A 56,798-nucleotide genomic window follows, 5' to 3' on the forward strand; every position below is an offset into this window, starting at 1 on the left:
TTGACCGTTACCAAGAGCTGCATCACGACGGATTTGCTCACTCTCTCGAAGTCTGGATGGACGATGCGCTGGTGGGGGGCGTCTACGGCGTCTCACTTGGGGGCGCCTTTTTTGGCGAAAGCATGTTCTCGCGCCGGCGAGATGCCTCCAAGATTGCACTCGCCTATCTCGTGGATCGTCTGAACGCAGGCGGCTACATTCTATGTGACACCCAGTTCATCACGCCTCATCTGGCGTCTCTTGGGGGGCGGGAAATCAGCCGCGCGGCTTATCGCAGAAGGCTCGCCGAGGCGCTGGACCAGCCGGGAGATTTCATCTCTCCCGCGCTCCCGTCACCTCAGGTGCTCTTGCAGCGCAGAACCCAGACGTCGTAACGGCGATGATCGAGTGCGTTGAGCGCGGGGCTCGATGCAATCATCCAACCATCAAAGAACACTTTGCCGTCCTGGCGATCCCGGATCGTCAGATACGCAAAAGCATCCCCCGAGGGGTTCTCTGTTGGATAGCGGCACTCGCGCAAAGTCACGATCAGGCCGAAGATCTCTGCCGTGCCACCGGTCTGCACCTCGACATCGACACTCTTGCCGTTGACCTTATCTAGCCCGCGCAGGCTCGTAAGTGTACCCTCGGTTGCCTCGATGCGTTCAACACGCTCACGGCTTTCGGGGACGCGCGGCTGCACGATCACCGGGTCAAGCTCCTCGACAGAGATCGTCTGAGCCGAAAGCGGCGCCGATGCCAGAAGGCAAAAAGCAAGTGTGATCAGGCGCTTCATCAGGATTCGTCACCGCCGCCGGAGACAAATTTGACCAGCAGAGAAATCAGGCTCACCGCCCCTTGGGTGTCCACGATCTCATCACCCGCCTCAAGGTTGAAGGGCGAACCGCCCGGCATCACTTCGACAAAATTTCCACCAAGCAACCCCTCTGACGCGATCACAATGGCGCTGTCGTCGGGGATCATGATGCTTTTATCCACCGAAAAGGTCGTGTCCGCGCGAAAGGTTTCCGCATTGAGCGCCACATCCGTCACGGTTCCGATCTTCACGCCAGCAAGACGCACATCGGTCCCGACACTCACCCCTTCCAGAGAGCGAAAGGACGCCGTCAGCGGGTAGCTATCGCCGCCGCGCGAAAGGCCCGCGGCCTGTGCGGCATAAAACGCAAACCCTGCTGCCACGGCCAGCACAAGGCCACCGGTCAGCACTTCGGTTGTGGAATGGGTCATTACAAACCTGCCTTTTGGCCAGATCGCAAAGGGACGTCGGGCAATATCCGCGCGTCCCTTTGGCGTAAACTTATTCGGGGCTCCACGCCTCGTAATCGCTGCGCGGTTTTGGCGTGCCACCCGCGCGGATCGAGCCCGCCGGCGCGTACGCCAGCATGGTGCCAGTCAGGTTTTCCTGATGCGGCTTTTCCCAATCCTTGTGTTTCAGCGGCTTCTCGCTCGGCACTTCGTTAAAAGTGCGGTGCAACCAGCCATGCCAGTCGGCACTGACGCGCGACGCCTCTGCCTCGCCATTGAAGATCACCCAGCGACGGCTGTCATCTGCGTTGCGATAGAATACGTTGCCCTGATCGTCCTCACCGACCTTAACCCCCTTGCGGCGGGTGTAGATCATTGTGTTGAGCGTGGCGCCATTCCACCAAGTCACAGCCTGCAAAAGCGAATTCAGGATTCCCATGGGTCCCTCCGAAAATCTCTCCCCCGATATGGCCCATTCTCGACCCGAGGTCCAGTGGTTCGCGGTCAAGTGGTGAATAGAGCGGCGGGAAACAGCAAGATCGCCACGCTTTCGCGTCCCTTAGCTGCCACGAGAGCGCTGCTCACAGAAGCGTAAACGGTTGCCAAAGGGATCTGTCACCGTGATCTGCAGCCCCCACGGCATCGCATCAAGCGCCGGTTTGATGTTGCGATAGCGTTTTTCACCCAGTTCCGCATGAAGCGCCATGGCATTGTCGATGGGGACAAAACAGGTAGAGCCCGGCGTGGCATCCCCGTGATGTTCGCTCAGGTGCAGGATGCAGCCTGACCGCGAGATCTGCATATAGATCGGAAGATCCTCTTCGTGCTGATACTCCCAATCCAGAGAAAACCCCAAATAATCAATATAGTAGTCGCGCGCCTTCTGCAGATCAAAAATTCGAACCACGGGAATGGCGGGGCGGATGGTCACCGTTTGCGAAGTCTGCTCCATCTGTCGCGCGCCTATGCCGGGGTCGCCAGTGCTGTCACTTCGATCTCGATCCGGTATTCCGGCGCGATCAGGTTGCATTCAATCATGGTCGCGGCAGGCGGGTTTTCTCCAAAGGTTTCAGCAAGGATCGGCCAGCAGGGTTCAAACTCGGACGCATCGGGAAGGTAATAATTCACGCGTACCACCTCGGCAAAACTCACACCGGCCTTGGCAAGCGCAGCCTCGATGGTCGCCAGAGCCGAGCGGCACTGTGCCACCACATCTTCGCCCTGCCCCACGGTGCCGGCGACATGCACAAAGCCGCCCGCCACAACCGCTCGGCAATAGCCGACCTTGGCCTCAAATTCTCCGCCCGAAGAAATGCGTTTTATCGTCATGAGGCGTCCTTCCACTTCGCTTGAACAGTTTGTCACATGGAAAGTCTATGGTGGATTGGCGCGCATCGGCACTGCAAATTATGCATTTCTGCTATGCACTTGCGGCGCCTTCAAACGTCTCAGCCAGAAATCCCGTCAGCGCAGTCCAGGCCCGTGAACTTGCGGTGGCGCTGTAGATCATGCCACCAGCGCTGTCCTTGGCGTTGGGGTTGGTGAACGCATGCCCGGTGTGTCCAAATCCGAGCACCTGCCAATCCGCGCAGTGTTCGTTCAGTTCAGCCGCAAGCGCCTCGAGCGCAGAAGGCGGGGCAAGCGGGTCGTCCCAACCGTGCAGCACCAGAACCGCCGCGCGCATCGTCTGGGTCTCAAAATTGGGGCGGTCATAGACGCCATGCAGCGGCACACACGCACGCAGATCGGCCCCTGTGCGCGCCAGATCCAGCACGGCCTTGCCGCCCAAGCAGTAGCCCATTGCGCCGATGCGCCCCGCATCCACCTGCGGCAAGGCACGCGCGGCCTCCAGCGCTGCCCCCATACGCCGCGCGAGCACGGTGCGATCCGCCTGCAAACCTGCCATGAGGTGCTGCGCCTCCTCTGGCGAGGCCGCGCGCTTGCCGTCTCCGTAGTAATCAACCGCGAGAGCGACATAGCCGAGCTTGGCGAGGTCTTCGGCACGGGCGCGTTCAAAATCGCTCAAGCCGCCAAAGGCGGGCGCGATCAGGACGCAGGGCGCGGGCTCCTCTCGACTGTCGTCGCATACCAAGTGGCCGACGAACTGATCTATGCCATCGCCATAATGAAAGGCTTCGCTTTTCATGTGCTGTTCCCTCCTAACACACCCAGCAGTTGAGAAAGAAAAAGGCCAGTGTCACGGGGACACTGGCCTTTCGCTATTCGTATTCATCGGAGCCTTGGACCGGTTCAACCTGCGGTGGCCGATTCCTTTTCATCGGCGTGGATCATCAGCGGCTGCGCCTCAGAGCAGACGGCCTCCTCATTGACGACCACTTTTGTCACGCTCTCCATTCCGGGCAGCTCGAACATGGTATCGAGCAGGATATCCTCGAGGATGGAGCGCAGACCCCGCGCGCCGGTCTTGCGCTCAATGGCTTTCTTGGCAATGGCCGAGAGCGCCTCATCGGTGAAGTCCAGCTCGGTGTCTTCAAGTTCAAAGAGGCGCTGGTATTGTTTGACCAAAGCATTCTTGGGCTTGGTCAAGATGGTGATCAGCGCATCCTCATCCAGATCCTCAAGCGTCGCGAGAACCGGCAAACGGCCCACGAATTCCGGGATCAGGCCGAATTTCAGCAGATCTTCGGGCTCGAGATCGCGGAAGGTCTCGCCCACGCCCGCATCGCTCTCTTCGCGCACATCGGCACCAAAGCCCATCGCAGAGCCTTTGCCGCGCTGCTTGATGATCTTGTCCAGGCCCGCAAAGGCACCGCCGCAGATGAAGAGGATGTTCGTGGTATCCACCTGCAGGAACTCCTGCTGGGGATGCTTGCGCCCACCCTGCGGCGGCACGGAGGCCACAGTGCCTTCCATCAGTTTCAGCAGAGCCTGCTGCACGCCCTCGCCCGACACATCACGGGTGATGGAGGGGTTTTCAGACTTGCGGGTGATCTTGTCGACCTCGTCGATGTAGACGATACCGCGCTGCGCGCGTTCGACATTGTATTCAGACGCCTGCAGCAGTTTCAGAATGATGTTCTCGACATCCTCACCAACATAGCCTGCCTCTGTAAGCGTAGTGGCATCTGCCATGGTAAACGGCACGTCCAGAATCCGTGCAAGAGTTTGCGCCAGAAGGGTCTTACCGCAGCCGGTGGGGCCGATCAGCAGGATGTTGGACTTTGAAAGTTCAATATCATTGCCGGCCTTCTGGGCGTGGTTCAGACGCTTGTAGTGGTTGTGAACCGCCACCGACAGCACACGCTTTGCCGTCGCCTGACCGATCACGTAATCATCGAGGACCTCGCAAATATCCTTGGGCGTCGGCACGCCGTCGGTTGCTTTCATCCCGGAGGCCTTCGTCTCCTCGCGGATGATGTCCATGCACAGCTCAACGCATTCATCACAGATGAACACGGTCGGGCCTGCAATCAGCTTTCTCACCTCATGCTGGCTCTTGCCGCAGAAGCTACAGTAAAGCGTGTTCTTGCTGTCGCCGCTCGAGTTCGTCGCCATGGTCTACCTTTCCATCCGCCTCGGGGCCAGCGCGTGTCAATTTGCCCCGATGTAAGGCCAGCTTAGGACAGCTCCCAAGCGGCCACAATGTCAAATTGTGCTCCCCTGCACACTATGGTTAAGGGAGCACGAGGCCCGCGTGGTGCCGGGCTTAGCTTTCTGCGTCGTCGGCCTTGCTGCGATTTTCGACGATTTCGTCGATCAGTCCGAATTCCTTGGCTTGTTCCGGTGACATGAAGTTGTCCCGTTCCAGCGCCTTTTCAATGGTGTCGTAGTCCTGACCGGTGTGTTTGACGTAGATCTCGTTCAAGCGACGCTTGAGCTTCAGGGTCTCTTCGGCGTGGATCATGATGTCCGTCGCCTGCCCCTGATACCCGCCGGAGGGCTGGTGGACCATCACGCGCGAATTGGGCAGCGAGAAGCGCATGCCAGCCTCGCCCGCGGTCAGCAGCAAGGAGCCCATGGAGGCCGCCTGGCCGATCACCAGCGTCGACACCTTGGGCTTGATGTACTGCATCGTGTCATAGATCGACAGGCCCGACGTCACCACACCACCCGGCGAGTTGATGTACATCGAAATCTCTTTCGAGGGGTTTTCCGCCTCAAGGTGCAACAGCTGCGCTACGATCAGCGAAGACATGCCATCGTGAACGGGACCGTTGAGGAAGATGATACGCTCCTTCAACAGGCGCGAGAAAATGTCATATGCGCGCTCGCCCCGGCTGGTCTGCTCAACGACCATCGGCACAAGTGTGTTCATGTATGTTTCTGTTGGATCAATCATTGGACCTGCCTGTCTTGGGATCATGACGGGCACCATACCCGACAGAGGATTACCCGAGTCTTAGTATTGCGAAAATTGGGCTGCAAGAGGCGGACCCGCATTTTCGCACCTGCAGCGCTATCGCGGTGCAACACGCATCAAAGCTGTGCCATTTCTGCAGGAAGACAACAGGTGTCGCAATTTGTCGAGCCAAGGTCGGATTATCCCGGCACCCCACGTCCGCACGGCGCTAGCTGGTAAATGTGGCAGAGGCATCTCTTTGCACGCAGCCTGTTTCCTGTGATGGACCCTGAAGATGTCTGACGATAGTTTTGTTCAAAAAGGCGCCGCCGCAACACTCAAGGTGCCGCATGCAGGCGCGCCGCAGGACTTCTATTTCCTGCTGCTGCCAAAGGCCACGATGCTGCCTGTCGCCGCCGCGATCGAGCCGCTCAGAATTGCAAATCAGGTCACAAATACAAAGCTTTATCGCTGGTATATCATGACACAGGATGGCGCGCCGCTACGCTGCTCCAACGGGATGGTTGTCACCCCCGATCTGCCGCTGGCCCCGCTGCCCTCGGATGCCATGGGCTTTGTGTGTTCAGGCGTGGAGCCCCAGGAGGCCGCCGGTGACATCACTCTGAACTGGCTGCGGCGCGAACATCGCTTCGGGCGCAAGCTCGGGGGGATCTGTACCGGTGCATTTGCGCTGGCGCAGGCGGGGCTGATCAAGGATCAACCCTTCACGCTGCACTGGGAAAACCAACCCGGTTTTGTCGAGCGATACGAGCACCTGAAACCCTCGCCTAACATTTACGAGATTTCTGGAAATTTGATGACCTGTGGCGGCGGCAGCGCGGCAACGGACATGATGCTGACCCTGATCGAGCAGCGCCATGGCAAGCAGCTGGCGATCATCGTCGCGGATATGTGCCTGCATGTGCGCTCCACCTCCGGGGCTGCACCTCAGAAATCCAACTATGCCGTCGCCATCGGCAGTCGCAACCAGCGCCTTCTGAGTGCTCTGCAACTGATGCAGGAATCGATCGAAGAGCCGCTCTCTATCGGAACACTTTGCGCGCGGCTGGATATTTCCCGTCGCCAATTGGAGCGCCTGTTCTCGCGCTATCTCGATCAAAGCCCGATGCACGTCTATTCCGACATGCGCCTGAGCCATGCCTTCGCCTTGATGAATGAAACCTCGATGTCGGTGACAGAGATTGCGCTTGCCTCCGGGTTCAACTCCGCCACGCATTTCTCTCGGCAATTCAAACGCAAATTCGGCGCCAGCCCGCATTTCTTCCGCAAGGGCTGGGCCTGACCGCACCCGGCGAAATGAGGGATCACCACGTCCGTGTCTGACGCGGTACGCACTTAAATGTGACGAGTATTTCAGCCCGTTCGCGCGTAGACCTTGGTGCAAACCGCAGCGTAGGAGCCCTAAATGGTCCGCCCTCTTGATCCCCTCCGCCGTCTGAGCACGGGGCTCGTGTTCAGCCTTGCTCTGTCGGCCGCACAGACCGCGGCGCTGACGGCGGCTCTGGCCGCATCTTTTGCAACGCCCGCGACGGCAGACCTTGCCGCGCGCGAGGGCTGGGCGATCCATGCCAGCACAAAGGACTACAAACGCCTTCTCGCCGACCTCAAAGCTGCCGTAAGAGCACACAATATGGGTGTCGTCACAGAAGCCGGCCCCACCGGCGCCGCCGCTGCCCGCGGCATCACCATTCCGGGAAACCGCGTTGTTGGCGTCTTTGCAAACACCTACGCAGTGGAGATCCTTGCGCTCTCCACCGCCGCCATGATCGAAGCACCGATCCGCTTCTATATTACGGAAAACCCCGATGGCAGCGCGACGCTCTCCTACAAGACCCCGAGCCATGTTTTTGCGCCCTATGTGCCCGAAGCAGGCGCCGCACTGACGGCCGTCGCGGCGCGGCTCGACGACGTCTTTGCCCAGATTGCTGCCGCAGCGCTGCAGAATTAATCCCCTATTTCCAAATCAATACGGACCACACATGACCCAATCTCTTCGCGCCGCCGATATCCTGGCCCGTCGACTCTACGAGGCCGGATGCCGCCACGCCTTTGGCATGCCCGGGGGCGAAGTCCTGACACTTGTGGATGCGCTCACCCGCGCTGGGATCACCTTCCACCTCGCCAAACATGAAAACTGCGCCGGTTTTATGGGCGAAGGCGTGCATCACAGCGATGGGGCGCCCGCAATTCTGGTCGCAACCCTTGGACCCGGCGCGCTCAATGGGGTCAATGTGGTCGCCAATGCCCATCAGGACCGGGTGCCGATGCTGGTGCTGACAGGCTGCGTCGACGCGGATGAGGCGCAGACCTACACCCATCAGGTCCTGGATCAACAGGCCGTCTTTGCCCCCATCACCAAGGCCAGTTTCCGTCTGAACGCCGCTGCAGCCGAAGTGATCGCCGACAAGGCGGTCGCCATCGCAGGCGAGGCCCGTCAAGGACCGGTTCATATCGATGTGCCCATTTCGGTTGCCAACGCACCGGCCACACCGCGCAACACGCGCCGCGCGCCTGCCGGAGCCTGCGCGCCTGCGGGCGCTACACTGGCGCAGGCGCAGGACTGGCTGCACGAGGCCAAACGCCCCTTGGCGGTGGTCGGGCTCGATGCGCTTTTGCCCGGCGGTCCAGACGCCACCCGCGCGTTTCTGGAGGCGCGACAAATCCCCTTTGTCACCAGCTACAAGGCCAAGGGCATCCTGCCGGAGGATCATCCGCTCTGTCTGGGCGGTGCGGGTCTGTCACCGCTTGCGGATCGCCACTTGCTGCCGCTCATCGAGGCCAGCGACCTTATTCTCGGGATCGGCTATGACCCGATCGAAATGCGCACCGGCTGGCGCGCGGCCTGGGACGCCACAGAGACCCGCGTGATCGACATCACGCCTGAGGCCAACACCCATTACATGCATCAGGCCAGCCTGCCACTGATCGCCGACATTCCTGCCACGCTCAATGCGCTTGCGGTTGCACCTCAACCCGCACCACCCTGGCCAAACGGGGAAATCGAAAAGGCCAAGACCGCCCTTGCCGAGGCCTTCCCCCGCAGCGACGACTGGGGGCCTGCGGGCGTCATTGCTGAATGCATCGACACCCTACCCGCCGATAGCCTGCTGACCGCAGACAGCGGCGCACACCGTATTCTCCTGAGCCAGATGTGGCCCTGCCAGGAACCGCGCCAGCTGGTACAATCCTCCGGGCTTTGCACCATGGGCTGCGCAGTGCCACTTGCCATGGGGCGCAAGCTCGCCGAACCCGAACGCACCGTGGTGAGCTTTTCAGGGGATGCCGGGTTTCTGATGGTTGCAGGCGAGCTGGCGACCGCGGCAGAACTGGGTCTTGCCCCAATCTTCGTTGTCTTTGTGGATGCCTCGCTTGCCCTCATCGACCTCAAACAACGCCAGCGCCAGCTCCCCAATGCAGGCGTGGATTTTGGCCGGCACGACTTTGCCGCCATCGGACGCGCCTTTGGCGGCGAAGGCCATCGGGTGCAGAACCGAACGGAGCTGCGCGCCGCGCTGGAGGCGGCTCAATCGGCCTCCACCTTCACCGTGATCGCTGCGGAAATCGACAAGGAGTCCTATGATGGCCGCATCTGATACCACCGCCCCCGCGCGTTTGCCCCACGGTGCCCTCAAAGGCGTAAAAGTGCTGGATCTCTCGCGCATCCTGGCTGGCCCAACCGCAACGCAACTTTTGGGAGATCTGGGCGCCGATGTGATCAAGGTCGAAAACCCAACCACGGGCGGCGACGACACCCGTCAATGGGGCAAGAGCGTCGCCGAAGATGCTGATCTCACGCCCTATTTCATGGCCGCCAACCGCAACAAACGCTCGCTCGCGCTGGATATTTCTGCCCCCGAAGGACAGGCCATCATCCGACGCCTCGCCGCGCAAGCAGACGTCTTGATCGAGAACTTCAAACCGGGCGGGCTCGCGAAATATGGACTTGATTACGCCTCCCTGCGCGAAAGCTGCCCACATCTGGTCTATGCGTCGATTTCCGGCTATGGCCAGACCGGCCCGAACCGTGCAAAGCCCGGCTATGATCTGATGGCACAGGGCTATGGCGGTATCATGTCCCTTACCGGCGACCCCGAAGGCGCGCCTGTCAAGGTCGGGGTCGGCATCGCGGATGTGATGTGCGGAATGTATGCGACCATCGGCATTCTCTCGGCATTGCGCCACCGCGATCTCACGGGCGAAGGCCAGCAGGTCGAACTTGCCCTGGTGGATGCGCAGATCGCCTGGCTGATCAACGAAGGTGTGAGTTACCTCAATACCGGCCAGAAACCCGTGCGACGCGGCAATGAGCACCCCTCGATCATGCCCTATGGCACCTATGAAACCCGCGACGGCCATGTGATCCTCGCAGTTGGGAATGATAGTCAGTTTCGCCGATTTATGGCATTCCTTGCCCTCGAGGGATTGGCCGAAGATCCCCGATTTGCCACCAATCCGGCCCGTCTTGAGCATCGCGGCGCACTCAATGATATCCTGATCCCGGCGCTACAGCGCTATCGCACCGATGAGGTCATTGCCGCGATGGAAGCCGCCAAGGTGCCCGTCGGCCCGGTCAAGACACTCGATCAGGTCTTTGAGACCGATCAGGTTGCCGCGCGGGACATGGTGGTGACGATGCAGGCCGGTGACACCGAGGTGCGGCTCTTGGGCAATCCGCTCAAGTTCTCGCGCACCCCCGTAACCTACCGCAAGGCTCCGCCCAGATGCGGGGCGGACAGCACGGAGATTCTCGCGTCTGACGCGCCCTTTGAGACCGACTGAACGGATCCCGCACAGACGTGGCCCAGAGGGCCGCCTCGCAATGTTACAAAAGCCTGCGCGATTTTCTGCCCGCGCTGCATCCACCAGCACAAAGCACCGTTTTTGTGCTGGTTTTCGCCCACATCCCCCCGCGTTGATGTCATTTTCCCGCCGAAACCCACACGCGCCTTCACCAAAGCGAGAGCGGGGGGCGCGCGGTGGAAATTGCTTCGCTAGCATCTCTGTTAACAATCGTGTTCCCAGCTTGTGAAAGTGACCCGCCCATGACCCAGGATATTTTTGGACAAGAGTGCAGCCTCACCGATCCCCGCGCACTCGCGGAATGGAACGGCGCGCAGACCGGCGTTCTTGCCCATGCGGCGCGCACCGCTGGCCACCTTGGGGCGGTGTTGGACGCCGCGCCCGATTTTGCCCTCGGTCAGGCCATCAAGGGGCTGTCGCTGTTGATGCTTGGGCGCTCCGAACTCTTGCCGACCGCGCGCGAGGCGCTGGCTATTGCCAAGTCGACCTATGAAGGCGCGTTGCCGCGAGAACGCAAATATGTCGACGCATTGGAAGCCTGGCTCTCGGGTCATCCCTCGCGCGCGATCACCTGCATGGAAGACATCCTGACCCGGCATCCCTGCGACACGCTGGCGATGAAACTCAGCCATGGGATCCGCTTTATCATGGGCGACGCCCGCGGCATGCGCGCCTCTATCGAGCGTGTGCTGCCCGCCTATTCGACCGAGCACGCAGGACATGGCTATCTGTTGGGCTGTCACGCCTTTGCCCTCGAGGAAACCGGCGACTTCGACCGGGCGGAAATCACCGGACGTCAGGCACTTTGGACCGCGCCGGACGATGCATGGGGGCTGCATGCGGTGGCACATGTGCATGACATGACCGGAAATGCCAGGACTGGATTGGGTTGGCTTGAGGGCCGCGAAGAGGCCTGGGCGCATTGCAACAATTTTCGCTACCATGTGTGGTGGCACAAGGCCCTGATGCACCTCGACCTCGGCCAAATCGACGAGGTGATGCGGCTCTATGATGATGAGGTGCGCAAGGACAAGACCGACGACTACCGCGACATCTCCAATGCCACCTCGCTGCTGATGCGGCTCGAACTTGATGGGGTCAATGTCGGAGACCGCTGGGACGAGCTGGCAGAGCTTTGCGAAAACCGAACTGAGGACGGCAGCCTCATCTTTGCCGATCTGCATTACCTGCTGGCGCTGATCGGCGGCGATCGCGCAACGGCCACAGGCCAGCTGATCCGGCGGATCCATGCCGATGGAACCCAGCCCAAGACCGAAGCCGCGCAAAGAATGGCCGACCCGGGCTGCGCGGTGTCAAAGGGACTTGAGGCTTTTGGGGAAGGCCACTACGGCACAGCCTTCGACTACCTCGCTAAGTCACGGGATTCGTTGCAACTTGCAGGTGGCAGCCATGCCCAGCGGGACGTGTTTGAACGCATGACCATCGACGCTGGGCTGCGCTCGGGGAACTGGGCACAAGTGGAGGCCATTTTGGATGACAGACGTGCCAAACGCGGAGGGGGCGAAGACAATTATGCGATGGCCCGTCGCGCCTTGATTGCGGCCGCCCAAAGCGAGGGCGGCGCACAGAGCGTCCCGGCGGAGTGATCCTTTAGGAGATTTGAAAAAGATGGCAGACGTCGCGCCTTTTCCGGCGCCCGATCAAAGCAGCGCTCAACGCGCCGCCCCCACATCCACCGGCGCCGATGGTGCAGGCCCCCTCGCGGGGGCCACGGCGCAGCTGCGCCCGGATGTGCAGGGGCGCCCGCGCGACCCGCGACTTGATTTTTATCGCGGCATCGCGATGTTCATCATCCTCTGCGCGCATATCCCGGGCAATCGCTGGACAGGCTGGATTCCGGCCCGCTTTGGCTTTTCCGACGCAACCGAGATCTTTGTGTTCTGCTCCGGCATGGCTTCCGCGATTGCCTTTGGCGGCTCTTTCCAGCGCCACGGCTGGTGGTTGGGCACCGCGCGCGTCGCCTACCGCTGCTGGCAGGTGTTCTGGGCGCATATTGGCCTCTTTTTCTTTGTGGCCATGTCGATGGCCGCGCTCGATCTCTATGGCGGGTTTGAGAAAAGCTACATCGGCTCATTGAACCTGAGACCGTTTTTCAACGATCCCGCAGAGCAGATCGTGGGGATTTTCACCCTCACCTATGTGCCGAACTACTTTGACATTCTGCCGATGTATCTGGTGGTGCTGGCCTTGATGCCTGCGATTATGAGCGCGCAGAAACTCGGCCTCTGGGCTGTGGCGGGGCTGTCGCTGGCGCTCTGGCTTCTGGCCAACCCTTATGTTGTCGGACTTGGTCCCGAAGGCCTGTCGCTGCCCGCAGAGCCTTGGTCGGACCGCGAGTGGTTCTTCAACCCTTTCGGCTGGCAGCTTTTGTTCTTTACCGGTTTTGCCTTTATGGCAGGCTGGCTTCCCAAACCGCCGGTCAGCCGCGGACTGGCACTGTTAGCGGCCGCCTTCTTGATCCTGTCGATGCCTTTTGGCTCGTGGAAGGTCTTCAGCTGGCTCAACAGTGCGGCCCCCGACCTGGGCGCAACGATCCGCCCTGCATGGGGCATCACCGGAGAGTGGCGCGAGAAAACCGACTTTGGCCTTCTGCGCTATCTGCATTTCTTGTCGCTGGCTTACCTGGCATGGCTTGTGGCCGGTGAGAACGGGCAAAACCTCGTGGCCCGTGGCAGCTCTTTGGCCGCGCGCTTCTGGGCTCAGATCCTGACGCTCATCACCAAGGTCGGCCAGCAAAGCCTTGCTGTCTTTGTCTTTTCCATGGCGCTTGCCCGTTTCATTGGCGCGGCTCTGGATCAAACCGAGCGCGGCATCCTTGTGACCGCGTTGGCCAATATCACTGGCTTCACTCTCATTATCGGCTGCGCTTTTGCAGCCGGCTGGTTCAAATCCCAACCCTGGAGACGCAAACGATGAGCACATTCAGCCGTCGTTCCTTCCTTCAATTCGCCTCTGCCCTGTCACTTGCGGCACTGGCCCCCGCCGCGCGCGCCAGCGCCTCCGAGGAAGCGTTTTCGCGCGCCGATGTGATTGCGCGCGCCAAGGCTCTCGCTGAACGGCCGTTCAAGGCCCGCAGCGCGGTTCCCGATGACTGGCTCGCTCTGAGTTATGACCAGTATCGCTCGATCCAGTTTGACCTCGACAAGGCGCTCTGGGCCGGCTCTGATCGCAGCTACAACGTGGATTTCTTTCTACCCGGCCTCTATTTCGAACGCCCGGTCCTCGTCCATGAAGTTGAAGACGGGATGGCGCATCGCATCCCCTTCGATTTGGGTCATTTCAAGAAACATCCCGAGATCTCACCCGATCTGTCGACCGAAGGGCCGCTGGGGTATTCGGGTTTCCGCCTGCGCACGGATCTTGGCGACCGGGATCATCCGGGAAAGAAAACCGAATTCTGCGTCTTTCAGGGCGCGAGCTACTTCCGCGCGATTGCCAATGGCAACAACTATGGTCTGTCTGCACGCGGGCTGGCGCTCAAGACGGCCGATCCCGAGGGCGAGGAATTCCCCGAATTTGTCAGCTTCTGGCTCGAAGCGCCGGGCCCCTTGCAGGAAAACATGGTGGTGCACGCGCTGATGGACAGCCCCTCGGTGACGGGCGCCTACCGGTTTGACATCACCCCCGGCACCCCTTGTGTGATGGATGTGGAAGCGACGCTCTTTGCACGCAAGGACCTGACGCATGCGGGTCTTGCACCGCTTACCTCAATGTTCCTCTTTGATGGCACCAACCATCAGCGGTTCGATGATTTCCGCCCGGCGGTTCACGATAGCGATGGGCTCTTGATGAAAAACGGCAATGGCGAGGTCATCTGGCGACCCCTTGCAAACCCGACCCGTCTTCAGGTGTCGAGCTTCGTGGACAAGAACCCCGCCGGTTTTGGCCTGATGCAGCGCGCGCGCAAGCTGTCGGACTTTGCCGATCTCGAAGCCCACTACCATCGCCGCCCCTCGCTCTGGGTCGAGCCCCGCGAGGATTGGGGCGCGGGAAGCGTCACCCTGGTTGAAATCCCGGCGGACAAGGAAATCTACGACAATATCGTCGCCTATTGGCGTCCGGAAAAACCCTATCCCGCTGGCGCGCGCGTGGATCTCAACTATCGTCTGAGCTGGGGCGAAGAGCCGGTGCTGGATCTGCCGCGCGTGATCAACACCGCCTCAGGCGCCAAGATCTTTGGCGACCCCGGGCGTCTCATGGTGATCGATTTTGAGGCGCACCCGGTGTTTGAAGCCGATCCCGAGGCCTTCAGCTTGCATATCTCCTCGCCACATCTTGAGACATCTGATGGTGTGTTGCAGCGCAACCCGGAGACCGGCGGCATGCGACTGGCGTTCTCCTTTGATCCGGGCGAGCAAACCCATGTGGAACTGCGCGCGCAACTGCGCAAGGATGGGCAGGATGCTTCTGAGGTCTGGCTGTATCGGTGGACCGTCTGAATGAAAGACATTGGTTTTACAGATACATCCGCGCTGTTGTTGCCACCAGAGGCTCCGCTGGCGATGCCGGCGCAGGACTTTGGACGCCAATTTCACGACGCCAGCGCGCCGGCTGCCTCCGCCCGGGATGGAACCGGCGCGGCGCTGTGGCGGGTGCTGGCGTTTTCGCCTGCCATGGTTGCAACTCTTGCGCTTGCGTGGGTGATGCAGGGCTGGTTTGCCGCAGATGGCACCACCTCGCTGGAGTGGGTGCTGTTGGTTCTGATTGCTTTCAACTTCTTCTGGATCACTTTCACGGTCTCGACCGTCCTGCTTGGACTGTTCAGCCTCTCGCGCACCCGTCCGCGCCCCGAACGCGGCCTGCGCAAACCAATGCGGGTGGCCCTCTTGGTGCCAATCTACAACGAAGTGCCCTGGTATGTGCTTGGCAACGCGCGTTCCATGCTCGAGGAGCTGCGGGCCATCGGCGGGCCCCATCGCTACGAGATGTTCATTCTCTCGGACACCCGCGACCCAGAGATTGCCGCACAAGAGCTGCAGAGCATCAAGGCTTTACGCGCGGATTTGCCCGAGGGGATCACGCTCTATTATCGTCGGCGCGCCGAAAACACCGCCCGCAAGGTGGGCAATATCCATGATTGGGTGACCCGCTGGGGCGGCAGCTATGAGGCCATGTTGGTGCTGGATGCGGACAGCCTGATGACAGGCCGCGCCATCCAGCGCCTCACGGATGCACTGGCGCGGGACCCGGCTGCTGGTCTCATTCAGAGCTTCCCGCAACTTATTGGTGCACAATCCGTTTTTGGCCGCATGCAACAGTTTGCCAACGGCGTATACGGCCTCGCGCTGGCCGAGGGTCTGGCGCGTTGGACTGGTCATGAGGGCAATTACTGGGGCCACAACGCCATCATTCGCACCCGCGCCTTTGCCGCGTCGGCCGGGTTGCCGGAGCTGCGCGGGTTCACCGGAGGCAGCAGCCTCATCATGAGCCATGATTTTGTGGAGGCAGGCTTGTTGCGACGGGCTGGCTGGCGCGTGAGGTTCCTGCCCCGCATCCGCGGCTCCTACGAGGAAACACCGGCCACTCTGGTGGATCATATCCAGCGCGACCGGCGCTGGTGTCAGGGCAACCTGCAACACCTGCGTCTTTTGTCGGCAACCGGGTTTCACGCGATGTCGCGGTTCCACCTCGCGCATGGTGCCATCGGCTATCTGATGGCGCCGGTCTGGTTTGCGCTCTTGGTGATCTGGGCCGTGATCGGCCAGGACGAGGGCGGATCAGTGATCACCTACTTCTCCGAGGCAAACCCGCTGCGGCCCAACTGGCCGGATATGAGCGAGCCACGCCATGTGGCGGTGATCGTCCTGATTTATGCCATGTTGCTCGCGCCCAAGGTCCTCTCTGTCGCGGCCCTGCCTCTGACCGGGCGGCGGATCGCGGATTATGGCGGTCTGGGGCGGTTCCTTCTGTCCATGCTCACCGAAATTTTGCTTGCGATCCTCTATGCGCCGATCCTGATGGTTCAGCAGATGATTGCCGTGTTGCGCAGCGTCTTTGGCCTGCAAAAAGGCTGGTCCCCGCAGGCGCGCGCAGGTGGTGAGTATAGTCTTGCAACCCTGTGCAAGTGCCACCTTCTAGAGACCGTGAGTGGCATCGCGCTCTGCATCGGGATTGCTGCGGGCCTGGTGTCACTCTGGCTGTTGCCAATCGCACTGTCACTTGTGCTGGCCGTGCCGCTCTCTGCGATGTCGGGCCTGCGCCTGCCGCGGGGCTGGATGGGCACGGCCGAGACCTTGAACGAGCCGCAGATCAACCGCGCGGCCCATCACTACCGCAATCTGTTGCGGCAACACGCGCAAGGGACCGACGTGCCCGTGCAGGCCGCGGAGTGAGAGGTTCCGTGGCGTTTGCGGGGGCTCTGCCCCCGCACCCCCGGGATATTTTTCGTTAGAAGAAAAGAGGCGTCAGCCACCGGTCTGTGTATCAGCCACCGGTCTGTGCATCTGTTGGGTCGGCCTCAAGCCAGTCGACGACACGGCCGGCCCAGCCCGAAGGAACCCTATGCCCGCCGGGAAAGAGCTCAAACGTGAGGGCCGCCCCATCGCCGCAAGACCAGCTGCGCATCGACAGATCTCCGTCCTGCCAGATTTCAGCAGGGGCATGGGTCTCGCATCCCAGCGTGTCGCGCCAGAGCTCCAGACCCGCCCAGATGTCACCTTGCACAAAACGCCCGCCGCCCAGGATGCGCCCTTCGAGCGGAACCACGCGATCCGCCCAGCCGTGGCTGTGGTAAAGCCGCAAAGGGCCCTCGCATTCCTTTGGTTGAGGTCTCCAGAAGCCGCCTGCAACCGGCAGATAAGCCGCAAAAGCATCCGGGTCGCGACAGGCGAGATAGTTCACCATGAAAGCGCCGGAGGAAAACCCCGCCAAAACAGAGTGTTCAGGATCAACATCAAAGCGTTTTACCGCGTCCTTCAGAACGTCTTGCAAGAAGGTGAAATCATCCCGCCCGCCAAACTCGGGCAGGAATGACCAGCTTCGCACGCCTTGCGCGCCGCGGGCGCCATTTGGGGCGATTACGGCGTAACCGCGCGCTGTAAACCCTGTGACCATCTGCTCCAGATTCATGACATTTTTCGCAGATCCGCCATGGCCATGCAGGAAGACAATGGCTGGCGTCTGGTCTGCGGGCGTGTCAGGGAGCACGATCTGGTAGCTGCCAGTGTCCAGTCTGCAGGCGGTCTCTGGCGTATCACAGGCGGCGGCACCTTCGACAAGCGTGAGGGTGGCAATCGTGGCCAGTAGCGGGATCATCCTGTCCATGGGCGCACCGGCAGGTTGCTGCTGAGCCAGCCCGGCCCGGCAGTGGATCCATAGACGCCTTCCGGGACATCGATGATGTCCTCAAATCCCGACGCAAGCAACTGTCGGGTGAGCCGCGCCGAGCGCACGCCTCCGGCGCAGATCAAGGCCACCGGGCGACCGGGGTCCTGCACCTGAAGTGCGCGTAGCGCCTCCTGAAAATCCGCCCGGCGCATATCTAGGGGGACTGCCCCTTCAGGGATGCCGGTCTGGCGCCATTCAGAGGGGGTGCGAATGTCAAGGAGCAGGATCTCGCCCGTCTGCGCGTCCTTGTGGGCCTGCGCGACCGAGAGGATCCGGCCTTCATGGGTGGGACGGTGTCGCGACAGCCCCCACCAGCCCCCTGCCCCAAGCAGTAGAGCGCCGCCGCCCAAAAGAAACACGCGGCGGGAGGATCGCGTCGAGGGGGGCGTGCGAGTGTGATCCTGTTTCATTTGCATATCCAAGTCTTTGCGGATCCAATTTATCACAGCCATCCGGCGGATGTGCGCAGAAGATCGCGGCCGGACTTCAAGATCGCGTCATCTGAAGTCACCCGGTCCAGCGTCACAATACGCTGACCCGAGCGGGCTCCTGTTTGCGCAAACCGCCAGTGTCATCCTCACCAAAACATGCGGCGCAATGTCACATTTGGCCTGAACGATACGAAAACCTGACTTTTTCTGCCGGATTTTGTGGAACCGGACTGGAAATTTCCTTACTCCAGTAACAGCTAGGAGCCTATTGCCGCCATAACAACAATCCACAACCTGGAGAGTATGACGTGTCCCTTTTCCTAATAGCAGCCCTGCCGTTTCTCGGCGCGCTGTTTCCCGCGCTTCTGATCCGCGCCGGTCGCAATGCCTCGGCCTCATCTGCCGGGCTGGCGACGGGACTTGCCTTTATTGGATTGATGCTACACGCCCCCGCCGTGATGCGCGGCGAGGTGATCCATGTGGGCGTCGACTGGCTGCCCGCGCTTGGGCTATCAGCCAATTTCTTTCTGGATGGGCTTGGGTTTCTCTTTGCTACCCTGATCCTCGGGATCGGCCTGTTGATCATTGTCTATGCGCGGTTTTACCTCTCGCGGCAGGATCCGATGGGGCAGTTCTACACCTACCTGCTGCTGTTCCAGGGCGCGATGGTGGGGATTGTTCTGTCCGACAACATCCTGCTTTTGCTGATTTTCTGGGAACTTACGTCACTTTCCTCATTCCTGCTGATCGGCTATTGGAAACATCTGCCCGAAGGCCGTCAGGGTGCGCGGATGGCATTGACCGTCACCGGCATGGGTGGGCTGGCCATGATTGGTGGCATGCTGATCCTCGGGCATATTGCCGGATCTTATGACATCAGCGTTATCTTGCAAAACAAGGACGCGATCCAATCCTCGGATCTCTATCTGCCGGCGCTGATCCTGATCCTCATCGGTGCCTTTACAAAATCGGCGCAGTTCCCGTTCCATTTCTGGCTGCCACATGCGATGGCCGCGCCGACGCCGGTTTCGGCCTATCTGCACTCGGCCACCATGGTCAAAGCGGGGCTTTTCCTGATGGCGCGTCTGTGGCCGGTGCTTTCGGGCACGCCGGAGTGGTTCTATATCGTTGCCACCACAGGCCTGATCACCATGGTGCTGGGTGCCGTGATTGCGCTCTTCAAGGATGACCTGAAGGCGCTCCTGGCGTTTTCGACAGTCTCGCATCTGGGCCTGATCACCATGCTTTTGGGTTTTGGCACCAAATACGCAGCCGTGGCGGCGGTGTTTCACATCATCAACCACGCGACCTTCAAGGCGGCGCTCTTTATGTCGGCGGGGATCGTCGATCACGAGGCCCACACACGCGACATCAAACGCCTCGGCGGGTTGCGACACCTGATGCCGGTGACCTTTGTGATCGCGACAATCGCTTCGCTCTCGATGGCGGGTATTCCGCCGCTCAACGGGTTCCTCTCGAAGGAAATGATGCTGGATGCGGCAGAAAAGACCTCCTGGCTCTCGTCGCCCTATATGATTGCAGGGCTTGCCACCTTTGCGGCGATGTTCTCGGCGGCGTATTCCTTCCGCTACATCGCGCATGTTTTCCTTGGCCCCAAGCGCGAGGACTACCCTGCAAAACCGCATGATCCGGGCTTTGGCATGTATGCCTCCCCCGCGCTTCTGGTGGTGCTGGTGGTGCTGATCGGCCTGTTCTCGGCCAAGCTCGTCGGGCCGCTGGTGGCGGCGTCGGCCAGTGCGGTCATCGGTGGCGAGAAACTGCCCTATTATTCGCTGAAGCTCTGGCATGGGTTCACACCTGCGCTTTATATGTCGGTGGTCGCTGTGCTCGGTGGTCTGGTGCTTCTGTCACTGCATCGCCCGCTCGAACGCGTATGGAATGCGCTCCCGCGCCCCGAGGCCAAGGTGATCTTTGATGCGATCGTAAGCGCGCTGACCGGGCTCGTGCAGGGGCTGACCGGGCGGCTGCATGATGGATCGCTCACGCGGTATGCCGCGATCATGCTGAGCTTCACCGTCGCGATCAGCCTTTATGCCTATGTTACCGGGACGATGGGCCTGCCGACGCGGCCGATGCAAGAGGCGGGCGTGATGCCCATGGTGGCCTGGTTCTGCCTTGCGATGGCTGCGCTCTGTATCGTTGTGTTCCACCGCCAGCGCTTTGTCGCGCTGATCCTGATCGGCATTGTCGGCCTGATCGTGTCGATGTCCTTCAACTATCTCTCCGCGCCGGACCTTGCGCTGACGCAGATCTCGGTCGAGGTGGTCACCATCATTCTGATGCTGCTGGCGCTGAATTTCCTACCCAAGGAAACCCCGGTAGAAACACCGCTGTTCACCCGCATGCGCGATGGCGCCATCGCCATCATTGGCGGTCTGGGCGTCGGTGGGCTGATCTATGCAATGCTGGTGCGGGATTTCGCGTTCCCGGCGATCTCCGGCTTTCACATCGAGAACTCCTACAAAGGCGGTGGCGGCACCAATATGGTGAACGTGATCCTTGTGGACTTCCGCGGCTTTGACACTTTTGGCGAAATCATCGTGCTGGGCATCGCCGCTCTGGTGATCTTTGCCCTCACCGAAGCGGTCCTGTCGACACGCGTGCGCGCCTACCTCCTTAATCGCAAACCCGATCTGGAGCAGGCAGGCGACAGCCATCCCGGCATGATGGTGGTGGTCACACGGATGATGATGCCGGTGGCCCTGATGGTCGCGGCCTATATCTTCTTCCGAGGGCATAACCTGCCGGGCGGTGGCTTTATCGCCGGTCTGGTCGCGGCGATTGCGGTGATCATGCAGTACATGGCATCTGGCTTTGGCTGGGCGACCGAACGCCAGCGCTACCCCTATCACGGGATCATCGGCTCGGGCGTGCTGATCGCTGCAGCCACGGGTCTTGGGGCCTGGTTCAACGACCAGCCCTTCCTGACGTCCGCCTTTGGGTATGTTCACATCGAACCGCTCAATGAGTTCGAGGTGGCCACGGCGGCGCTCTTTGATCTGGGCGTGTTCTTGGCGGTGGTCGGCGCGGTGATGCTGGCTCTTGAAAGCCTTGCGCGCTTTGCCTGGCAGCCCGGCACCGACTCTGAGCATGCCATTGAAATCAACCCTGCCCGCGATGCTGCGGCGCAAGACATGAAGGAGGTCTAAGAGCATGGAGCTTCTTGTTGCATCCGCCGTTGGCCTGCTCACCGCGGCCGGGATCTACCTGATCCTGCGTCGGCGCACCTTTCCGGTGATCCTTGGCACGTCGCTGCTGTCTTATGCGGTGAATGTGTTTCTCTTTGCCACCGGGCGTCTGGCGACAGACGCGCCGCCGATCCTCAACAAATATGCCGAAGTCGCCTATGCCGACCCGCTGCCGCAGGCGCTGGTTCTCACGGCCATCGTGATCTCCTTTGGCATGACCGCGGTTGTGGTGATGGTGGCGCTCGCCGCCTATCTCAGCGCCCGCGACGACAATATCAACATGGACGACACTGCGCCTGCGCAGGGAGAGGACGCATGAACCATCTTCTGATTGCGCCCATCGTGCTGCCCGCATTGGTGGCGCCATTCATCATTATGACCTTGCGCTATCACATTGATTTGCAGCGCATATTCTCTTTGACAACGAATGTGCTACTGGTTGCCATCGCGATGGCGCTGGCGGTACAGGCCGCAGATGGCACCGTGCAGGTCTACGAGCTCGGCGACTGGCAGGCGCCCTTTGGCATCGTGCTGGTGCTTGATCGGCTCTCGGCCATGATGGTGCTGCTGACCACCGTTCTGGCCCTTGCCGTAAACCTCTATGCAATCGGCAGCAAATGGGACGAGCGCGGCGCGAACTTTCATGCGCTCTATCTCTTTCAGCTCATGGGCGTCATCGGCGCGTTCCTGACGGGCGATGCGTTCAACCTCTTTGTGTTCTTCGAAGTGCTCTTGATCGCGTCCTACGGGCTAATGATCCACGGCGGTGGTGCCCGGCGGTTTCAGGCAGGCGTGCAATATGTGGTGTTCAACCTTCTGGGTTCGACGCTGTTTCTGTTTGCGCTTGGCACCATCTACGGGGTGACCGGCACGCTCAACCTCGCGGATCTTGCGCAGCGCGTCGCCGAACTTCCGGCTGAAGACAGCGCCCTTATTCGCGTGGGCGCGGTGATGCTGCTTCTGGTCTTTGCGATCAAAGCCTCGCTGTTGCCGCTGCATTTCTGGCTGCCAGCCTCCTATGCCAATGCACCCGCGCCGGTGGCCGCGCTCTTTGCGATCATGACCAAAGTTGGCGCCTATGCGATCCTGCGCGTCTATACGCTGGTGTTCGGACCCGACGTCGCGGTGGTCGATGGGCTGGTGGAAAGCTGGTTGTTGCCTGCCGCGCTTTTGACCATTGCCATCGGGGCGATCGGAGTTCTGGGTTCCAAGGAAATCGGCAAGCTGATGTCCTTTGGCGCGATCACCTCTGTGGGCACGCTGCTCACGGCGATTGCGCTCTTTACGCCCGAGGCCACCTCGGCCGCGCTCTACTACACGGTGCATTCGACGCTGGCAGCCGCAGCGCTGTTCCTCGTGGCCGACATGGTGCGCGAACGCCAAGGCGGGGACATAGCCCCCAAGCCAGTCATGGCGCAAAGCGGGCTCATCTCGGTGCTCTTTTTCGTGGCGGCCATCGCCACGGCGGGCATGCCGCCTCTGTCCGGTTTCCTTGGCAAACTGCTGATCCTTGACGCGGCGCGCGACAATACGCTTGCAGTCTGGGTCTGGGGCGTGATCCTCGTGAGCTCTCTTGTGACCATCATGGGATTTGCCCGCGCAGGCACTCTGATCTTCTGGAAAAGCCATGGTCTGCCCTCCGAGCAGCCCGCGGAGGAAGACGCAAGCGAGAGCGCCACAACGACGACAGAGCGCACATCCGCCCTGCCCTTCGTGGCTTGTTTCTCGCTTCTGGCAGGGCTGGTCGCGCTGACCCTCTTTGCCGGACCGGTGACCCGCTATACCACGGCCACCGCTGCGGATCTCTTTGCGCCCGAGGCCTATATCGAGACGGTCCTTGCAAACCGCGACCGCCCGGTAGTTGAGCCCGACGCAGATGGCACAGACAAGGCCAAGGACGATGGCGCCGCTGCGCCCAAATCGGAGGAGAGCAACTGATGAAACTCCTGAACCGACTGCTTCCGCACCCTCTTTTGACGCTGATGCTGACAGTTATCTGGCAGCTTCTGGTCAACAAGGTCACGCCGAACTCGCTGCTGTTTGGGTTCTTCCTCGGGTTGCTGATCCCCTTTGTGACCCAGCCCTATTGGCCCAACCGCCCCAAACTCAAGAGCCCGCTGCGGCTTGCGACCTATGTGCTTTTGGTGTTCTGGGACATCGTCATGGCCAACATCACGGTGGCGCGCATCATCCTGTTCATGCCCAACAGCAAGCGTCAGCCCACCTGGGTGTCGATCCCGCTTGAGATCCGCGCGCCCGAGGCCATCGCCATGCTGGGGGGCACCATCACCATGACCCCGGGCACGCTGACGGCGGATATTTCGTCGGACGGGCGCTATCTTCTGGTGCATTGCCTGCACGCGCCCAACCCGGATGAGGTGCGCGACGAGATCAAGACCCGCTACGAACGCCGCCTGAAGGAGATTTTCGAATGATCGAATATGCCTATATCTTCGCCTTCGGCTGTTTCGCCCTGGCGATGCTGATGAACCTCTGGAAAGTCGTGACAGGCACAGAGGTGACCGACCGGATCCTCGCGCTTGATACCATGTTCATCAACTCCATCGCCCTTGTGGTTCTCTTTGGGGTGTTCCTCAGTTCCGAGATCTTCTTTGAGGCCTCGCTGATCATGGCGATGCTCGGGTTCATCTCTACCGTGGCCTATGCGCGCTTCTTGCTGCGCGGCAACATCATCGAGTGAGGAGAAAGACATGATTGCTGAAATTCTCATCACCGCATTCATCGCCCTCGGCGGGATCTTTGGTTTTGTGGGCTCCTTTGGCCTGCTCAAGCTCAATGATCCGATGTCACGCATGCACGCCCCGACCAAGGCCACCACGCTGGGCGTCGGTGGCGTGCTTCTGGGCTCCATGCTGCACGCCATCGTTGTCGAAGGCCGCATCTCGGCACACGAGCTGCTGATCACGCTGTTTTTGCTGATCACGGCCCCGGTCACGGCAAATTTCCTTGCCAAGGTGTTTATCAACCAGCAGACACAGCCCAAAGATCTGCCCGTCCCCGGAGACTGCAAGCTCTGGGCGACGCACAACAAACCTGAACACCACACGGCCAGCAGCCCCGACGCCTAACGCAGGGGGCCGCGGCCCGCGCCCCCCGGAGGCCCATGATGCACGCTCCCCGCCTTCCCCTGACCCGCGATCTGGTTCTTGTGGGAGGCGGACACACCCATGCGCTTTTGCTCCGGATGTGGGGCATGAAGCCGCTTCCCGGCGTGCGACTAACGCTGATCAATCCCGGACCAACCGCGCCCTATTCAGGGATGCTGCCGGGGTTTGTCGCCGGTCACTACACGCGGGATGCCCTCGACATCGACCTGGTAAAGCTCGCGCGTTTTGCAGGCGCGCGGCTGATCTTGGGAGCCGCTGAAGAAATCGACCCGATCTCAAAGCGCATCACCGTGCCGGGACGACCCGCGATCGCCTATGACGTGGCCTCCATCGACATCGGCATAACATCGGCAATGCCAGAACTGGTGGGTTTTGACGATTTTGCCATTCCAGCCAAGCCCCTGGGCAGGTTTGCAACCCGCTGGGATGCCTTTCGCAATGGCTCCGATCCGGCCCGCATCGCCTGCATCGGTGGCGGTGTCGCTGGCGTAGAGCTGATCCTCGCAATGGCCCATGCGCTGCGCCAGCAGCAGCGACTGGCTCAGGCGACCCTGATCGATAGCGGATCTGTCCTTTCTGTGCTGACCTCGCAGAGCCAGACCCGCCTGCGCAAGGCGCTGGACGCCAACGGGGTACGCATCCTACAACAGACCCGGATCGACCACCTGAGCGCGGGTCGCATTCATCTTGAAGGCGGCCGGGTGATCGACAGCGATTTCACGGTTGGTGCAGCAGGCGCGCGCGCCTACGGCTGGCTTGAGACCTCGGGCCTTCAGCAGCATGAGGGGGCGCTGGTCATCTCTGAAACGCTCCAGACGTCGGACCCGGATGTATTTGCCTGTGGCGATTGCGCTCATATGGCCTATGCGCCCCGACCCAAGGCGGGCGTCTATGCCGTGCGTCAGGCTCCCGTGCTCTATCACAATCTCAAGGCGGTGCTTGGGGGCGGATCGCTGAAGTCTTATCAGCCGCAAAAGGACTATCTGAAGCTCATTTCCATGGGCGATAAATCGGCGCTCGCGGATCGTGACGGGCGCAGCTTTGCCGGTGGCCTCCTGTGGCGGTGGAAGGATCACATCGACCGCAAATTTATGGGCAAGTTTTCCGCCCTGCCACAGATGCCCGCCCCCGCCCTGCCCCGCAGCCGCGCCAAAGGCATGGAGGCGGTGCTTGGGAGCAAACCCATGTGTGGGGGCTGTGGCTCGAAAGTCGGGCGGCACGCGCTACACGCGGGGCTTGGTGCTTTTTCCGGTGCGCAACGCGCTGATGTGACGCCCCTGCCGGGGGATGACGCCGCACAGCTCATGACGGGCAGCGCGACACAGGTCATCAGCACCGATCACTTGCGGGCCTTTACCGAAGATCCGGTGGTGATGACTGCGATCGCCGCGCAACACGCGCTCAATGACATCTGGGCGATGGGAGCGCATCCACAGGCCGCAACCGTAACCCTGATCCTGCCCCGCCAATCAGCGGACTTGCAGGAACGTCTGCTCGCCGAGATCATGCATAGCGCCCATCAGGAAATGACAGCCGCCGGCGCGGCCATCGTGGGCGGTCATACCTCTTTGGGTGAAGAACTCACCATTGGTTTTACCCTGACCGGCCTATGCGAGACGCCCCCGTTGACGCTTGCGGGGGCGCAGGCGGGGGATCACCTGATCCTCACCAAACCGATTGGCTCCGGCACGCTGATGGCAGCAGAGATGTCGGGCACAGCGCCGGGCGCCTGTGTGGCAGAGGCGCTTGATCTGATGTGCCAGAGCCAGCGCGACGCCGCCACTGTTTTGCGCCCGGTGGCCCATGCGATGACGGATGTCACCGGCTTTGGCCTCTTGGGGCATTTGCAGGGCCTCTGTGCGGCCTCCGACCTCGGAGCCGAAGTTGACTTTGATGCCATCCCGCTGATGGCGGGCGCTGCGGCGCTTGCGGAGGCAGGTGTGCGCTCTACCATCTTCGAGGACAACGCGGCTCTTCTGCCAGGGATCGGCACAGCCGGTGCGCGCGCGCTGCTCTTTGACCCGCAGACCTCGGGCGGGCTATTGGCCTCGGTTGATCCAGCGCGCGCATCCGACGCCCTTCGTGAGTTGAAAAACCATGGCTATCACGCTGCAAAGATTGGAGAAATACGTGATGCAGACCAAGGTATCGTGATCCGTTAGCAGGAGCGCTCTTGGCCCTCTAAGGCTCAGGATGCGTCGAGCAGCTCCAAGATCCGCTGAGCTGCCTGTTTGCGCGCGGCCTCGTCAAGTCCCGTCAAGGCAACCTTGCGCTGGTCGCTCACCTCATATCGGCTGCGCGCCTTGCGATAGGCCGGATCATAGTGATCCGCCATCAGCCGCGCCACCAGCGCAGGTTTATCCCCCGCCGCGATGAGCTCGAACCAGGCATCTACTACAGCGCCTGAGCGGTGCTCGCGCAGAAGTCCGAGCTTTTCGCGCAGGGTCTCTGCGTTCGACAGGATGTCGTCGTAAGCCTCCAGCAAATAGGCACAACGCGCCGCGAAGGGCACCTCAAGATCAATCCGTGGCGCCGCCTTCATGGCATCCCAGAGGCTCGGAGGCAGGATCCGTGCGCCGATCTTGCTGGCTTCTGCCTCAACGAGCACCGGACGTGCCGGATCCATCTGGGCAAGAGCACAGGCGATGTAGCTTTCAAAGCGTTTCTGACTTGGCTGCCCGCCCGGCATCTCGCCCAAGAGCGAGCCACGATGCCCCGCAAAGCCTTCGAGATCCAACACCTGGCCGCCCATCTCGGCGACCTGTTTCAAGATCTCGGTCTTGGCGGTTCCAGTGAGCCCGTCGAGCAGCATCAAACGATGCGCAAGCGGCGCCTCATACATCGCCTGATGCACAAGCCGGCGATAGCTCTGATAACCGCCCTTGACCACTTCGGCCCGCCAGCCAATCTGGCTCAGCATCCAGGTAAAGCTACCGGAGCGCTGACCGCCGCGCCAGCAATAGACCAGAGGTTTCCAACTGCCTTCGTGGTGGCTCAGCCGATGTTCAATATGGTCAGCGGCGTTGCGAAACACCATCGCTGCCCCGATCTTGCGCGCCAGAAACGGGCTCTGCTGCACATAAATTGTGCCCACGTCGGCGCGTTCGGCGTTGTCTAGCACTGGCAGATTGATCGCGCCGGGCACGTGATCCTCGGCGTATTCCGCCGGGCTGCGCACATCGATCACCGTGTCATGCCCATGCGCGAGAAAATCGGAAAGAGTTTGAAACATGAGAGCCATGCCCCATCTCATAGGGGCAGAGGGCGGACAACAAAATACGAAACATGGAGACTCCGCCCAGAAATCATGCAACGGACGACGCCCATGTCAGACCTGGAACTGGAGATAGACACCCAACCCGCGACATTGATCCGCCGTCTCAACCAGATTGCGGTGGCACGGTTCACCTCGACGATGAGCGCGGCGCAGCTGGACCTGACCCCGGTGCAGTATGCGGCCCTTTCGGCGCTCGAGGCGCATCCGGGTGTGGACCAGGCCACGCTTGCCACACATGTCGGCTATGATCGCGCAACGCTTGGCAAAGTGGTGGAGCGGCTGGAAGCCAAAACACTTCTGATCCGCGAGGTAGACCCCAGAGACCGGCGCGCACGTTGTTTGCGCATCACCCAGAACGGAGCGCAGCTCTTGTCAAAGGTGCACCCTTTGGTAGAGGCTCTGCAGCCGCGCATATTGGACGGGCTCACTGCCGCCGAGCGCAAGGAACTGATCCGCCTGTTAGAAAAAGCAACGCGCGCTCAGTTCAGCGTCTCACGAGAGACAGAACAGGCCTAGCTGCGCCCGACTGTGCAGGCGACCAGTGCCGATTAGCCTCGTTTGCGCGCCAGCTCCAGCCGCGCTTCGGTCATCGACAGATCCGCAATGATTTGGCGCCGTCTGCTGCGGTCGCCCGTCTCGCGCAACTCCTCGCGCAGTCGTGCCAGCTCGCGGCTGAGCGCGACCACCTCGGGCACTGCGCCATTGTCCTTGAGAATCCGGTTCATCACCGCGTTTTCGGGATCATCACAGGGCGGCAACGGTCGCCCGGCGCCTTCGAGATTGTCGAAAGCACCGTCTTTCTCAGCGGCCTCGATGCGCGCATTGATAAGATCGATCAACGGGTGGTCCATGGCGTGCAGACTACCCGGCCACTCACCTCCAGACAAGAACCCGCACCCGCCGCCGCAGAACGCAAAACCCCGGCGGAACGAACCGCCGGGGTCTCGGAAAGTGCCGCCTAATGCCGCATGCGCTGACCTGTTGTTTTGCGCGGCGCAAACCAACAGGCTCAGGAGCGGACGGGGCCGTTACTTCTTGGTGATGCGGCCGTCGGTATAGGCGCTGTAGGGGCCGACCTCGGCGAGGTATTCGGCAACAACATCCGCAAGGTCGGGGCCAAAGTCATAAGCGTTCTTGTCGTCGCCTGCGAACATCTTGTAGCCGTCGCCGCCATTGCGCACGTAGTTGTTGGACACAACGCCGTAGGTTTTGGCCGGATCAATCGCAACCCAGGTCTCGCCTTCCATGACCATCACGTCGGAAATGCGCGCGCCCGGCTCCTTGGAGGCGTCAAACGCATATTTCAGCCCTGCAACCTGCGGGAAGCGGCCTGCGCCGTCCTCGATCTGCCCAACGCCGTTTTCCAAGGCCTCAATCATCGTCTGGCCGGAGACCTCAAAGGTGGAGAGCGTGTTCTGGAACGGCAGGACGCTCAGCACTTCACCCATGGTGACTTCGCCCGCATCGATCGATGCGCGCAGACCGCCACCGTTCTGGATCGCAATGCTCACACCCTGATCCTTGACGCGGGCCAGCATGGCATCCGCGACGAGGTTGCCCATGGCACATTCGCCAGCGCGGCAGACATCACGCGAGCCTTCGACCGCATCGGTTGTCTCGGCAACCACGCGGGTTTTCATCTCATCGATGGGAGCACCCATCTCCTTGATGCGCGCGACCATGTCGGCATCCGGCGTCACAGAGGCATCAAGCAGGATCGGCTCGCCCGCAGCGGAGATGACATTGCCTTCGTCATCAAAGGTCACAGTGAGCTCGCCCAGGTACTTGGTATAGGCATAGGCCTGCACCACTGGCACATCGCCCACCATGGTCGGATATGCGCCCGCGGCACGATCAGAGGTGTTGGACAAAAGCGTGTGCGAATGACCACCCACGACGAGATCCACCCCCGGCACTTTGGCGGCGATTTCCATATCCTTGGCCAGACCCACATGGGTCAGCGCGATGATCTTGTTGACGCCTTCTGCCTGCAGGGCCTCAACGTCGGCGATCAGGCTGTCGATCTCATCCTGAAACACCACATTCGGCCCCGGCGAGGAGGTCTCGACCGTGTCTGTCGCCAGCGCGGAGATGATGCCGATTTTCTCGCCGCCCACTTCAAGCACGACATGGTTGCCCACCTTGCCTTTCAGGAGCGGCTCGGAGCTCAGATCGAGGTTGCCGGAAATCACCGGGAAAGACACAGTGTCGACAAATTGCTGCAGACCGGCCGGTCCGTCGTCAAATTCGTGGTTGCCCACCGCCATTACGTCATAGCCGATGTCTTCCATGAACTCGGCTTCGGCTGCCCCCTTGTAGGTGGTGTAAAACAGCGAGCCCTGGAACGGGTCGCCCGCGTCCAGCAGAAGCACGTTCTGGCCGTCGAGCTCGGCACGTTTGGTGTCGACCATGGTCTTGACGCGGGCGATGCCGCCAAAACACTTGCCCTCGGCCTCGTCATCGGCGCCGCAAGTGGAATCATATTTGCTGATCGACTCGATGCGGCTGTGGATGTCGTTGGTGTGCAAGATCGTCAGCTTGTACTCGGCCGCGGCCATGCCAGCCGTAAGCCCCAGCGCCGCTGCCGACGTCAGAAAACGTGAAATCATAGGATAAACCCTCACCTTCGTTATGCCGCCTCTACTGGCGGTTGTTATGGGATCAATATTCATGATCTTTGTCCGAACAGTCAAAACCAAACTTACGTGACAGTGGGATCAAGACGCAGGGGAAACTTTGGCCCTTTGCACGCAGATGTGCTCTTGCGCTGGGACATGGACTGAGGGCATGAGAGAGCCATGCTGATATACAAGATTTTCCGTGACGATGAATGGCGCGCCTTTGAGGCCGCCGGTGAAACCGATGGCGCGCCCGTGGATCTCGCGGATGGCTACATCCATTTCTCGACAGCCGCGCAGGCGACCGAGACCGCAGCCAAGCATTTCGCCGGTGCCGAGGGGCTTTGGCTTCTGGCGTTTGAAGCAGACCAGATGGGCGATGCGCTCAAATGGGAGCCCTCGCGCGGGGGCGCTTTGTTTCCCCATCTCTATCGCCGCCTGACCCTTTCGGAGATGCTCTGGGCAAAGCCACTGCCGCTGGTCGAAGGCACCCATCGCTTCCCTCAAGAGATGGTCTGAAGACCCTCAGACCCCACCCCGCGGCGCGCACGCCTGCGCCGCATCCGCTAGGAGGCCCTGCCCATGAAGCTGAGCGAGAAACTTGCCCTCGGGCTGATGCATCGCCTTGATCCCGAAACCGCGCATGGTCTGTCGATCAAGGCGCTCAGAGCGGGGCTGACGCCACGCCCTGGTCCGGTGACATCACCGCGCCTGCGCACGGATGTGGCGGGTCTTTCGCTGCCGAACCCGGTGGGGCTTGCAGCCGGGTTTGACAAGAACGCCGAAGCGCTTGCTCCGCTTTCAGAGGCTGGCTTTGGATTTATCGAAGTGGGGGCCGCCACGCCGCGCCCGCAACCGGGCAACCCCAAGCCGCGCCTTTTTCGTCTGAGCGAAGATCGCGCCGCCATCAACCGCTTTGGCTTTAACAATGAGGGCATGGACACGATCGGGAAGCGCCTCGCGCAGCGTCCAAAGTCGGGCGTGATCGGCCTCAACCTCGGGGCCAACAAGGACAGCGAGGACCGCGCGCAGGATTTCGCCCGCGTGCTCAGCCATTGCGGCGCGCATCTGGATTTTGCCACCGTGAACGTGTCGTCGCCCAACACAGAGAAACTGCGCGATCTGCAGGGCAAGGATGCTCTTGCTTCACTGCTGGCAGGGGTCATTGACGCCCGAGAGGCCCTGCAGCGCCCCATCCCGGTCTTTCTCAAGATTGCGCCGGATCTCGACATATCCGGGCTTGATGACATTGCCGAGGTCGCGCGTGACAGCGGCATTGATGCGGTGATCGCCACCAACACGACGCTTTCGCGCGACGGCCTGAAAAGCACGCACCGGGACGAGATGGGCGGCCTCTCGGGCGCGCCCCTATTTGAGCGCTCGACACGGGTGCTGGCGCAGCTTTCGCAACGTCTGGATGGGGCGGTGCCGATCATCGGCGTCGGGGGCATCTCCACGGCTGAAGGCGCCTATGCCAAGATCCGCGCTGGAGCCTCGGCGGTGCAGCTTTATACGGCGCTGGTCTACGGCGGGCTGTCGCTGGCCTCTGAGGTCGCTTCGGGTCTTGATGCATTGCTCGCGCGAGACGGGTTTTCAAATGTCGCGGAAGCGGTTGGCACAGGGCGTGCGGACTGGCTCTGAGCCAGAGAGTACAGTAGTCGCGATCCGCCTCCGGACCGCTCCCGCCCGTCAGGTTGGCTTTTGAGAAAAGCCCCTTCCCGTTGGGCCCGGCAGGCCGCGCCAAAGGCGCGGCCTGCCCCCCGCGATTTGCAGAGCAGAGCGCACCCCCTCTAAAGTATCAGCCCAGATGAGAGCGGAACCCGCGTTGCTCACTTGGCTGCGATCCCTTGGCTTTCTTCTGCCGGATGCGCGGTTTCAGGGCGCGGTGATGCCGGCCTCCAGTCTTGGGTAGCGCAGCGCCAGAGTCAGCGCGCGTGTGACATTGAGCACCATCAGCGCCATCCACAATCCATGGTTTCCAAACATCGGCACGCAAATTGCAAGCGCAACGCCGTAAACAGCCACCGACTGCAAAGCGGCAATCCTCATGTCGCGTGTCCAGGTCGCGCCGATAAAGATCCCGTCAAACATATAGCTTGCGACACTCAGAAGTGGCGCAAACGCCAGCCAGATCAGGTAGGCGCGCGCGGTCTCGCGCACGTCGGGTGCGGTTGTCATCAGGTCAACAATCCACGGCCCCCACAGCCAGAACCCCACCCCGAGCGCCACGGCAAAGCCGATGCCCCAATAGCTCGATACCAATGCGGCGCGACGCAGCCGACCACGATCCCGCGCCCCGACCGCCCCACCCACCAGCGCCTCGGCGCTGAAGGCAAACCCGTCGAGCGCAAAGGCCGTGATGTGCAGAAACTGAATCAACACCTGATTGGAGGCGAGCCGCACATCGCCCATATCCGCGCTGAGAAACAAGAATGTGGTGAACGACAGTGTGAGCAGCACCGAACGCACCATGATGTCGCCATTGACCTGAACCATCCGCTTGAGGCGCGCACGGTCAAAGATCCGGCCCCAGTCATGCCATTGATCGCCCGCAAAGGCTGAGCGGCAATACCAAAGTCCAAGCACCAGCCCCGAACACTCTGCGATCAGGGTCGCAATGGCCACGCCCTCGACCCCCCAGTCGAGCCCGAGCACAAACCACAGATCCAGCAGGATATTGAGCCCATTCATCCAGATCTGCAGCAGGAACACGGCGCGGGTGCGCTCGATGGCGATCAGCCAGCCTGTCACCGCATAAAGCCCGATGGTTGCGGGCGCGCCCCAGATTCGGATCTCGAGATAGCGCCGCGCCAGTTCCTCGACCTCGGCGCTGGCAGGGGCAATCGTAAATGCGCCCCAGAACACAAGCGCCTGAGCAACAATGAAAAACGCACCCGCCCCAAAGGCCAAGAGCAGCCCCCGCATCAGCAGCGCGCCCGTCTCAGCCAGATCGCCGGCGCCACGCGCCTGCGAGGCCAGCCCGGTGGTGCCCATCCGCAAAAAGCCAAAGACCCAGTAGATCGTCGACAGAATGACCGTGCCAACGCCCACCGCTCCGATCGGGGCCGCTTCGCCAAGTTGTCCCACCACGCCGGTGTCGACGGCGCCGAGGATCGGCACGGTGGCATTGGACAAAACAATCGGCAACGCGATCTTGAGCACCCGGGAATGGGTGATGGGGCCTGACGCCTCCGACATAGGGTATTCCTTTTGAAATCAGTTGCCTGAGGGGCGTTCCTGCGGCATCAGGAAATGACCCGTCGCTTGTGCAAAGAGCTTTTCCTTATGGTCCTGCCATGCGGCCACATGCACAGAGGCATACCGCCGTCCAGAGCGATTGACCGTTGCACGCGCATAAGAGTCGCGCGGCAGGCCCGAGCGCAGATAGTCGACGGTAAAATCAATGGTCTTGGGCAGACGCGGCATCTGGCCTGCGGCCATTGTCTCCACGTCCAGCTCTCCACTTTCAAATTGGGGCCACAGATGGAACCACTGCAGGGTGATAACGGAGGTCACCTCCAGAAAGGCCGCCGTCGCACCGCCGTGGATCGCAGGCAGCATCGGGTTGCCGATGATATTTTCATGAAAATGCATAGTCGACGTCAGCTCATCGCCGCGGCGCTCAAAGGTGATGCCGAGAAAGCCAATGTAGGGCACCGATTCCACCAGCGCCGCCAAGGCAGCATCACGGCGTTGCTTGATCACCTGCACGGGTTCGGGACGGGGGCGGCTCATCGTTTTGGCTCCAGCGTGAAGGCCCCGGAGGCGGTTGCAACGGGCACTTCTGTTTCGTCATCGGTTGCAACTGCGCGCACGAAGGCCACGTTGCGCGTCACGTGATGACAGGTGGCGGTGGTGGTGATGGTCTGTCCCGGCGTTGCACCGCGCATGTAGTCAATGCGCAAATCAATGGTCGCGGTGCTCGACGGCTGGCTCGGGTGGCTCATCACGGCCGCGCCGCAGCAGGTGTCCATCAGCGCCGACACAGCGCCTCCGTGGATCACACCTGTCTCGGGGTCCCCAACGAGTTTCTTGTCATAGGGCATCACGATCACCGCGCGCCCATCTCCGATTTCGGTCAGCTCCATACCAAGCGCCTTGGAATGCGGGATCGCCTCGATAAACTGGCGCGCCAGCTGCGTTTTTTCTGCCATCACTTGCTCCTGACCGAATATGCCTCATTTATTCCGCGCATGGGGGCAAAGCGCAAGGCTCGCGAAACTCCCAGTTGCACCGGTTGGTTCAGTTGCTTAGGTTGCCCGAGCAAGGGAGGACATGGATGACCGAAACAAAACTGTCATTCAAGGAGATGTGCGCCGAGTTCGATGTGACACCGCGCACCCTTCGGTACTATGAATATATCGAGCTGTTGCAGCCCGAACGTCAGGGCCGCTCGCGGTTCTACGGCGCGCGCGACGTGGCGCGGATGAAGCTGATCCTGCGCGGGCGCAAGTTCGGCTTTCAGCTCGAAGAGATCCGGCAATGGTTGCTGATCTACGACAAGGAAGGCGACGAAGCGCAAAACCGCGCCTTTATCGAGATGGCCGACCGGCAACTCAAGGAGCTGGAACTCCAGCGCCAGCAGATCAACGAGGCGATGGACGAACTCACTGATCTGCGCAAGGTGACGCTCGGTTTATTGAAGTAGGTCACTCGCCCGTTGCACCCACCGAGAGTAGCTGCGCAAGGCACAACAATGGACATACACGACTGTATCGGCGAGACCTCTTTCTACCCGCAGCTGCTTTTCTGGTCTGGGGGTCTGATCTCGGGTATTTTCGTAAAGCTCAAGGAGGACCTCACTGTCGCACAAATGTGCGCGGTCTTGGTCGGTCGTCGCAAGATATCGAGCAACAAACTGCAATGGGCGCTTCTGGTGCTTACGTTACTGCCCCCTCTCGCGCTGCGGCTGTATCTCATCGACAGATGCCTGTCATAGGGGCCTATTGGCAAACTTAAATCAGCCTGTTTGCGCATGCATTGCGGATACATGACGCTGATTTAACCTCTAGAATTTTTGGCTTTTCCTCAAAACGTCACGTCAAATCGCCCTGCCACCACGTCACCCCTCAAAGTGACGCGGCGTCGGAGTTACGTAAACGTCAAGTTCATGTTGTAACTTCCTCCATGAGCCGCCAAGGTTGACGTCAGAAGCGCCAACGTAAAGCAACATCTGAGTGACGCCCTATGAGTGAAGACACCAAATCCATTCGCGAGATGTGCGACGAGTTCGGGGTAACTCCGCGCACGTTGCGATTTTACGAAGCCAAGGAATTGTTGTTCCCGATCCGGGACGGACAAAAGCGGCTCTTTACCAAACGCGACCGCGCCCGCCTCAAGCTGATCCTGCGCGGCAAGCGCTTTGGCTTCAGCCTGGAGGAAATCCGCCAGCTTCTCGATCTCTATCACATGGGCGATCAGCAGCTGACGCAGCTGAGCCGCACCTATGAGATCGCACAGGAACGCCTGGCCGACATGGAGCGCCAGCGCGACGAGCTGACCGAGGCCATTGATGACCTGAAGGATCAGCTGAAGTGGGGCGAAAAAGTCATCGCCTCCATGAAAACAAGCGCCAAGGCGGCCGAGTAACCTCGCCGCCCTGCCCGACTGATTGAACCGCTAAACGCACCACATCCAACCTTTGAGGACCGCGATGCCGAGCTATACCGCACCCACCAAGGACACCCAATTCGTCCTGCACGATGTTCTGAACATCAAGGACGCAGGAATCCCCGGCTATGACGAGCTGGAGCCCGATTTCACCGGCGCCGTTCTGGAAGAAGCCGGCAAGATTGCCCGTGACGTGCTGCACCCGCTGAATGTGGTGGGCGACACCGAGGGCTGCCGTCTGGAAAATGGCGTTGTCTACACCCCGACCGGTTTCAAGGCCGCGTTTGAACAAGTCAAAGAAGGCGGCTGGCCCGGTCTCGACATGCCGGAACAATACGGCGGCCAGAACATGCCCTATGTGATCGGCACCGCCGTGGGCGAGTTTTTCTCTGGCGCGAACCAGGCGTTTACCATGTATCAGGGCCTGACCCATGGCGCGGCTTCGGCCATTCTGGCGCATGGCACCGACGCACAGAAAGATACCTATCTGCCCAAGATGGTCTCTTGCGAGTGGACCGGCACCATGAACCTGACGGAGCCCCATTGCGGCACCGATCTGGGCCTCATGCGCACCAAGGCCGAACCGCAAGACGATGGGTCCTATCTCGTCACCGGGCAAAAAATCTTTATCTCTGCTGGCGATCACGACATGTCCGAAAACGTGATCCATCTGGTGCTGGCCAAGATCCCCGGCGGCCCCGATGGTATCAAGGGCGTGTCGCTCTTTATCGTGCCGAAGTTCATCGTGAATGAGGACGGCACCCCCGGCGAGCGCAACGGCGTTTCGGTCGGCAAGATCGAAGAGAAAATGGGCATCCACGGCAACTCTACCTGCGTGATGAACTATGATGGCGCCAAAGGTTGGCTCCTCGGGGACATGCACAAGGGCATGCGCGCCATGTTCACCATGATGAACGAAGCGCGTCTGGGCGTGGGCATGCAGGGTCTGGCGCAGGCCGAGGCCGCCTATCAAAACGCGGTGGAATACGCCAAGGACCGCCTTCAGGGCCGTGACGTGACCGGCGCGAAGAACCCCGATGGCCCGGCAGATCCGCTGATCGTCCACCCGGACATTCGTCGTAACCTCATGGATCAAAAGAGCTTTGCCGAGGGCGCGCGGGCCTTTATCCTCTGGGGCGCGACCATGATCGACAAGGCACATCGTTCTGGGGACAAGGACGCCGATGGGCTGATCTCTCTGCTCACGCCGGTTATCAAAGGGTTCCTGACCGACAAGGGCTATGACATGACCGTGCAGGCCCAGCAGGTTTACGGCGGCCATGGCTACATCGAGGAATGGGGCATGTCGCAATATACCCGCGACGCCCGTATCGCAATGATCTACGAGGGCGCAAACGGCGTGCAGGCGCTGGATCTGGTGGGGCGCAAGCTGGCGCAGGACGGCGGCAAGCACGTGATGGCCTTCTTTGACATGGTCAAAGGGTTCTGCAAGGAAAACGCCGAGATCTCTGACGCTTATGCCAAGGACTTCATTGAGCCTCTGAAAGCGGCCTCCAAGGATCTGCAGGCGGCCGGGATGTATTTCATGCAAAACGGCATGAAGAACCCCAACAATGCGCTCGCAGGCTCCACCGATTTCATGCACATGTTCGGTCATGTCTGCCTTGGCCTCATGTGGGCGATGATGGGCAAAGCCGCGCAAAAGGCGCTTGACGAAGGGGCGTCGGACGCGGCGTTCTACGAGACGAAACTCGCCACCGGCCGCTACTATATGGCACGTCAGTTGCCCGCGACAAAACTGCACCTGGCCCGCATTGAGACCGGTGCCGACACGGTGATGGCGCTCGACGCCGCACAGTTCTGATCGCGCTGAGCGACACGACATGGGATGTGTCCCGTTTGGGGCGCATCCACCCTTGGCCGCCGGGGCGCATTTGGAATTGAGAGGATCCGAATATGCCCAAACGCTTTCGCCTGACCCGCCGCTTTCCCGTCGCGATGACGGAGGATGGGTTTCGCAGGCTCAAACGTTTTGCCCAAGAGGCCGGACTGGACGAGGGAGAAGCGTTGTCCTTTCTGTTCGAGAATTTCGACAGCGTGACCAACCACGAGAACCTGACCCACCGGTTGCGGCTGTTCAATGCCGAATTGGAGGATCGAAAACGCTAGCGCAGGGCACGCACCGCCACGCGCCCAAGGGGGAGAGAGATGAGCGCAGAGCTGGATTTTCGCACATCATCGGTGTGGATGACCGACGAGCATAAGATGCTCGCCGATATGACGCAGAGCTTTATCACCAACGAATGGGCGCCCAAATTCGAGCGCTGGCGCAAACAGGGCGAGATGGATCGCTCGACATGGGCGCAGGCCGGAGAACTGGGCCTGCTCTGCCCCTCCATCCCCGAGGAATACGGCGGTGCGGGCGGCGATTTTGGCCATGAGGCGGCGATCCTGATTGAGGCCAGCCGCGCCAATCTCGCCAGCTGGGGCCACGGGATCCACTCGGGCATCGTGGCGCATTACATCCTCTCCTACGGTACCGAAGAGCAAAAACAGCGCTGGCTGCCCAAGATGGTGTCCGGCGAGTTGGTCGGCGCGCTGGCGATGACAGAGCCGTGTACCGGATCTGACGTGCAGGCGATCAAAACCAAGGCCATTCGTGATGGCAATGTTTATCGGCTCTCGGGCCAGAAAACCTTTATTACCAATGGGCAACACGCCAACCTGATCCTTGTTGCGGCCAAGACCGACCCGTCCCAGGGCGCAAAAGGCATCTCGCTTGTGGCGCTTGAAACCGAGGGCGCTGAAGGGTTCAGCCGGGGGCGTAACCTCGAGAAGGTCGGCCTGCACGCGGCGGATACCTCGGAGCTCTTTTTCGACAATATCGCTGTGCCACCGGAGAACATTCTGGGCGCAACGGAGGCGCAAGGCTTTTACCAGATGATGCAGCAATTGCCGCAGGAACGGCTGATCATCGCCTGCGGCGCGGTTGGCGCGATGCAGGGCGCGGTCGAGCGCACCATCGCATATTGTAAAGAGCGCGAAGCCTTTGGCGGGCCGCTCACGCAGTTCCAGAATACCCGTTTCAAACTCGCCGAATGCCTGACCAAGAGTAAAGTCGCCCGCGCCTTCCTTGATGACTGCATGGTCCAGCACCTACGTGGAGAGTTGACCGTCGAAAAGGCGGCGATGGCTAAATACTGGATCACCGACGCGCAAGGCGCTGTGCTTGATGAGTGCCTGCAATTGCACGGAGGATATGGGTTCATGCAAGAATACGCCGTGGCAGAAATGTGGACCGATGCCCGTGTGCAGCGCATTTACGGCGGCACCAATGAGATTATGAAAGAGCTGATTGCGAGGTCTCTATGACAGTTCCAGCGCTTTCCCTTGCCGCGTCTGACGGATGCCTCCGGCGGGGATATTTCAGAGAAGTTGAAGGGATGGGGCGCGCCTGCCCCCGAGCTCTCCGCCTAATGGGCAAGCGCGCCTTCAGCTTCTGCGGTCATCGGCTTCCCAGCCTGTACCGTACTGCCATGTTATCGCCATCTTGGTTAACAAACGCTGACTATCCTTCATCTTCTTCAAAATATCCCACGGGGGTGCGGGGGTGTGAAACCCCCGCCGCGACATCGCCACTGGGAGGGGCGATTTGATATGAAACTCTATTGTTTTGGCGAGTCGGGCCATTCCTACAAAGTCGCACTCGCGCTCGAGCTTGCGGGACTTGATTGGGAGCCTGTCTTTGTCGACTTTTTCAACGGTATCACACGCGGAGCGGAGTTTCGCGAGGGCGTCAACGAAATGGGCGAATGCCCGGTTCTCGTTGATGGCGAGACAACCCTTACGCAATCTGGCGTGATCCAGCAGTATCTATCTGATACTTACGGCAAGTTTGGGGGATCTACGCCCGAAGAAAAGCGCGAAATCCTGCGCTGGCAGCTTTGGGACAATCACAAACTGTCCTCCAACGCGGGTCTGTGCCGGTTCTTGATGAATTTCATGCCCGAAGATAAACGGCCCGCCGAGGTGATCGCCTTTCTGCAAGGGCGCCTGAAGGCCGCTTATGCGGTTTTGGACAAGCATCTTGAGGGCCGCGACTGGATCGTGGGCGAAAGCCTCACCAACGCCGATCTCACCTGCTGCGGCTATCTCTATTACCCTGAACCTTTCGGCTTTGACCGCAAGGATTACCCCAACATCGACGCCTGGCTGTCGCGCCTCAGCGCCCTGCCCGGCTGGAAACACCCCTATGACCTGATGCCCGGCAACCCGTCGGATCGAGCTTGAGGAGACCAATATGACCGAAGCTTATATCTATGATGCCGTTCGCACCCCGCGCGGCAAGGGCCGCAAGGACGGCGCCCTCCACGAGGTGACCTCTGTGCGCCTCTCTGCCCTGACCCTGAACGCGCTGAAAGAACGCAACAACCTGGAAGGCCATGCGGTCGAGGATGTGATCTGGGGCAATGTCACGCAGGTGATGGAACAGGGTGGCTGTCTGGCGCGCTCTGCCGTGCTGGCCTCCGATCTGGATCAATCCATCCCGGGTCTTGCGATCAACCGCTTCTGCGCCTCTGGCATGGAAGCCGTGAACCTCGCTGCAAACCAAGTCAAAGGTGGCGCAGGCGATGGCTATATCGCGGGCGGCGTCGAGATGATGGGCCGTGTGGCAATGGGATCGGACGGGGCGGCGATTGCCGTGGACCCGAGCCTTGCGATGGACACGTATTTTGTGCCGCAGGGGATCTCGGCCGATATCATCGCAACCGAGTATGGGTTTACCCGCGATCAGGCCGACGCACTGGCGGTGGAATCCCAGCGCCGTGCCAAGGCCGCGTGGGATGACAATCGCTTTGCCAAGTCGATCATCACCGTACGCGACCAGAACGGTTTGGCGATCCTTGATCATGACGAATACATGCGCCCCGGCACCGATATGCAGGCGCTTGGATCGCTCAATGCATCGTTTCAGATGATGGGCGAAGTAATGCCTGGCTTTGATGCCGTGGCAAAACTGAAGTACCCGCATCTGGAAAAGGTCAACCACATCCACCACGCCGGGAACTCCTCAGGGATCGTGGATGGCTCTGCCGCGCTGTTGATCGGCAACAAGGAATTTGGCGAACGCCATGGTCTGAAGCCGCGCGCCCGTATCAAGGCAACCGCCAAGATCGGCACCGACCCGACCATCATGCTGACCGGTCCTGTGCCTGTGACCGAGAAGATCCTCAAAGACACCGGCATGACAATATCCGATCTGGATCTATTTGAGGTCAACGAGGCCTTTGCCTCCGTGGTGTTGCGCTTCCAGCAAGCCTTTGACGTCGATCCGGCCCTGGTAAACGTGAACGGCGGCTCCATCGCCATGGGGCACCCTTTGGGGGCAACCGGTGCGATCATCATCGGCACGCTGCTGGACGAGCTGGAGCGGCAGGACAAGGAATGCGGCCTTGCCACGCTCTGCATTGCATCCGGCATGGGTGCGGCCACCATCATCGAGCGCGTCTAAGCGACGCCTTCTCACCTGATAGGGTTGGAGACAAAGACTATGACCGATTTCAAATACGACGTAGACGCCGATGGCATCGCCATCATCACATGGGACGCGGAAGGCAAGAGCATGAACGTCCTCACCCGCGAGGCCTTTGGCCTGGTGGAGGACTATATCGACCGTGCGCTTGGCGATGACGCCGTCAAAGGCGTGGTGATCACTTCCGGCAAGAAAGACTTTGCGGGCGGCATGGACCTGAATGTGTTGGCCACCATCCGCGAGGAATCCGGTGAAAACCCGGCTCAGGGCCTGTTTGATTTTACGATGAATGGCCACCGCATCCTGCGCAAGCTGGAGCGCGCAGGGATGGACGCCAAGAACAACAAGGGCGGCAAGCCGATTGCCTGCGCCATCAATGGCACCTGTGCAGGCATCGGCACCGAGATCGCGCTGGCCTGTCATTACCGAACCATGACCGACAACCCAAAGGCCAAGATCGGCCTGCCGGAGATCCTGCTGGGCATCTTCCCCGGTGGCGGCGGTACCATCCGCTATTCGCGCATGGTGGGTGCCGTGAACGCCGCCCCCGTGCTGCTTGAAGGCAAGATGATGGACCCCAAGAAGGCGAAATCCGCGAGCCTTGTGGATGAGGTTGCCGCCGATCCGCTGGAAGCGGCGCGTCAGTGGGTGCTCAACGCCAAAGACGCCGATATCGTGAAGCCCTGGGATCAGAAGGGCTACAAAATGCCCGGTGGTGCGCCCTATCACCCGGCGGGGTTCATGAACTTTGTCGGCGCGTCTGCCATGGTGCATGGCAAGACCCAAGGCGCCTTCCCGGCGGCCAAGGCGCTGCTCTCGGCGGTCTATGAGGGCGCATTGGTGGATTTTGACACCGCGCTGCGCATCGAGGCGCGCTGGTTCACCCATGTTCTGATGAACCCGTCGTCCTCTGCGATGATCCGCTCGCTGTTCCTCAACAAGCAAGCGCTGGAGAAAGGCGCCGTGCGGCCCAAGGGCATTGAGGATCAGTCCGTGAAGAAGATCGGCGTGCTCGGCGCAGGCATGATGGGCGCAGGCATTGCACTGGTTTCAGCGCAGGCGGGCATGGAGGTCGTACTGATCGACCGCGATCAGGACGCCGCCGACAAAGGCAAGGCCTACTCTGCCACCTATATGGACAAGGGCATCAAGCGCGGCAAAGCCACGCCGGAGAAAAAAGAGGCGCTGCTGGCGCAGATCACCGCAACAGCAGATCTCGACGCCCTCAAAGGCTGCGATCTCATCATTGAGGCGGTGTTTGAAGACCCGGGCGTCAAGGCCGAGATGACCAAGAAGGTCGAGGCGATCATCCCCGAGGATTGCATCTTTGCCTCCAACACCTCGACCCTGCCGATCACCAGCCTGGCCGAGGCCTCGGTCCGGCCCGAGCAGTTCATCGGCATTCACTTCTTCTCTCCGGTTGAGAAGATGTTCCTGGTGGAGATCATCAAGGGTGAGAAAACCGGCGATCGCGCGGTGGCCAAGGCGCTGGACTATGTACGCCAGATCCGCAAGACGCCGATCGTGGTCAATGATGCGCGCTTCTTCTACTGCAACCGCTGCATCATCCCCTACATCAACGAGGGCGCAAGGATGATCACCGAAGGTGTCTCGCCGGTGCTGATCGACAACGCCGCGCGCCAGCTTGGCTTCCCGGTGGGGCCGATCCAGCTGACGGATGAGACCTCGATCGATCTCGGTGCAAAGATCGCACGCGCCACCAAGGCGGCGATGGGCGACGCCTATCCCGAAAGCCCGGCGGACGATCTGATCTTCTGGATGGAAGATCAGGGGCGTCTGGGGCGCAAGGCCAATGCGGGCTTCTTTGACTATGACGACAAGGGCAAGCGCGTTGAGTACTGGAAGGGGCTTGCGGAGAAATACCCGCTGGCGGAGGTTCAGCCCGATCTGGTTGAGGTCCAGGAGCGGCTGATGTTTGCGCAGGTCCTTGAGGCTGTGCGGGCACTGGAGGAAAACGTGCTGATGGACATCCGCGAGGGTGACGTGGGCGCGGTTCTCGCCTGGGGCTTTGCGCCGTGGTCCGGTGGACCGCTCAGCTGGCTTGACATCATCGGCACGCCCTATGCAGCCGAGCGTTGTGACCAACTGGCCGAGGCATACGGCGACCGTTTTGCCTGCCCGCCGCTCCTGCGGGAGATGGCCGAAAAAGGCCAGACCTTCTATGGCCGGTTTGCGCCGGAAGAGGATCAAGCCGCCTAAACCGTCCTGCCTTCATGCTGATATGGCCGCCCCTGTCTTTGGGGCGGCTATTTTTTTTGCGAGGCTCTGCCTCGCGCTCAGAGATATTTGAGAAAAGATGAAAGCTGGACCGGGAGTAGTTTTCGATCTCGGAATGGGCCTGTTGGGGCGTCAGCGCGCTCCCGTACGCCCATCGCGGCAGATCGTGGTGTGCTGGCCAGCGCAGGGGCGACGTTCGACGCGGAGCTTCCCGAAAACAAGCGCGTGCTCCAACATGAAAACACCCCGCAGCCGACCAAGCGGCGCGCGGGGTGTTTGCTCAGGAGGTGTGAGAGAGAGCGTTTGGGGATCAGGCGAAGGTCGTATACTGCGGCTCACCTGTGCCACCGCTGCCAGCAACCGCCCCTTGGGTCCAGAAGCTGTCTTCGGTGATCATGTCGATGACCAGCTCACGCGCCTCGGCGGCGGAGAGGATTGTGTAGAGCTCTTCGGAGGCGGCGGTCACGCAGTAGTGCATCAGGTCGTGATCTGCCGGGCAATAGGCCAGCACGCCCGCTTCGATATAGAGCACTTCGTCCTCGTCAAAGGTAAGCACCACGGTCTGCATGGTCACCTGCTGCGGGGCGCGGGCAATACCGCGGTAGCCTTCAAGTGCGCAAGCCGGAACAACGGCGAAGGGATCACCAAGGCTGTCTTCAAGAAGATCATGCTCGAGGAGGATGCCCTGCTCTGGCTTGACCCACATCGGGTTGCGGTTGCCCAGTGCATCACGGGGGATATAGATCGGCGCCATTTCCTGGGCGCAGGCGGTGTCGCCCAGAACCAGGGTGCGACGGGTAATGGATTTGATCGGACGCATGCCGTGATCGAAGGTCAGAACCTCGTCACCGATGGAGAGCGCTTCGACGGGGCGCCAGCCGGTTGCGGTCGCGACCATGGTCCCTGAGAGAAACCCTGCCTGGCCAGTTGCGACCATCGGAAATTCGGTTGTGAACGCCTCTGCCATCGGGGAGGCATTTCGTTTTGCAAACCAATCCAGCATGTTCCTGTCCTTTCGACCTTGATGTTGCTCCGGACCTCAGGGGCTCGAAGCTCCAATCGCCGTTCCGTGAAGCCTTTGTAGCAAATCGGTCGGGCCTGGGCGCGTGCTCTTAGGGAGCCGCTCTGTATCAAAGGGATAGGGGGTAATCGTTAAAAGAGTATTCAAATCGTTCGATTTCGAGCTGGCAGCACGTCCTTACGGCATCAACCGCCTGTGAATCATAGTAAACACGCCAGTCCGGATCGCGACGCGACTCATTCACGCGAGGCAATTCCAATGCGAATCCCAAGTGATCGAACAAAGGTGCGGCATCCTTAGCGAAATATTCGAGCCTTATGTAAAGGCTGCAATGCTCATACCCGTCCGACTGCATCATATAAGACAGAGCCGGTTGAGATTTGAGCGCGCGCATCACCAAAGGATCGGTCACAAAGCTGGTAAACGGCAGCGAATGCGCCAGTGGCACCATCGGATGATCGAAGGATTGCTCTTTGAGCCAGTGATACAGGCTCACCACGCGATCAAAGGGATTGCGCACAAGGGTAAAGGCAAACATCTGGCGCAGTTCTTCGCGGCTGGCGAGACCTTCGATGTCTGCAAGCGTTGAATGCTTCCACAATCGCCCGCGCGTCTCGGTGCCATGCAGGCGGCGGCGGCGTTTGACGGCCTTGGGCGTGTCGCCGAGCATCTCGTCTCCGGCCATCGCGCGCGACTCAAGCGCCAGTGCAAGCGCGGTGCCACCGGTCTTCGGGATATGAATAAAGACGTAGTTGCGCCCACGCGAAAGGATCATGCGCAGAGGCTAACCCATTACTGTGCTTTGGGAAACACCTGTGATCGCAGGTCAGATCCGAGGAATTGCAGCCAGCACCAAGCAATCTCTTTCAATTTCGAACGCCTCAGCGCAATAATCGCTCCCAGAGATAAAAACACTGAGCTTGGGAGGAGACTCTATGGGGTGGTTGGCCGATGAAACCGGGTTGGAGCGCAGGGCTGCAAATTATGTCGCGCTGACGCCGCTGTCCCATTTGCAGCGGGCGGCGCATGTCTTTGCCGACGAACCCGCCTTGGTCTACGGTCAGACTCGGCGCAGCTATGCCCAGTATCATGATCGCTGCACGCGGTTGGCGTCGGCATTGGCCGGGATGGGGGTTGCTCCGGGCGATGTGGTGGCAACATTGCTGCCCAACATCCCCGCACAGGCGGAGGCACATTTTGGCGTGCCAGCCTGCGGGGCGGTGCTCAATACGATCAACATTCGGCTGGATGTGGATACGGTGGCCTATATCTTTGATCACGGTCAGGCCAAAGTCGTGCTTGTGGACAGTGAATTCTTGCCTCTTGCCGAAGCCGCCAAAGAAAGACTGCAGGGCGCAGGCCCTACCCTCATTGAAGTGCCGGACACAGAGGCTGGCCATGCGGCCAGCGGTCGCTACACCACCTATGAAGACCTGATCGCGCATGGTGCAACTGATTTTGACTGGATCATGCCCGAGGATGAATGGGAGAGCCTCGCGCTCAATTACACCTCTGGCACCACCGGGCGCCCGAAAGGCGTGGTCTACCATCACCGCGGCGCCTACCTGATGACCATGGGCACGGTGGTGTCGTGGCGGTTGCAACTGCGCCCGGTCTACCTGACCATCGTGCCGCTGTTTCATTGCAACGGCTGGAACCACACTTGGATGATGCCGGTCCTGGGCGGCACCGTGGTTTGCTGTCGCAACACCACCGCCGAAGCCATCTATAACGCCATCGCGGATGAGGGTGTCACCCATTTTGGCGGCGCGCCCATCGTGCTCAACATGATCGTGAACGCCAAGGACACCGAGCGCCGCGCCTTTGACCACACGGTCGAAGTCTTTACCGCCGGTGCGCCCCCTGCCCCGGCCACGCTCGAGAAAATCGAACGCCTGGGCTTTCATGTCACGCAAGTCTACGGGCTTACAGAGACCTATGGTCATGTGACGGAATGCCTCTGGAAAGGCGACAGCTGGGACGAGCTGGATCAACAAGGGCGCGCCGCAATCAAGGCACGTCAGGGCGTGGCCTTTCCAATGATGGACCACATCACGGTCATGGACGCCGACATGCAACAGGTCCCCATGAATGGCAGCGATCAGGGGGAAATCGTGATGCGGGGCAACTCCGTCATGAAAGGTTACCTAAAGAACCCGGAAGCCACTGAAGAGGCGTTTGCGGGCGGCTATTTCCACTCTGGCGACATCGCGATTCAGCACCCGGATGGCTACATCCAGATCGCGGACCGCGCCAAGGACATCATTATCTCGGGCGGGGAGAACATCTCTTCCGTTGAAGTCGAGGGGGTCCTGATGGGCCATCCGGATGTGAACCTTGCGGCGGTCGTGGCAAAACCGGACGAGAAATGGGGCGAAGTGCCCTGCGCCTTTGTGGAACTCAAAGAAGGCGCAGATGTCGATGAGGCATCCCTAATTGCCTTTGCCCGCCAAACGCTTGCGGGCTTTAAGACACCCAAGGCAGTGGTCTTCTGCGAGCTCCCCAAGACCTCGACCGGAAAGATCCAGAAGTTTGAACTGAGGAAGAGCTTCGCAGGGGGGAGTTGAGGGCGACCTCGAGCCGTGGATGAAGACGCTTTGGTGAAATGAGACTGGATGGCGAAGATCTGTCAGACTGGGCGTGAATCTGCAATTGCTGACATTCACCACCCCATTCATAGATGGATACCACGCGGGACGAAGCACCAGTTCGCAGCGACGACGCGAATGTCGGTCTTCCTCTGTTAAGCGACCTGATCTTTCCTTGAGCACGCGTGATTTGCGAGATTGGCTATTTTTATTGCCTTTCTCCAGCTGATCCCTTCGCGTTGATCAATGGAAAGCGGATGGGAACTGTCCCAAAGATAGGCCTTTGGTCTTTGCCCCTTGGCACTCCATTGAATATCACATTCAAGGTGCTCAAGAGGAGCGCCAGCATCAGATAGATTGTAAAACGGCATGTAGACGGGCAACCACCCAAAGCTCCCGAGCGACGACTGATCCTGACCAAAGGTTTCGACGTATTTTTCGAAGCTATCTTTAGACTGAGTAACCCAAACTCCCCAAGTAACCACGGCATCGGTACCTTGGATCGGGATCTCAAGGACAACACGAATACAGAAAATCTCGTCGCCTTGGTCATCACCTTTTGCAGGTTTAATATGACAAAGATCATCCGAGGCGAAAGTCCGATCTTTTCGGTCCCCCTCGGGGACATCGAAATAGTATGTCGGAAACCGAAACGAGAACGACGGCGATCCTTGGTGAAGCTCACCACACGCGTTGCACTTGTACTGAAATTGTCGTTTGCCGAACAATCGTTTGAACAATGTATACCCTTTCCGCGCAGTGAACCAATTTGACCCAGACATTGTCTTTGTGTGCAATGGAGGTAGCTTCAGGCACAGGCCGTTCCTGCGTGACGCGCATCACAAATGAGTGCTTTCAAGCAAATACTCTCAATATCCTCCAGCACTGATACCGCACTCTTCGCGTCAGCGTATGACACTTCATCACAACCTTCTGCTTTCGCAGGCGCAAGAGCAAGCACCTCCTGCTATGCTCGCCCACTGACCGAGGGGGTGTCTTGCGCAGCCATATCTGGCCCCTTTCCACCTCAACGCCCTCTCAACGTTCGCAAAAACACCCAAGCACCACCGCTCGAGCTGCAAAGCGGTTTGCCGCCGACGCGGCTTGCATGTTAAATGCAACGAACAACAACAGGAGCAGGCATTTCCGGTCCATGACGGTACTGCGCGAATTTCAGCGGCTTGAGGCAGTGGGGATCTGGCGGGCGTCCCCGGCAGAGCAGCGGCGGGATGTGATCGTCTCGCTTGGAGATGCCACGCTCACCATCACCGATATGCAAGATCGCCCCCTCGCCCATTGGTCGCTGGCCGCGATCGAGCGCGCCAATCCCGGCGCTTTCCCGGCGCTTTATCATCCCGATGGCGACCCCGGCGAGACGTTGGAGCTTGCTGAAGATGAGGTCACCATGCGTGACGCGATCGAGAAAGTGCAAACCGCCATTGATCGCGCGCGTCCACACCCCGGGCGCCTTCGGCTCTTTGGGGGCGTGACAATTGTGGTCTGCGCGGTCGCACTCTTGGCGCTTGGGCTGCCGAAAACCATGCGAAATCAGACCCTTGCCGCTGTCTCCGACGTCCACCGCAAGGCCATAGGTCAGGCGCTTCTGGGACGTATCGAACGGGTCTCAGGTCAGGCGTGTTCGACACCAGAGGCTGAACCGATCCTGAAAAAGCTGGCGGATCGCACCGACGTGCGGCGTGTGGTTGTGCTGCGCTCCGGTATTGCCGAGAGCCTCACGCTGCCCGGCGGCATCGTCCTGATCAACCGAAGCTTTGTCGAGGATTTCGAGGACCCCGCCGTCGCCGCAGGTGCGGTGTTGGTGGAACATGTGCGCGCCGACGAGCGCGATCCGATGGCGGAGATCCTCGACATTGGCGGGGTCACCGCCACCTTCCGCCTGCTCACCACGGGGGAAATCAAACGCGACACGCTGGATCGCTACTCCGAGACCATGCTGTCCTCCCCGCGCCCGGGCGTCGATACCGAGGCACTCCTGGCTGAATTTGCCCGTGCCGCGATCCCCTCCACGCCCTATGCCTATGCGCGGGACGTGACCGGTGAATCCACCATCGGGCTGATCGAGGCGGACCCCATGGCGGGCCGGGAACTGGCACCGGTTCTGAATGACCGCGACTGGGTCCAACTTCAAAACATCTGCGGCTAAAACACTGTTTACAAACAAAAAGGCCGGGAGCATGCCCGGCCTATACTTTGCGTTTTGCCGCATTGCTCTACTTGCTGAGCCGCGCTCCGCTGAACCCTGCGGAACGGATACGCTGCAGCGCCCGATCCGCGCCCGCCGTAAAGGGCCCCGCGAGCACCACCTTGAGGGTCTGGCCGTTACGGGTGAGCGTGCCAAGACGCATCTGCAACCCGGTCGCCGCCGACAGCTCACGCGCAATGCGGCGGGCCTCCTCCTCGGAGGCAAGGGTCACGGCACGAACATAGCGTGGCTTAGACGGAACCGCCTCTGGCAGGGTCGCATCCGGGGCTGCCCGGCTCGACAAACGGGTGGCTACACCTGTGCCCTGGCGCGGCTCAAGATACCCATATCTGGCCTTGGCATCCCTCAGGACGAAGGGTGTTTTATCAAGCGGCTGCTCCAGCAAACGCCGTGGCAGCGTGTCGGACCAGACCTGCGCCATCTGCGCATCCCCTTGGGGAGAACGCTGCCCGCGTTGGATGTTCATCCGATTGTCCGCACGATCTGCCAACTCGTACCCCTCCGGCACTGCCGGGAGTTGGTTGATCACGGTCGGCCGGATGGTTTGCTCGACCCGACGGATATTCAATCGATCATCATCCCAGGCCGGGCGGTAACCCTCGGGCACCTGAAGCCCCTCGCTCTGTCGGCGCATCAGATAGACGTGCACCGGCAGGATACGCGTGTTGGGCGTGATCTGATCCAACGGATCGCCCGCATTGCGCAGTGGGCGGCGCGGTGCGGGTGCAACGACAGGCGCTGCCGGCGCAGGTGCCGCAGCAACGGGCTGAGGCGCGGCAGCGCGAATGGGCCGTGCAGGCGCAAGCGAGGTCGCGCGCGCATCCGGTGTCGGGACTTCGGCTCTGCGCTCTGGTTTGACCGCAGGAGGCGGCACGATCGAGCGCGTGCGCGCCGGTGTCGGCGTGGTCAGCCGCACCGGGGCGGCCTCGTCGACACGATCCTCATCCGGCGTCAGAGTGATGATATCGGGACGCGGGTCTTGCGTTTGGGGCTGCTGGCGCGTTGAGCCTGCGATGTTGGACGGTTCCGCACCACAAAGCTGCTGACGGGCGCGGTTCACACGCGGAATCCACGTCACATTGCCGTCCACACCGGCGCGAATAAAGATGCAGCCACGGCTGTCCACATATTGACGACCCTGATAACTCGCCGGTGGAAACTCTGCTGGTTGCGCCGTCTTGGAGGACAGCTGCGCGCTGACACCAGTTGCCAAGCCGGATGCCAAGATGAGGGATACTGCCGTAATTGTAGTTATTTTCATCCAACTGCCCCACAATATATGGCGGCAGGATGCCTCAAATCCCCAACTGAGTAAAGGCAATCTGGGCAACAATATGGCGCGATCCGTCTGATCGTCGCCATATTGCGGGGGTGGCCCCAAACCTCAGCTGTTGCGCGCAGAGTGTCGCGCGTGGCAGCTGGTGCATGGGGCCATCTCTGGGCTATTTGGTGCCGAACATACGGTCGCCCGCATCCCCGAGCCCGGGCATGATGTAGCCCTTTTCATTGAGGCCGCGATCCAGCGAGGCGGTGATGATCTTCACATCCGGATGCGCTTCTTTCATGCGTGCCACCCCTTCGGGCGAGGCCAGCAGGCACAAGAACCGAATGTTGTTGGCGCCTGCTTTTTTCAGCAGGTCAACCGCAGCGACCGAGGAATTTCCCGTCGCCAGCATCGGGTCCACCGCAATCACCATCCGGTCAGAGATCTGCTGCGGAACTTTGAAATAATACTGCACCGGCTCCAGCGTTTCCTCGTCGCGGTACATGCCGACAAAGCCCACCCGCGCCGAGGGCACCAGCTCGAGCACCCCATCGAGCATGCCGTTGCCTGCGCGCAGGATCGACACAAGTGCCAGCTTCTTGCCCGCGAGGATCGGCGCTTCCATTTCCTCCATAGGGGTTTCGATGGTGGTCGTCGTGAGCGGCAACTCGCGGGTGACCTCATAGGCCAACAGCTGCGTCAGCTCGCGCAACAGCTGGCGAAATTCATAGGTGGACGTGGCCTTGTCCCGCATGATGGTCAGCTTGTGTTGTACGAGCGGGTGGTCAACGACGGTCAGGTGGTCACTCATCAGGCGCACTCCTTTTGTTTTTTGTTTTCATAAGCGCCCCGCCCCCGGACAAGCAAGGCGTTTTCCGGTCGCGCCTTGGCGCGTTCAGGGCAAAAAGCTGCGCCCCGGCCCCTCGGAGGGTACCCCCAGATGCGCTGCAACCGACGCGGCGATGTCGACAAACCCCACGGTTCCGATGCACCCCGACCCCGCCCCTGCAACAAGCACCGGCACCTGTTCGCGGGTATGGTCGGTCCCGGGCCAGCTTGGATCGTTGCCGTGGTCTGCGGTCAGCACCATCAGGTCCCCCGGACGCAACTGCGCGAGGATTCCGGTAATCTCGCGATCGAACCACTCGAGCGCCCGCGCATAGCCCGCGACATCTCGGCGGTGACCATAAAGGCTGTCAAACTCGACAAAATTTGCAAAGGTCAGGCTGCCGTCTTCAGCGCTTTGCACCGCATTGGCAAGATGGCGCATCAGAGCCTGATCAGAGCCTTTCTCAAGTGTATCAATGCCTTGCATGGAGAAGATGTCACCAATCTTGCCGATGGCATGGACACGTCCACCGGCAGCCTGAACCCAATCGGTCAGGATCGGGGCCGGAGGTTTAATGGCATAGTCGCGCCGATTGGTGGTGCGCTCAAACCCTGCATCAGGGGAGCCCACGAATGGACGCGCGATCACGCGGCCCACCCTGCGGGCATGCAGATAGGGCGCGATATCGGCGCAAAGCTTGAGCAAGCGCTCAAGGCCAAAATGCTCCTCATGTGCAGCGATCTGAAAGACGCTATCGGCCGACGTGTAGCAGATCGGCAGCCCCGTCCGCAGGTGTTCTGCGCCAAGCTCCGCGATGATGCTGGTGCCAGAAGCATGACAGTTCCCCAAGATTCCCGAGACCCCGGCGGCCTGTGCCACATGCGCCACCAGATCCGCATCAAAGGCTGCCCCCTCCTCGGGGAAATAGCCCCAGTCCCATGGCACTGGCAGGCCGGCAAGTTCCCAGTGGCCTGAGGGAGTGTCCTTGCCCGCGCTCACCTCGACCGCAGCGCCCCAAAGCCCGGCTGGCACAGCATCAAGACCCGGCGCAGGCTGGCCGGAGGCAAGGCGCACTGCCGCGCCCAGACCCATCGCATCAAGCGTTGGCAAATGCAGCCCGCCCCGGCGCCCCTCCTCGGCGCGCTTCTCCGCACAAGCCTGTGCAATATGCGCGACGGTATTGGCCCCGAGATCGGGCAGATCCTTGTTGTAATAGGCCCCGGCATCCGGCGCGCCGCCGATACCAACCGAGTCCAATACAACCAGAAAGGCACGCGCCATCAGCTGATCCTCTCATGCAACAGCGGCGGCAGGTCGGGTGCGGCAGGTGCAAGCCTCACCGCCGCCCGCAAGGCCGAGATCGCATCTTGCGCGGCCTCTGCGTGGGCGGCATGAACGCGCGCAATGACATCGCCCCTGGCCACTTTGGCCCCCAAGTGCAGCAGGTCCGAGATCCCGACCGCAGGGTCGATACGGTCGCTTTCAACCATACGCCCGCCGCCCAGCCGAACCACCAGCAGACCAAGGGCCTCGCCGTCGATCGCCGCAACATAGCCTGCGTCCTCGGCCGTGACCTCTGCGCAGACCGGTGCTTGCGGCAGCGCGCGCGCCCATGTCTCAAGCTCTGTGGACGGACCACCCTGCGCGGCAATCATTCGGGCAAACCGCTCTGCCGCGCGACCTTCGGCGATTGCGGCGGCAATTTGCGTCTCGCCCGCCTCTTGGTTGGGGGCAAGTCCCGCCTGCTGCAACAGCGCGCCACCAAGTGCCACGGTGATCTCGATGATCTGCCCGCTCGACTGACCGGTGAGCGCCCGCACCACTTCGGCAACCTCAAGCGCATTGCCCAAGGCTGGAACAAGCGGCTGGTTCATGTCGGTGATCAGCGCCTGCGTCGGACACCCCGCCGCCTTTGAGGTTTCCACCAGAGAGGTCGCCAAAGCGCGCGCCTCCTCCACAGTTTTCATAAAGGCGCCCGAGCCGATTTTGACATCCAGCACCAATGCCTCGGGGCTGGCAGCCAGCTTTTTCGAAAGGATCGATGCTGTAATCAGATCGAGGCTCTCCACCGTGGCCGTCACATCGCGCACCGCATAAAGCCGCTTGTCCGCCGGGGCAATCCGCGCGGTTGCCCCCACGATGGCGCAGCCAACGTCGGCCACAATTCCCGCCAGCCGATCTTGCGTGACCTCGGTGCTTAGACCGGGGATCGCCTCCAGCTTGTCGAGCGTGCCACCGGTGTGCCCAAGACCGCGTCCCGAGATCATCGGGACATAAGCGCCACATTCCGCAAGCGCAGGCGCCAGAAGAAGCGACACGCAATCGCCGACCCCACCGGTCGAGTGTTTGTCCACCACCGGCCCCGGCAGATCCCACGTCAGAACATCGCCGCTGTCGCGCATCGCAAGTGTCAGGTCAGAGCGCGCCGCGGCTGGCAACCCGTTGAGACAGATCGCCATAGCAAAGGCGCCCGCCTGCGCGTCGCTGACGGCGCCACTGGCAAGCCCCTCGGCAAACCAGCGCAGCTCCTCGGTGCTTGGGGTGTGTTTCTGCCTTAACCGGGCAATGACCGCGCGCGCATCCATGCCCTCAGCTCCGCTCCATATGGCCTGCGTCAAACGCGCCAGGCAGCAGATCACCAATCGTGGTCTGCATTTCGACGCCATCGGTGGTTGCAAGGGTCACCGCGACCTCGGCAGCGCCGAATTCCTTGAGCTTCTGACGGCAGCCGCCGCAGGGCGGCACCGGGCTTGGGCAATCGGCGATCACATAGGCCTCAAGAAGTTCAGTTTCACCGGCCGCCACCATCGCCGCAATCGCACCGGCCTCGGCACAGGTGCCTTCGGGATAGGCCACGTTTTCGACATTGCAGCCCACATAGACCGTGCCGGATTTGGCCCGGATCGCCGCGCCCACCTTGAAGTTCGAATAGGGCGCATGGGCATTCTGGCGCACCGTAGCAGCGGCTGCGCGCAATGGATGAATAGTATCGGTGTCTGATGCAGGCATAATGATCTCCGTCCTCGCAGGGGGCCGTGGCTGACGATCCTGCGCCAGCGCGTGGGGCCTCGGGCCTTGTGGCATTCGTGTGGTCCTGTTGTCCCAGTCTTTGCCCGTTTTGATCGGATGGTCAAATGTCATCTCGCGGCACCCTCCCTCAATCAACAAGACCAAAGCCTTCTGGCAGGCTGAACAGAGCATGCCGTCCCGCACCCCGGCAGGAATTTTGGCGAGCCGCCCGCCACTCAGTGATGCGAGATGCAAAGCCTTGCCGATGATCTGCGCCTTGTGCAAAAGGCGGTTCCCCTCACCCGCAAGATAGTTTAGCACTAAACTATCACCATCAGGAGCGACCTTCATGCCCGACAAGACCTCGGAATCCCTGCGCGACGCGGCTCTGCGCTACCACGAGTTCCCGCGTCCCGGTAAACTGGAAATTCGCGCCACAAAACCGCTGGCCACTGGCAACGACCTTGCACGGGCCTACTCACCCGGCGTGGCTGAAGCCTGTCTTGAGATCAAGGACGACGAGGCCAATGCCGCGCGCTACACGGCGCGGGGCAATCTGGTTGCGGTGGTCTCCAACGGCTCTGCGGTTCTGGGACTTGGCAACATCGGTGCGCTGGCCTCCAAACCGGTGATGGAAGGCAAGGCGGTTCTATTCAAGAACTTCGCCAATATCGACTGCTTTGACATTGAATTGAACGAGAGCGATCCTGAGAAACTGGCCGACATCGTCTGCGCGCTGGAGCCGACCTTTGGCGCGGTAAACCTTGAAGACATCAAGGCACCTGATTGTTTTATCGTCGAAAAACTCTGTCGCGAGCGGATGAACATCCCCGTGTTTCACGATGACCAGCATGGCACCGCGATCGTTGTCGGCGCCGCGGCCAAGAACGCGCTCCATGTAGCGGGCAAGAAGTTCGAGGACATCAAGATCGTCTCGACCGGCGGCGGGGCAGCGGGCATTGCCTGCCTCAACATGCTGCTGAAACTTGGGGTCAAGCGAGAGAACGTCTGGCTCTGCGATATTCACGGCTTGGTCTATGAAGGCCGCGAGGAGGACATGAACCCGCACAAGGCGGCCTTTGCTCAGGCTTCTGAGAAACGGACGCTGGATGAGGTGATCGACGGCGCGGATCTGTTCCTTGGCCTTTCCGGTCCCAATGTGCTCAAGCCCGAGATGGTCACGAAGATGGCGAAACGCCCGATCATCTTTGCGCTGGCGAACCCGACCCCGGAGATCATGCCCGATGAGGCGCGCAAGGTGGCGCCAGACGCTATCATCGCCACGGGTCGCAGCGATTTTCCCAATCAGGTCAACAACGTACTGTGCTTTCCGTTTATCTTCCGTGGCGCGCTGGACGTTGGCGCCACTGAGATCAACGACGAGATGCAGATTGCCTGTGTCGAGGGGATCGCAGAGCTTGCGCGGACCACAACCTCAGCCGAGGCGGCTGCGGCCTACAAGGGGGAGCAGCTCACCTTTGGCGCGGATTACCTGATCCCAAAGCCTTTTGACCCGCGTCTGGTGGCGGTGGTTTCCTCTGCCGTTGCGCGCGCGGCCATGTCCAGCGGCGTGGCCAAGCGGCCGATCGACGATCTGGGGGCTTACCGCGCCAAGCTGAACCAAAGCGTGTTCAAATCCGCGCTCCTGATGAAACCTGTGTTCGAGGCCGCTCGCGCGGCAGCCCGCCGGATCGTCTTTGCTGAAGGCGAAGACGAGCGCGTCTTGCGCACCGCACAGGAGATGCTGCGCGAGACCACAGAGACTCCGATCCTGATTGGTCGACCGGAGGTGATCGAGCACCGCTGCCAGCGTCTGGGACTGTCGATCCGTCCCGGTCAGGACGTTCAAATTGTGAACCCTGAAAACGATCCGCGCTACCGTGACTATTGGACCAGCTATCATCGGATCATGGAGCGCCGGGGGGTGACGCCGGATCTCGCCAAAGCGATCCTGCGCACCAACACCACCGCGATTGGCGCCATCATGGTGCATCGCGGAGAGGCGGACAGCCTGATCTGCGGCACGTTCGGAGAGTACCGCTGGCACCTCAACTATGTGCAGCAGATCCTGGGCGGCGGTTCTTATGCGCCACATGGGGCGCTCTCGATGATGATCCTCGACGATGGGCCGATGTTCATTGCCGA

Annotated in this window: 54 protein-coding genes (2 of these 54 running past the window's edge); 30 read left to right on the forward strand and 24 right to left on the reverse strand. The window is 60.8% G+C overall.

The genetic code is table 11. The annotated features are described in order from the left end of the window. Positions 1-374, forward strand: the 3' portion of a protein-coding gene (gene aat, locus TM1040_RS11975; RefSeq protein WP_011538853.1) for a leucyl/phenylalanyl-tRNA--protein transferase. Its footprint begins 259 nt before the window's first position; 374 of the gene's 633 nt are visible here — the last part of the coding sequence; the start codon falls outside the window, past its left edge; the stop codon is at positions 372-374. On the opposite strand, the gene TM1040_RS11980 is transcribed toward aat, so the two are convergent. The 8 genes from TM1040_RS11980 to TM1040_RS12015 form a co-directional block, all read right to left on the reverse strand. Then, positions 338-775 (reverse strand): DUF2155 domain-containing protein, encoded by a 438-nt coding sequence (locus tag TM1040_RS11980; protein ID WP_011538854.1) that lies wholly within the window; start codon positions 773-775, stop codon positions 338-340. The genes aat and TM1040_RS11980 overlap by 37 nt on opposite strands. Further along, positions 775-1,227, reverse strand: coding sequence for an outer membrane lipid asymmetry maintenance protein MlaD (gene mlaD, locus TM1040_RS11985; RefSeq protein WP_011538855.1), 453 nt, complete (start codon positions 1,225-1,227; stop codon positions 775-777). Before mlaD ends, TM1040_RS11980 begins: the two co-directional genes overlap by 1 nt. Positions 1,228-1,297: 70 nt before the next feature. Continuing rightward, entirely contained in the window at positions 1,298-1,684 is a 387-nt protein-coding gene (locus TM1040_RS11990) for an NADH:ubiquinone oxidoreductase subunit NDUFA12 (RefSeq protein WP_011538856.1), read from the reverse strand. 120 nt (positions 1,685-1,804) lie between these two features. Further along, positions 1,805-2,197 (reverse strand): glyoxalase superfamily protein, encoded by a 393-nt coding sequence (locus TM1040_RS11995; protein WP_011538857.1) that lies wholly within the window; start codon positions 2,195-2,197, stop codon positions 1,805-1,807. Between the two features lie 11 nt (positions 2,198-2,208). Next, a complete protein-coding gene (locus TM1040_RS12000; RefSeq protein ID WP_011538858.1) occupies positions 2,209-2,574 on the reverse strand; it encodes a RidA family protein in 366 nt (121 codons plus the stop codon). Between the two features lie 91 nt (positions 2,575-2,665). Continuing rightward, positions 2,666-3,391, reverse strand: a complete 726-nt coding sequence (locus TM1040_RS12005; RefSeq protein ID WP_011538859.1) for a dienelactone hydrolase family protein — start codon at positions 3,389-3,391, stop codon at positions 2,666-2,668. Between the two features lie 104 nt (positions 3,392-3,495). After that, positions 3,496-4,761, reverse strand: a complete 1,266-nt coding sequence (gene clpX / locus TM1040_RS12010) for an ATP-dependent Clp protease ATP-binding subunit ClpX (RefSeq protein WP_011538860.1) — start codon at positions 4,759-4,761, stop codon at positions 3,496-3,498. 151 nt (positions 4,762-4,912) lie between these two features. Further along, entirely contained in the window at positions 4,913-5,545 is a 633-nt protein-coding gene (locus tag TM1040_RS12015) for an ATP-dependent Clp protease proteolytic subunit (RefSeq protein ID WP_044026758.1), read from the reverse strand. Positions 5,546-5,840: 295 nt separating this feature from the next. Here TM1040_RS12015 and TM1040_RS12020 point away from each other — a divergent pair, with 295 nt between their 5' ends. From TM1040_RS12020 to mdoH, 8 genes are all read left to right on the forward strand, one after another. Beyond that, a complete protein-coding gene (locus TM1040_RS12020) occupies positions 5,841-6,848 on the forward strand; it encodes a GlxA family transcriptional regulator (protein WP_011538862.1) in 1,008 nt (335 codons plus the stop codon). Positions 6,849-6,971: 123 nt separating this feature from the next. Continuing rightward, complete coding sequence (locus TM1040_RS12025; protein ID WP_011538863.1) at positions 6,972-7,514, forward strand: DUF302 domain-containing protein; 543 nt, start codon at positions 6,972-6,974, stop codon at positions 7,512-7,514. A gap of 31 nt (positions 7,515-7,545) precedes the next feature. Continuing rightward, positions 7,546-9,159 (forward strand): thiamine pyrophosphate-binding protein, encoded by a 1,614-nt coding sequence (locus TM1040_RS12030; RefSeq protein WP_011538864.1) that lies wholly within the window; start codon positions 7,546-7,548, stop codon positions 9,157-9,159. Beyond that, positions 9,146-10,345, forward strand: coding sequence for a CaiB/BaiF CoA transferase family protein (locus tag TM1040_RS12035; protein WP_044026759.1), 1,200 nt, complete (start codon positions 9,146-9,148; stop codon positions 10,343-10,345). Before TM1040_RS12030 ends, TM1040_RS12035 begins: the two co-directional genes overlap by 14 nt. 263 nt (positions 10,346-10,608) lie before the next feature. Further along, positions 10,609-11,973 carry a tetratricopeptide repeat protein gene (locus TM1040_RS12040; protein WP_011538866.1) on the forward strand — a complete coding sequence of 455 codons (1,365 nt, stop codon included), beginning with the start codon at positions 10,609-10,611 and terminating at the stop codon, positions 11,971-11,973. A gap of 22 nt (positions 11,974-11,995) precedes the next feature. Further along, entirely contained in the window at positions 11,996-13,303 is a 1,308-nt protein-coding gene (locus TM1040_RS12045; protein WP_011538867.1) for an OpgC family protein, read from the forward strand. Beyond that, the gene (locus TM1040_RS12050; RefSeq protein WP_011538868.1) at positions 13,300-14,826 is read left to right on the forward strand and encodes a glucan biosynthesis protein; all 1,527 of its coding nucleotides are present in this window, start codon (positions 13,300-13,302) and stop codon (positions 14,824-14,826) included. The genes TM1040_RS12045 and TM1040_RS12050 overlap by 4 nt, the downstream gene beginning before the upstream one ends. Next, positions 14,827-16,719, forward strand: a complete 1,893-nt coding sequence (gene mdoH / locus TM1040_RS12055; RefSeq protein WP_011538869.1) for a glucans biosynthesis glucosyltransferase MdoH — start codon at positions 14,827-14,829, stop codon at positions 16,717-16,719. Between the two features lie 91 nt (positions 16,720-16,810). Here mdoH and TM1040_RS12060 read toward each other — a convergent pair whose 3' ends face one another. Both TM1040_RS12060 and TM1040_RS12065 read right to left on the reverse strand, forming a co-directional pair. Beyond that, positions 16,811-17,650 carry an alpha/beta hydrolase family esterase gene (locus tag TM1040_RS12060; protein ID WP_044026760.1) on the reverse strand — a complete coding sequence of 280 codons (840 nt, stop codon included), beginning with the start codon at positions 17,648-17,650 and terminating at the stop codon, positions 16,811-16,813. Then, positions 17,638-18,123: a rhodanese-like domain-containing protein gene (locus TM1040_RS12065; protein ID WP_044027139.1), complete on the reverse strand. Its 486-nt coding sequence runs from the start codon at positions 18,121-18,123 to the stop codon at positions 17,638-17,640. Before TM1040_RS12065 ends, TM1040_RS12060 begins: the two co-directional genes overlap by 13 nt. 329 nt (positions 18,124-18,452) lie before the next feature. On the opposite strand from TM1040_RS12065, the gene TM1040_RS12070 reads away from it, so the two are divergent. From TM1040_RS12070 to selD, 7 genes are read left to right on the forward strand one after another with little or no spacing between them, the layout of a single operon-like run. Beyond that, the gene (locus TM1040_RS12070; RefSeq protein WP_011538872.1) at positions 18,453-21,314 is read left to right on the forward strand and encodes a monovalent cation/H+ antiporter subunit A; all 2,862 of its coding nucleotides are present in this window, start codon (positions 18,453-18,455) and stop codon (positions 21,312-21,314) included. Between the two features lie 4 nt (positions 21,315-21,318). After that, positions 21,319-21,672 carry a Na+/H+ antiporter subunit C gene (locus TM1040_RS12075; RefSeq protein WP_011538873.1) on the forward strand — a complete coding sequence of 118 codons (354 nt, stop codon included), beginning with the start codon at positions 21,319-21,321 and terminating at the stop codon, positions 21,670-21,672. Beyond that, on the forward strand, positions 21,669-23,291 hold the full coding sequence (locus TM1040_RS12080) for a monovalent cation/H+ antiporter subunit D (RefSeq protein WP_011538874.1): 1,623 nt from the start codon (positions 21,669-21,671) through the stop codon (positions 23,289-23,291). The genes TM1040_RS12075 and TM1040_RS12080 overlap by 4 nt, the downstream gene beginning before the upstream one ends. Then, complete coding sequence (locus TM1040_RS12085) at positions 23,291-23,788, forward strand: Na+/H+ antiporter subunit E (protein WP_011538875.1); 498 nt, start codon at positions 23,291-23,293, stop codon at positions 23,786-23,788. Before TM1040_RS12080 ends, TM1040_RS12085 begins: the two co-directional genes overlap by 1 nt. Continuing rightward, on the forward strand, positions 23,785-24,054 hold the full coding sequence (locus TM1040_RS12090) for a K+/H+ antiporter subunit F (protein ID WP_011538876.1): 270 nt from the start codon (positions 23,785-23,787) through the stop codon (positions 24,052-24,054). The genes TM1040_RS12085 and TM1040_RS12090 overlap by 4 nt, the downstream gene beginning before the upstream one ends. A gap of 10 nt (positions 24,055-24,064) precedes the next feature. Continuing rightward, positions 24,065-24,442 (forward strand): Na+/H+ antiporter subunit G, encoded by a 378-nt coding sequence (locus TM1040_RS12095; protein ID WP_011538877.1) that lies wholly within the window; start codon positions 24,065-24,067, stop codon positions 24,440-24,442. 38 nt (positions 24,443-24,480) lie between these two features. After that, positions 24,481-26,643 carry a selenide, water dikinase SelD gene (gene selD / locus TM1040_RS12100; RefSeq protein WP_011538878.1) on the forward strand — a complete coding sequence of 721 codons (2,163 nt, stop codon included), beginning with the start codon at positions 24,481-24,483 and terminating at the stop codon, positions 26,641-26,643. 26 nt (positions 26,644-26,669) lie between these two features. Here selD and mnmH read toward each other — a convergent pair whose 3' ends face one another. Next, entirely contained in the window at positions 26,670-27,722 is a 1,053-nt protein-coding gene (gene mnmH, locus TM1040_RS12105; protein WP_044026761.1) for a tRNA 2-selenouridine(34) synthase MnmH, read from the reverse strand. Positions 27,723-27,806: 84 nt separating this feature from the next. Here mnmH and TM1040_RS12110 point away from each other — a divergent pair, with 84 nt between their 5' ends. Beyond that, the gene (locus TM1040_RS12110; RefSeq protein ID WP_044026762.1) at positions 27,807-28,274 is read left to right on the forward strand and encodes a MarR family winged helix-turn-helix transcriptional regulator; all 468 of its coding nucleotides are present in this window, start codon (positions 27,807-27,809) and stop codon (positions 28,272-28,274) included. 32 nt (positions 28,275-28,306) lie between these two features. Here the strand turns inward: TM1040_RS12110 and TM1040_RS12115 are convergent, their stop codons facing one another. Continuing rightward, a complete protein-coding gene (locus TM1040_RS12115) occupies positions 28,307-28,609 on the reverse strand; it encodes a DUF1992 domain-containing protein (RefSeq protein WP_011538881.1) in 303 nt (100 codons plus the stop codon). Between the two features lie 177 nt (positions 28,610-28,786). Then, a complete protein-coding gene (locus TM1040_RS12120; RefSeq protein ID WP_011538882.1) occupies positions 28,787-30,367 on the reverse strand; it encodes a bifunctional metallophosphatase/5'-nucleotidase in 1,581 nt (526 codons plus the stop codon). Positions 30,368-30,556: 189 nt separating this feature from the next. Between TM1040_RS12120 and TM1040_RS12125 the strand changes: the two genes are divergently transcribed. Together TM1040_RS12125 and TM1040_RS12130 are read left to right on the forward strand one after the other, a co-directional pair. Further along, positions 30,557-30,895 carry a DUF952 domain-containing protein gene (locus TM1040_RS12125; RefSeq protein WP_011538883.1) on the forward strand — a complete coding sequence of 113 codons (339 nt, stop codon included), beginning with the start codon at positions 30,557-30,559 and terminating at the stop codon, positions 30,893-30,895. 63 nt (positions 30,896-30,958) lie between these two features. Then, positions 30,959-32,017, forward strand: a complete 1,059-nt coding sequence (locus TM1040_RS12130; protein ID WP_011538884.1) for a quinone-dependent dihydroorotate dehydrogenase — start codon at positions 30,959-30,961, stop codon at positions 32,015-32,017. A gap of 234 nt (positions 32,018-32,251) precedes the next feature. On the opposite strand, the gene TM1040_RS12135 is transcribed toward TM1040_RS12130, so the two are convergent. Genes TM1040_RS12135 through TM1040_RS12145 form a run of 3 tightly spaced genes read right to left on the reverse strand, consistent with a single transcriptional unit; the run spans position 32,252 to position 34,530 of the window. Beyond that, positions 32,252-33,574, reverse strand: a complete 1,323-nt coding sequence (locus TM1040_RS12135; RefSeq protein ID WP_011538885.1) for an MATE family efflux transporter — start codon at positions 33,572-33,574, stop codon at positions 32,252-32,254. Positions 33,575-33,592: 18 nt separating this feature from the next. Next, the gene (locus TM1040_RS12140) at positions 33,593-34,111 is read right to left on the reverse strand and encodes a PaaI family thioesterase (protein WP_011538886.1); all 519 of its coding nucleotides are present in this window, start codon (positions 34,109-34,111) and stop codon (positions 33,593-33,595) included. Then, on the reverse strand, positions 34,108-34,530 hold the full coding sequence (locus TM1040_RS12145; protein WP_011538887.1) for a PaaI family thioesterase: 423 nt from the start codon (positions 34,528-34,530) through the stop codon (positions 34,108-34,110). Before TM1040_RS12145 ends, TM1040_RS12140 begins: the two co-directional genes overlap by 4 nt. 125 nt (positions 34,531-34,655) lie before the next feature. Between TM1040_RS12145 and TM1040_RS12150 the strand changes: the two genes are divergently transcribed. The 8 genes from TM1040_RS12150 to TM1040_RS12190 all read left to right on the forward strand — a co-directional run bounded on the left by TM1040_RS12150 (position 34,656) and on the right by TM1040_RS12190 (position 43,700). Beyond that, positions 34,656-35,024 (forward strand): MerR family transcriptional regulator, encoded by a 369-nt coding sequence (locus TM1040_RS12150; RefSeq protein ID WP_011538888.1) that lies wholly within the window; start codon positions 34,656-34,658, stop codon positions 35,022-35,024. Positions 35,025-35,563: 539 nt separating this feature from the next. Beyond that, positions 35,564-35,965: a MerR family transcriptional regulator gene (locus tag TM1040_RS12160; protein WP_011538890.1), complete on the forward strand. Its 402-nt coding sequence runs from the start codon at positions 35,564-35,566 to the stop codon at positions 35,963-35,965. Positions 35,966-36,029: 64 nt separating this feature from the next. Then, positions 36,030-37,811: an acyl-CoA dehydrogenase C-terminal domain-containing protein gene (locus TM1040_RS12165; RefSeq protein ID WP_011538891.1), complete on the forward strand. Its 1,782-nt coding sequence runs from the start codon at positions 36,030-36,032 to the stop codon at positions 37,809-37,811. A gap of 92 nt (positions 37,812-37,903) precedes the next feature. Then, complete coding sequence (locus TM1040_RS12170) at positions 37,904-38,116, forward strand: hypothetical protein (RefSeq protein WP_005629582.1); 213 nt, start codon at positions 37,904-37,906, stop codon at positions 38,114-38,116. Positions 38,117-38,155: 39 nt separating this feature from the next. Beyond that, entirely contained in the window at positions 38,156-39,319 is a 1,164-nt protein-coding gene (locus TM1040_RS12175) for an acyl-CoA dehydrogenase family protein (protein WP_011538892.1), read from the forward strand. Between the two features lie 285 nt (positions 39,320-39,604). Then, positions 39,605-40,237, forward strand: coding sequence for a glutathione S-transferase family protein (locus tag TM1040_RS12180; protein ID WP_011538893.1), 633 nt, complete (start codon positions 39,605-39,607; stop codon positions 40,235-40,237). Positions 40,238-40,247: 10 nt separating this feature from the next. Beyond that, positions 40,248-41,459 (forward strand): acetyl-CoA C-acetyltransferase, encoded by a 1,212-nt coding sequence (locus TM1040_RS12185; protein WP_011538894.1) that lies wholly within the window; start codon positions 40,248-40,250, stop codon positions 41,457-41,459. A gap of 39 nt (positions 41,460-41,498) precedes the next feature. Beyond that, on the forward strand, positions 41,499-43,700 hold the full coding sequence (locus TM1040_RS12190; RefSeq protein WP_011538895.1) for a 3-hydroxyacyl-CoA dehydrogenase NAD-binding domain-containing protein: 2,202 nt from the start codon (positions 41,499-41,501) through the stop codon (positions 43,698-43,700). A 328-nt stretch (positions 43,701-44,028) separates the two neighbouring features. On the opposite strand, the gene TM1040_RS12195 is transcribed toward TM1040_RS12190, so the two are convergent. Both TM1040_RS12195 and TM1040_RS12200 read right to left on the reverse strand, forming a co-directional pair. Next, positions 44,029-44,721: a Hint domain-containing protein gene (locus TM1040_RS12195; RefSeq protein ID WP_011538896.1), complete on the reverse strand. Its 693-nt coding sequence runs from the start codon at positions 44,719-44,721 to the stop codon at positions 44,029-44,031. A 127-nt stretch (positions 44,722-44,848) separates the two neighbouring features. Beyond that, the gene (locus TM1040_RS12200; RefSeq protein WP_011538897.1) at positions 44,849-45,514 is read right to left on the reverse strand and encodes a sulfotransferase family 2 domain-containing protein; all 666 of its coding nucleotides are present in this window, start codon (positions 45,512-45,514) and stop codon (positions 44,849-44,851) included. A 160-nt stretch (positions 45,515-45,674) separates the two neighbouring features. Between TM1040_RS12200 and TM1040_RS12205 the strand changes: the two genes are divergently transcribed. Continuing rightward, on the forward strand, positions 45,675-47,306 hold the full coding sequence (locus TM1040_RS12205; RefSeq protein ID WP_011538898.1) for a long-chain-fatty-acid--CoA ligase: 1,632 nt from the start codon (positions 45,675-45,677) through the stop codon (positions 47,304-47,306). 176 nt (positions 47,307-47,482) lie between these two features. Here the strand turns inward: TM1040_RS12205 and TM1040_RS12210 are convergent, their stop codons facing one another. Next, entirely contained in the window at positions 47,483-48,067 is a 585-nt protein-coding gene (locus TM1040_RS12210) for a DUF2199 domain-containing protein (RefSeq protein WP_049763239.1), read from the reverse strand. A 413-nt stretch (positions 48,068-48,480) separates the two neighbouring features. Here TM1040_RS12210 and TM1040_RS12215 point away from each other — a divergent pair, with 413 nt between their 5' ends. Further along, positions 48,481-49,491 (forward strand): hypothetical protein, encoded by a 1,011-nt coding sequence (locus TM1040_RS12215; RefSeq protein ID WP_044026763.1) that lies wholly within the window; start codon positions 48,481-48,483, stop codon positions 49,489-49,491. A gap of 67 nt (positions 49,492-49,558) precedes the next feature. Here TM1040_RS12215 and TM1040_RS12220 read toward each other — a convergent pair whose 3' ends face one another. The 5 genes from TM1040_RS12220 to TM1040_RS12240 all read right to left on the reverse strand — a co-directional run bounded on the left by TM1040_RS12220 (position 49,559) and on the right by TM1040_RS12240 (position 54,653). Further along, a complete protein-coding gene (locus tag TM1040_RS12220; RefSeq protein ID WP_011538901.1) occupies positions 49,559-50,812 on the reverse strand; it encodes an SPOR domain-containing protein in 1,254 nt (417 codons plus the stop codon). Positions 50,813-50,993: 181 nt separating this feature from the next. Continuing rightward, on the reverse strand, positions 50,994-51,626 hold the full coding sequence (gene upp / locus TM1040_RS12225) for a uracil phosphoribosyltransferase (RefSeq protein ID WP_011538902.1): 633 nt from the start codon (positions 51,624-51,626) through the stop codon (positions 50,994-50,996). Between the two features lie 84 nt (positions 51,627-51,710). Then, on the reverse strand, positions 51,711-52,925 hold the full coding sequence (locus tag TM1040_RS12230; protein ID WP_011538903.1) for a phosphopentomutase: 1,215 nt from the start codon (positions 52,923-52,925) through the stop codon (positions 51,711-51,713). Next, complete coding sequence (locus tag TM1040_RS12235; RefSeq protein ID WP_011538904.1) at positions 52,925-54,229, reverse strand: thymidine phosphorylase; 1,305 nt, start codon at positions 54,227-54,229, stop codon at positions 52,925-52,927. The genes TM1040_RS12230 and TM1040_RS12235 overlap by 1 nt, the downstream gene beginning before the upstream one ends. Positions 54,230-54,233: 4 nt before the next feature. Further along, entirely contained in the window at positions 54,234-54,653 is a 420-nt protein-coding gene (locus TM1040_RS12240; protein ID WP_044027141.1) for a cytidine deaminase, read from the reverse strand. A 349-nt stretch (positions 54,654-55,002) separates the two neighbouring features. Between TM1040_RS12240 and TM1040_RS12245 the strand changes: the two genes are divergently transcribed. Continuing rightward, a protein-coding gene (locus TM1040_RS12245) for an NADP-dependent malic enzyme (RefSeq protein WP_011538906.1) crosses the window boundary here: on the forward strand, positions 55,003-56,798 show its 5' portion. It continues 484 nt past the right edge of the window; the window shows 1,796 of its 2,280 coding nt (coding positions 1-1,796); it begins with the start codon at positions 55,003-55,005; its stop codon lies off the right edge, out of view.

Source organism: Ruegeria sp. TM1040 (genome assembly GCF_000014065.1).
Lineage (GTDB): Bacteria > Pseudomonadota > Alphaproteobacteria > Rhodobacterales > Rhodobacteraceae > Epibacterium.

Coding starts and splice junctions, on each gene's coding strand:
- TM1040_RS12015 (WP_044026758.1), bottom strand. CDS start 5,545: ATGATTGATCCAACAGAAACATACATGAACACACTTGTGCCGATGGTC.
- TM1040_RS12140 (WP_011538886.1), bottom strand. CDS start 34,111: ATGAGCCGCCCCCGTCCCGAACCCGTGCAGGTGATCAAGCAACGCCGT.
- TM1040_RS12120 (WP_011538882.1), bottom strand. CDS start 30,367: ATGATTTCACGTTTTCTGACGTCGGCAGCGGCGCTGGGGCTTACGGCT.
- mlaD (WP_011538855.1), bottom strand. CDS start 1,227: ATGACCCATTCCACAACCGAAGTGCTGACCGGTGGCCTTGTGCTGGCC.
- TM1040_RS12090 (WP_011538876.1), top strand. CDS start 23,785: ATGATCGAATATGCCTATATCTTCGCCTTCGGCTGTTTCGCCCTGGCG.
- TM1040_RS12165 (WP_011538891.1), top strand. CDS start 36,030: ATGCCGAGCTATACCGCACCCACCAAGGACACCCAATTCGTCCTGCAC.
- TM1040_RS12000 (WP_011538858.1), bottom strand. CDS start 2,574: ATGACGATAAAACGCATTTCTTCGGGCGGAGAATTTGAGGCCAAGGTC.
- TM1040_RS12160 (WP_011538890.1), top strand. CDS start 35,564: ATGAGTGAAGACACCAAATCCATTCGCGAGATGTGCGACGAGTTCGGG.
- TM1040_RS12200 (WP_011538897.1), bottom strand. CDS start 45,514: ATGATCCTTTCGCGTGGGCGCAACTACGTCTTTATTCATATCCCGAAG.
- TM1040_RS12085 (WP_011538875.1), top strand. CDS start 23,291: ATGAAACTCCTGAACCGACTGCTTCCGCACCCTCTTTTGACGCTGATG.
- TM1040_RS12005 (WP_011538859.1), bottom strand. CDS start 3,391: ATGAAAAGCGAAGCCTTTCATTATGGCGATGGCATAGATCAGTTCGTC.
- TM1040_RS12110 (WP_044026762.1), top strand. CDS start 27,807: ATGTCAGACCTGGAACTGGAGATAGACACCCAACCCGCGACATTGATC.
- TM1040_RS12115 (WP_011538881.1), bottom strand. CDS start 28,609: ATGGACCACCCGTTGATCGATCTTATCAATGCGCGCATCGAGGCCGCT.
- TM1040_RS12050 (WP_011538868.1), top strand. CDS start 13,300: ATGAGCACATTCAGCCGTCGTTCCTTCCTTCAATTCGCCTCTGCCCTG.
- TM1040_RS12235 (WP_011538904.1), bottom strand. CDS start 54,229: ATGGATGCGCGCGCGGTCATTGCCCGGTTAAGGCAGAAACACACCCCA.
- upp (WP_011538902.1), bottom strand. CDS start 51,626: ATGAGTGACCACCTGACCGTCGTTGACCACCCGCTCGTACAACACAAG.
- TM1040_RS12025 (WP_011538863.1), top strand. CDS start 6,972: ATGGTCCGCCCTCTTGATCCCCTCCGCCGTCTGAGCACGGGGCTCGTG.
- TM1040_RS12030 (WP_011538864.1), top strand. CDS start 7,546: ATGACCCAATCTCTTCGCGCCGCCGATATCCTGGCCCGTCGACTCTAC.
- TM1040_RS12240 (WP_044027141.1), bottom strand. CDS start 54,653: ATGCCTGCATCAGACACCGATACTATTCATCCATTGCGCGCAGCCGCT.
- TM1040_RS12045 (WP_011538867.1), top strand. CDS start 11,996: ATGGCAGACGTCGCGCCTTTTCCGGCGCCCGATCAAAGCAGCGCTCAA.
- TM1040_RS11995 (WP_011538857.1), bottom strand. CDS start 2,197: ATGGAGCAGACTTCGCAAACGGTGACCATCCGCCCCGCCATTCCCGTG.
- TM1040_RS12040 (WP_011538866.1), top strand. CDS start 10,609: ATGACCCAGGATATTTTTGGACAAGAGTGCAGCCTCACCGATCCCCGC.
- TM1040_RS11990 (WP_011538856.1), bottom strand. CDS start 1,684: ATGGGAATCCTGAATTCGCTTTTGCAGGCTGTGACTTGGTGGAATGGC.
- TM1040_RS12060 (WP_044026760.1), bottom strand. CDS start 17,650: ATGGACAGGATGATCCCGCTACTGGCCACGATTGCCACCCTCACGCTT.
- TM1040_RS12180 (WP_011538893.1), top strand. CDS start 39,605: ATGAAACTCTATTGTTTTGGCGAGTCGGGCCATTCCTACAAAGTCGCA.
- TM1040_RS12150 (WP_011538888.1), top strand. CDS start 34,656: ATGACCGAAACAAAACTGTCATTCAAGGAGATGTGCGCCGAGTTCGAT.
- TM1040_RS12065 (WP_044027139.1), bottom strand. CDS start 18,123: ATGAAACAGGATCACACTCGCACGCCCCCCTCGACGCGATCCTCCCGC.
- mdoH (WP_011538869.1), top strand. CDS start 14,827: ATGAAAGACATTGGTTTTACAGATACATCCGCGCTGTTGTTGCCACCA.
- TM1040_RS12075 (WP_011538873.1), top strand. CDS start 21,319: ATGGAGCTTCTTGTTGCATCCGCCGTTGGCCTGCTCACCGCGGCCGGG.
- TM1040_RS12125 (WP_011538883.1), top strand. CDS start 30,557: ATGCTGATATACAAGATTTTCCGTGACGATGAATGGCGCGCCTTTGAG.
- TM1040_RS12135 (WP_011538885.1), bottom strand. CDS start 33,574: ATGTCGGAGGCGTCAGGCCCCATCACCCATTCCCGGGTGCTCAAGATC.
- TM1040_RS12185 (WP_011538894.1), top strand. CDS start 40,248: ATGACCGAAGCTTATATCTATGATGCCGTTCGCACCCCGCGCGGCAAG.
- TM1040_RS12215 (WP_044026763.1), top strand. CDS start 48,481: ATGACGGTACTGCGCGAATTTCAGCGGCTTGAGGCAGTGGGGATCTGG.
- TM1040_RS12130 (WP_011538884.1), top strand. CDS start 30,959: ATGAAGCTGAGCGAGAAACTTGCCCTCGGGCTGATGCATCGCCTTGAT.
- TM1040_RS12230 (WP_011538903.1), bottom strand. CDS start 52,925: ATGGCGCGTGCCTTTCTGGTTGTATTGGACTCGGTTGGTATCGGCGGC.
- TM1040_RS12035 (WP_044026759.1), top strand. CDS start 9,146: ATGGCCGCATCTGATACCACCGCCCCCGCGCGTTTGCCCCACGGTGCC.
- clpX (WP_011538860.1), bottom strand. CDS start 4,761: ATGGCGACGAACTCGAGCGGCGACAGCAAGAACACGCTTTACTGTAGC.
- TM1040_RS12205 (WP_011538898.1), top strand. CDS start 45,675: ATGGGGTGGTTGGCCGATGAAACCGGGTTGGAGCGCAGGGCTGCAAAT.
- selD (WP_011538878.1), top strand. CDS start 24,481: ATGCACGCTCCCCGCCTTCCCCTGACCCGCGATCTGGTTCTTGTGGGA.
- TM1040_RS12220 (WP_011538901.1), bottom strand. CDS start 50,812: ATGAAAATAACTACAATTACGGCAGTATCCCTCATCTTGGCATCCGGC.
- TM1040_RS12020 (WP_011538862.1), top strand. CDS start 5,841: ATGTCTGACGATAGTTTTGTTCAAAAAGGCGCCGCCGCAACACTCAAG.
- TM1040_RS12080 (WP_011538874.1), top strand. CDS start 21,669: ATGAACCATCTTCTGATTGCGCCCATCGTGCTGCCCGCATTGGTGGCG.
- TM1040_RS12195 (WP_011538896.1), bottom strand. CDS start 44,721: ATGCTGGATTGGTTTGCAAAACGAAATGCCTCCCCGATGGCAGAGGCG.
- TM1040_RS11980 (WP_011538854.1), bottom strand. CDS start 775: ATGAAGCGCCTGATCACACTTGCTTTTTGCCTTCTGGCATCGGCGCCG.
- TM1040_RS12170 (WP_005629582.1), top strand. CDS start 37,904: ATGCCCAAACGCTTTCGCCTGACCCGCCGCTTTCCCGTCGCGATGACG.
- TM1040_RS12145 (WP_011538887.1), bottom strand. CDS start 34,530: ATGGCAGAAAAAACGCAGCTGGCGCGCCAGTTTATCGAGGCGATCCCG.
- TM1040_RS12095 (WP_011538877.1), top strand. CDS start 24,065: ATGATTGCTGAAATTCTCATCACCGCATTCATCGCCCTCGGCGGGATC.
- TM1040_RS12190 (WP_011538895.1), top strand. CDS start 41,499: ATGACCGATTTCAAATACGACGTAGACGCCGATGGCATCGCCATCATC.
- mnmH (WP_044026761.1), bottom strand. CDS start 27,722: ATGGCTCTCATGTTTCAAACTCTTTCCGATTTTCTCGCGCATGGGCAT.
- TM1040_RS12175 (WP_011538892.1), top strand. CDS start 38,156: ATGAGCGCAGAGCTGGATTTTCGCACATCATCGGTGTGGATGACCGAC.